We start from the raw sequence: 51,539 nt of genomic DNA on the forward strand, positions 1-51,539 counted from the left end.
ACACATGGGAGGTCAGCAGGTAGTTGAGGGAGGCGATGGGGGCCCGCCAGGGCAGCCTGCGGGAGGTGCGCAGCCACTTGATGTGCTGGTTGACCATGGAGTCGACGATGTGCACGAACGCCTCGTAGCAGGAGAACAGTCCGTGCCGGCCGGTGAGCAGGTAGCCCTCGAGCCAGCCCTGGCAGAGGTGTTCGGAGAGCACCTCCATCACCCGTCCGTGCCGGTCCAGGTGCTCGTCCACGGGCAGGGTCCCGGCCTGCCAGGACTTGCCGCTGGCGTCGTAGACGGCCTGGAGCCGGTTGGAGGCGGTCTCGTCCGGGCCGACCAGGCGGAAGTCGCGCCGGTCGGCGGTGTCGCGCATGACCCGGGCGAGGAGGTCGCCGAGGACCCGGGTCGGCTCGTGCGTCGTCGAGCCGGGCTTGTCGACGGGGACGGCGAAGTCGTCCAGGGACGGAATGGGCAGATCGCGGACGAGCAGGCCGCCGTTGGCGTACGGGGTGGCGCCGAGACGCCTCGTGCCCTCGGGGACGCAGGCGAGGACGTCCGCGACCGGGCGGCCCTCCGCGTCGAACAGTTCCTCGGGCCGGTACGAGCGCAGCCAGGTTTCCAGCTGCCGCAAGTGCTCGGGGTTGTCGCGGACGCCGGACAGCGGCACCTGGTGGGCGCGCCACGTGCCCTCGACCGGTTCGCCGTCGACCTCGGCCGGGCCGGTCCAGCCCTTGGGGGTGCGCAGCACGATCACCGGCCAGCGCGGGCGCTCGGTCGCGCCGTCCTCGCGGGCGGCGCGCTGTGCGGCGGCGATGCGGTCGAGCGCGGTGTCCATGGCCGCGGCCATCGCGCGGTGGACGGTGGCCGGTTCGTCGCCGGCGACGTGGATCGGCTCGTGTCCGTAGCCGCGCAGCAGCGCGTCGAGCTCCTCCTCCGGGAGGCGGGCGAGGACCGTCGGGTTGGCGATCTTGTAGCCGTTGAGGTGCAGGATCGGCAGGACGGCACCGTCGTGGACGGGGTCGAGGAACTTGTTGGCGTGCCAGGATCCGGCGAGCGGCCCGGTCTCCGCCTCACCGTCGCCGATCACGCAGGCCACGAGCAGGTCCGGGTTGTCGAGGGCGGCGCCGTAGGCGTGGGCGAGGGAGTAGCCGAGTTCGCCGCCCTCGTGGATCGAGCCGGGCACCTCCGGGGCGACGTGGCTGGGCACGCCGCCGGGGAAGGAGAACTGCCGCATCAGCAGCTCCATGCCCCGCGCGTCCCGGGAGGCGTCCGGGTACTTCTCGCTGTAGCTGCCCTCCAGCCAGGAGTTGGCCAGGACCGACGGTCCGCCGTGGCCCGGTCCCCAAATGCACAGGGCGTCGAGCCCGCGCGCCTTGATCACCCGGTTGAGGTGGGTGTGGACGAGGTTCAGCCCGGGTGAGGTGCCCCAGTGGCCCAGCAGCCGCGGCTTGATGTGCTCCGGCCGCAACGGCTCGGTGAGCAGGGGATTGGCCAGGAGGTAGATCTGACCGGCGGCCAAATAGTTGGCGGCCCGCCAGTGGGCGTCCAGCGTGCGCAGTTCCTCCTCGGTCGGGGCGGTCGTGCTACCGGTCCTGCTGTCCTGGCGCGGGGCCTCGGGCATGAGTGACTCCCTGGGTTCTGCGGGCGGCCTCAGGAGGAGTACCAGTTTGTTCCGGTTCGATGCCAGGCGCCTCTCGGCCATGCCGGGCGCACCGCAGGGGGCAGCAGCCCGCCCGCGCGTCGCAGGGTGGGCCGCCGGTGCCCTCGCACTGCTTGGCCGCCCGCCCGGGGGACGCCCGGGCGGACGGCCCCCGGCCCGTTCTACGGCAGGGCGGCGGTGTGGAGTGCCGTCACGGCGTCGGTCACCGCGTCGGTCGCGGGAGCGAGGACGTCGGCGCCGGGCCGCGGGCCGCTCTCACCGCCCTCGGGTTCGGCCTTGTCGCAGCAGTCCACGGGTGCGAACCGCGTCTCGTACCGCTCCTGGTTCAGGTCCCCGGGTTTGTCGCTCGGTGGTTCGGGCCGCTGCCCCGGCGGGGCCTCGCCGTTCGGCTGCCGCTCGCGCTCCTCACCGCTCTCGCGCGATGGGTCCTCGGCCCGCTTCCGCCGGGGCTCCCCCGGGCCGCCGCCGGCATCCGGCGCTTCCACCGTCCAGCGTTGCGCCGCGGAGCCGTCGCGACGGGTGACGATCACGCCCCGGCCCTCGCCGGGGGCGACGGCCAGTCCCCTGCCACCGCGCGGCAGCAGTTCGCCGCGCACGGTCAGGTCGTAGCGGACGACTCCGGCGTGCACCAGGCAGCCGGCCAGGACGACCGAGCCCTCGGCGGGGTCGGATCCGAGGCACAGGGTGGGGTCGGCGCCGCTGCGCAGGACGCCGTCCTCCTGGTACGACCACTGCTGGGACCCGCCCGTGGAGCAGGCGGTCAGCACGATGCGCGCGTCGGCCCGGGCCCGGCCGCCCCGGACGTCGAGGCACAGGCCGTCGTCGAGGTTGCGCAGGCGTCCCCGGGCCACTTCTGCGGAGCTGCCGGCAGAGGCGGCCGACGGGGCGCCGGCTGACGAGGACCGCTCGGACGAGGCCGCCGTGGAGTCCGGTTCCCCGGGGGCGGATCCCGCGCCGTCCGGGGCGACGGAGTGGCCGCTGACCGCGCCCCAGGTGGCCCGTGGGCCGGCGGTGCCGCTCTCTTCCGTCCAGCCCCGGGCGGTGAGCAGGGTCGCCAGCAGCACGAGGGAAGTCACCCCGATCGCGGCGGCCAGTGCCTTCGTATGCCTCCTCGGGGACAGGGACCGGCCGGTCGCCGGGTCGGCCCGGGGCCGGAAGCGGTGCCGTCCGCCGACGGGCAGGGCGCTTCGGCCCTCGTCGCGGCCGCGTGACGCGAGGTAGCGGCGGGCGCCCCAGCCGAGCACCGTCTCCACGAGCAGGTCTTCCAGACCGCCCTCGAAATGGCTGAGTTGTTCGGCGGCGTGACGACAGTAGCGGCACGCCATGAGATGCCGCTGCACATCCGGCAGCAGGGCCCCGCCGCGGCGCATGGGAACGTCCAGCAGGCGGTTGTAGTAGCGGCATTCCTGCGACGGTGCGAGTTCCCGGTGCGCCCGTACGCATCCCGACCGGAATTGCTCGCGCGCCTGCAACAGGGCGGCCGAAGCGGTGGCGGCGTCCACTCCCAGCAGACCGGCCGGTACGGATATGGGCTCGGCCTCGACCTCCGTGTGCCACAGCAGGCATTGGGACGCACCCGGAAGGCCCCGGAAAGCGCGCTCCGCGAGGCGTCGCCTTTCGGGTGTGCTGGAGCGGGCGGCGCGCAGGCCGCGGGCGCCGACGGTTTTGCGGAGTTCCGGGAGTACTCCGGAAATACCGTCGTCGGCGGCCCACTTCCCGACCGTCTCCCGGACCGTCCTGAGCAGCCGCGGACGCAAGGCACCGCCGCCCGGCCGGGCGAGTTCCTCCCGGAAGGCGGCGGCTGCCGCCATCGCCGCGGAGTCCTCCGAGGACGCCAGGCAGATCACGGCGTACTCATAGACCGAGCGCCAGTGCCGCGCCAGCAACAGCGCGACGGCGCGCGGCGCTTCGGCGGGATCGCCGACCCGGGCGAGAAGATTGCGGTCGGACTCCGCAGGCCCCGCTCCGGGTCGTGGCGGGTACGGCGGGCGTGGGGGGTTGGGGGATTGCACGGAACCATTTCCTTCCAGCCGCAGAACGGCAGGCGAATTGCGCGTCCGTCGGAAAGCAGGTGCGTGATTGGTGCATACCTGTGCCGTGTCAGCTGCGGACCCGGCTGTGAGGTGGCTCACTTTCGCACATGCGACTCACTGGTAACAAGGAGTTCGGATGACCCGAGTTCAAAACGCGGGAATGTCAAATATGTTACCGGCGGTATCCGCACCGGCTTTCGAAACAAGGCCGCCCGCGGGCACAAGGTGTGTGCATGCAAGGGCGGTTGGTACACGAAATCTCCAACTGCACAGCGCGCTCCCATCCGGCTCCCGGCGGGCTCTCCGCTCCGCCCGCCGGCATGGGCCGCATGAGCACCCCCCACGCCTCCGCCCGGGCCACCCCCGCTCCCGCCGTCCGCGCGGGCCGCGCCGTCCGCAAGGCGGTCGTCCCGGCCGCGGCCCCGGCACCCGCCTCCTGCCCGCCACGAAGGCGACGCCCAAGGAGATGCTGCCGGTCGTCGACAAGCCGGCCATCCAGTACGTCGTCGAGGAGGCGGCAGCGGCGGGACTGGACGATGTCCTGATGGTCACGGGCCGGCACAAGCGGGCCATCGAGGACCACTTCGACCATGCCTTCGAGCTGGAGCAGACCCTCGCGGCCAAGGGCGACACCGTGCGCCTGGACGCGGTGCGCGACCCGGCACGGCCGGCGAGCATCCACCACATCCGGCAGGGCGAACCGCTCGGCCTGGGCCACGCCGTGCTGTGCGCCCGCCGCCATGTCGGCGACCAGCCGTTCGCGGTTCTCCTCGGCGACGACCTGATCGACCCCCGCGAGATCCTGCTGAGCCGGATGCTCGACGTCCGCGACCGCCTGCTCGGCAGCATGGTTCCCGCCCGGGCAGATCCACCGCTACGGCTGCGCCGCCGTCGAGCCGACCGGCGAGGAGGGCGTCGTCCGCGTCACGGGCGTGGTCGAGAAGCCGGCTCCGCAGGACGCACCGAGCCGCTACGCCGTCATCGGCCGCTACGTCCTCGACCCGGACGTCTTCACCGTCCTGGAGCGCACCCCGCCCGGCCGGGGCGGCGAGATCCAGCCGACCGACGCCCCGGAGCAGCCGGCCTCGGGCGGCACGGTGCACGGAATCGTCTTCGAGGGCCTGCGCCACGACACCGGCGACAACGCCGACCAGCTGCGCGCGGTGGTCAGGCCGGCCTGCGAACGCCCCGACACGGGGCCGGAGTTCGTGACATGGCTCAAGAGTTCCTCGGGGAGCTGGACGGCGCGCACCCCGGGCACCGGGACCTGGCGGCCTGACATGCGAAAGCCCCGGCACCCGGCCGGGGTTCCCGCACACGCGGCAGCACGGTCAGCTGTTGGGCCGCAGGGTCCACACGACCGTCATCTCGCCGGTGACGGCACCGTCGGCCCGCTGAAGGGCGATGGCCACCGGGAACTCGGGGCGCTCACCGGCGTCCAGCTGGGCGACGACCTCGGCGGCCGGGCGGCCCAGAGTGGCCGTGGCGGTGACGGCGCCCATCGCCAGCTTCTTATAGGAGATCTCGGCGCTGACGGCGAGCGGCACGGCGCGCGAGAGCTGGTCCCCGAACGCGGCCAGCACGATCGCCCCGCTCGCGGACTCGCCGAGCGTGAACATCGCACCGGCGTGCGGGCCGCCCACGTGGTTGTGGAACTCGGCCTGGTCCGGCAGCGACAGCACCGCCCGCTCCGGCGAGGTCTCGAGGAACTCGAGGTTCAGGGTCCGGGCCATGGGCACCGTGGCGGCGAGCATCTCGCCGATGGACATCTGGTCTGCGCTCATGGCCGCATGTTACTCACGAGTAGAGACCGCTGACCAGGCCGTGTGACGACCGCCGCACCGGCCCGCACGACATCCTCACCGACCGCTCCCCGGGTTGCTACGTCTCCGTCCACGGGCAGTGACCGAATCGTGTCCGGGGCGCGGCTAGGGTGACTGCTCATGTGGCCAGGACAGCAGCCGCCCGGGGGCGAGCAGAACCCGCAAGCGAACAACCCGTACCAGCAACCGGGGTACCAGCAGCCGAATCCGTACCAGCAGCCGGGGTACCAGCAGCAGCCCAACCCCTATGGGCAGCAGCCGCAGTGGGGCACCCCCGCGCCGGCCGGCGCGCCGCAGCCCCCGCAGGGCGGTGGCGGCGGCAACCGGACGAAGCTGGTCGCGATCATCGCCGCCACGGCGGTGGTCGTCGCGGCCGGTGTCACCGGCTTCCTGGTGCTGGGCGGCGACAAGGACGACACCGCGGACGGCGGCAAGAGCGGCAAGAAGGACAAGGCCGCGTCGAGCACGCCGTCCGAGGAGCCGAGCGCCGGCGCCACCGGCGGCAATCCCCGCGGCGGCGAGGCGGCGCAGCCCACGGTCAAGGGCTGGAAGGTCGTCATCAATCCCAAGTGGGGCACGGCCTTCGACGTCCCGGCGGACTGGGAAGTGGCCTCCCCGACCTCGTCCGTCTTCTTCGAGGACGAGAAGTCCGACGACGGCAAGCCGCTGATCCTCATGTCGGCACCGGCGTTCTACAAGTCCAAGTGGTGCACGAGCGACGACAACAAGGACGGCCGGACCGAGACGGAGTCGCTGGCCGGGGCGGGCACCAAGGGTGCCGACGGTGCCAAGGACACCGACGAGGTCGCGGTCAACCAGGTGGCCTGGTGGGTGTACGGCGGCTACACGCAGCCGGACAAGAAGAGCGTCAAGGCCGACGACAAGGCCAAGCCGTACACCACCGCCTCGGGCGTGAAGGGCAGCGTCGCCTGGGCGCACTCGGAGAACACGCCCGACAAGGGCAAGTGCGCGAGCGACGGCAAGGCGGTCACGTTCGGCTTCAAGAACTCCGCCGGCGACTTCGTGGCGTGGAGCTTCTTCGGCGCGAAGGGCGTCAAGGGCGAGGTGCCCGAGAAGACGGTCCTGAAGATCCTCAGCACGGTCCGGCTGCACGGCGAGCCGACCGGCGGCTGACCCCCGGCAAACGGAACGGGCACGCTCCCTGCCGCAGGGGGCGTGCCCGGTTCACCGAAGCATCGCGTGGGGATCACCCCTTCAGACCGAGGGGGGCCTGCCTCAGCCGATGCCGAACGCCCCGTCCGGGGGCACGGGTGACGGCACGGCATCGGCGTCCTCCACCGGCCGCGCGTCGCCGATGAATTCCCGCAGCCCGGCGCCGTGTTCGACCCGGGCCGGGAAGGCGTCGGCGGCGGTGAGCCGGGCCAGGGCCGCGGCGTCCACCGGCTGATGACCGGCGACGAGCACGGCGTTCCCGAACCGCCGTCCCCGCAGCACCCCCGGCTCGGCGATCAGCACCAGTTCGTCGAAGGCGGTGGCCAGGGTGGCGAGTTGCGACCGGAGGAAGGCGAAGGGCGCGGAGTCGGGGAGGTTGGCGAGATAGACCCCGTGTCCCCGCAGCACCCGCGCGGCCTCACGGACGTAGGCGACGGAGGTGAGGTGCGCCGGCACCCGGGATCCGCTGAAGACGTCCGCGAGGAGAACGTCCGCCGAGGCCGCCGGGGCATGCTCCAGCCACTCCCGGGCGTCCGCCGCGTGCAGGGCGACGTCCGCGCCTTCCGGCAGCGGCAGATGCCCGGACACCAGCTCCAGCAGCCCCCGGTCGGCCTCGACGACGTCCTGCCGCGAGCCCGGCCGGGTCACGGCCACGTACCGGGGCAGGGTGAGCGCCCCTCCTCCGAGATGCGCCACGTCCAGCGCCCGCCCCGGCTCGGCCACGACATCCAGCACGTGCCCGAGCCGCCGCGTGTACTCGAACTCCAGGTGCGCGGGCTCGTCGAGATCGACGTAGGACTGCGGCGCCCCGTCCACGGTCAGCAGCCAGGCCCGTTCCCGGTCGACGTCCGGCATCAGCTTGGCGGTGCCGTGATCGGTGGTCCGCGTCACGGGGATGGGATCGTTCACTCCTCCATTGTGCGGTGGGGCAACGCGGCGCGGGGAACTGCGCGACCAGCCCATGGCGGCCCGCAGCTCCCCACAACCTCAACCCACCACGGTCACGGTCCCGGCCCCGACGGTCCGCCCGCCCTCACGAATGGCAAACCCGAGCCCCGGCTCCAACGGCACCTCCCGCCCCAGCTCCACGGTCATGGCAACCGTGTCGCCGGGCCGGGCCACGGCCACCTCGCCGAGGTCGACCACCCCCACCACATCCGCGGTCCGGATGTAGAACTGCGGCCGGTACCCGGAGGAGACGGGCGTCGTCCGCCCACCCTCACGGGCCGACAGGACGTAGACCTGCGCCGAGAAGCGCCTCCGGGGCTTCACACTCCCCGGCGCCGCGACGACGTGCCCCCGCCGGACGGCGTCCCGCGGAACGCCCCGCAGCAGCATGGCCACGTTGTCCCCGGCCTGCGCCTCGTCCATCGGCTTGCCGAAGGTCTCCAGACCCGTGACCACGGTCTCGACGCAGGCCCCGAGCACTTCGACCCGGTCACCGACCCGCACCACACCCCGCTCGACCGCCCCGGTCACCACGGTCCCCCGCCCGGTGATGGTCAGCACGTTCTCCACCGACAGCAGGAACGGAGCGTCCAGATACCGCTCCGGCATCGGCACGTACGTGTCCACCGCGTCGAGCAGCGCCTCGATCGACGCCGTCCAGCGCGGGTCCCCCTCCAGGGCCTTCAAGCCGGAAACGCGTACGACGGGTACGCAGTCGCCGCCGTAGCCGTGCGCGGTGAGCAGGTCGCGGACCTCCAGCTCGACCAGGTCGGTCAGCTCCTCGTCCCCCGCGTCGGCCTTGTTGAGGGCGACCACGATGTGGTCGACACCCACCTGCCGGGCGAGCAGGACGTGTTCGGCGGTCTGCGGCATGATCCCGTCGAGCGCGGAGACGACGAGGATCGCCCCGTCGAGCTGGGCGGCGCCGGTGACCATGTTCTTGACGTAGTCGGCGTGGCCCGGCATGTCGACGTGCGCGTAGTGCCGGGTGTCGGTCTCGTACTCGACGTGCGCGATGTTGATGGTGATGCCGCGCGCCGCCTCCTCGGGCGCCCGGTCGATCCGGTCGAACGGCACGAACGCGCCGCTGCCGCGGTCGGCGAGGACCTTGGTGATGGCGGCCGTCAACGTGGTCTTGCCGTGGTCGACATGACCCATCGTGCCGATGTTGAGATGCGGTTTCGTACGGACGTAGGCCTTTTTGGACATGGCTGTACCTCGAAGCGTGTGATCGGCGGAGAAGAAGTGGGACCCCGAGTGCCTGCCCGACCCTCCCCTTGCGGGGTCCGCCGGACGAACCGGAGAGGGTCAGCTTCGGGCGCCGTCCATGACGGCCGTGAGATCGGCGACAGCAGCCTTCGGGGCATCCGTGACCACGGATGCTGCGAGGGTGAAGGCGTGCCGGAACATGTCGTCGATCATTGCCGACGCTTTACCGCACGTCGAATGGTTTTAGGTTGCCTGCGCACAACGCTGCGCGCCCCCTTGCGCGCCCCACACCGCACCCCGGCCTGTGACGCTCGTGAGACGAACCATACGGCGATCACACACATTTGTCGGTTAGTGTCACCGGATGCTCGATGCCACCACCCGCTCTGGGGGCACCGCCACGGCCTCTCCCCGGGCCACCGCCGCGGAGCTCGCCGTCGCCGTTCCCCCGGCAACGAACGCCTCGCCCGCCGAACCGACCCGTTTCGCCGCCCGCTGCACGAGAGTTCTGCTGTCCCCGTGGTCGCGGCTGTCCCTGCTCGTCGTGCTGCTCGCCGCGGGTGCGTGCGGCGTGCTGCTGTTCGAGCCGCAGCGGCTGCTGACGGAGGGCTGGCCGCCGCAGCTCGGCGGTGCCGCGGCGGCGGCGGTGTTCGCGGTGGCGTACGGCGTGTGCACCGTGGCGTTCGTGCCGAGGCCACTGCTGAACCTGGCGGCGGGTGCTCTGTTCGGTTCGCAGCTCGGCCTCGGCGTGGCCCTGGCGGGCACGGTGCTCGGAGCCGGGATCGCCTTCTGCCTGGGCCGGGCGCTGGGGCAGGACGCCCTGCGCCCGCTGCTGCGGGGGCGCTGGCTGAAGGCCGCGGACGGCCAGCTCAGCCGGCACGGCTTCCGTTCGATGCTCGCGGTGCGGCTGTTCCCGGGTGTGCCGTTCTGGGCCGCGAACTACTGCGCCTCCGTCTCCCGCATGGGCCTGCTGCCCTTCCTGCTGGCCACGGGCCTCGGCTCGATCCCGAACACCGCCGCCTACGCCGTCGCGGGCGCCCGTGCCTCCGCCCCGACCTCGCCCGCCTTCCTGATCGCCCTGGCGTGCATCGCCCTGCCCGCACTGGCGGGCGTGGTGATGGCGTGGCGCAAGCGGCACCAGCTGCGCCGCCTCTGACGCCCTGTCACACCCGCCCGGCTACACCCGTTCCAGCACCATGGCGTTGGCGAGTCCGCCCGCCTCGCACATGGTCTGGAGCGCGTAGCGGGCGTTCCGTTCCCGCATCGCGTGCACGAGCGTCGTCGTCAGGCGGGTTCCGCTCGCGCCGAGCGGATGCCCGAGGGCGATGGCCCCGCCGTGCACGTTGACCCGGGCCAGGTCCGCGCCGGTCTCCTGCCGCCAGGCCAGGACGACGCTGGAGAACGCCTCGTTGACCTCGAACAGGTCGATGTCGTCGAGGGTCAGCGACGCCCTGCGCAGCACCTTCTCGGTCGCCGGGATCACGCCCGTGAGCATCAGCAGCGGGTCGGAACCGGTGACGGCGAAACTGTGCAGCCGGGCGAGGGGGCGCAGTCCGAGCCGGGCGGCCGTCTCGCTCGACGTGATGAGCACCGCCGAGGCGCCGTCGTTGATCGGGCTGGCGTTGCCCGCCGTGACGTTCCACTCGATCTGCGGGAAGCGCTCGGCGAAGACCGGGTCGTGGTACGCCGGCTTGAGCCCGGCGAGAATCTCGGTGGTGCTGCCGGGCCGGACGCACTCGTCGCGCGCGACCCCCTCCAGCGGCGCGACCTCGGCGTCGAACAGGCCGCTCTCCCAGGCCTCGGCTGCCTTCCGGTGCGAGGAGACCGCGAAGGCGTCCATCTGCTCGCGGCCGATCGACCACTTGGCGGCGATCAGCTCGGCGCTGATGCCCTGCGGAACGAGTCCCTCGGGGTAGCGCTCGGCGACCCCGGGCCCGAAGGGATCCGCGCCCGGGGGCACGTTCGACCACATCGGCACCCGGCTCATCGACTCGACCCCGCAGGCCACGACCAGGTCGTACGCGCCCGACAGGACGCCCTGCGCCGCGAAGTGCACGGCCTGCTGGGAGGAACCGCACTGGCGGTCCACGGTGGTGGCGGGCACCGACTCCGGGAAGCCCGCCGACAGCACGGCGTAGCGGGTGGTGTTCATGGCCTGTTCGCCGACCTGGTCGACGGTGCCGCCGATGACGTCGTCGATCAGCGCCGGGTCGATCCCGGACCGTTCGACGAGGGTGCGCAGGGTGTGGGCGAGGAGCTCCACAGGGTGGACGTGCGCCAGGGCGCCGTTCGGCTTGCCCTTGCCGATGGGGGTGCGTACGGCTTCGACGATGACTGCGTCACGCATGTGCGGGCCTCCACGACTACCGGTGAGTAGGAAATCCGAACTCACCGTAGCCCGCTGGGTTGGAAAATCCAACCCTCTCCTAGACTGGCTCTCATGGCCGCCCGCAAAGACCCGCGCCCCTGCTCCATCGCCGACACCCTCGCACTCGTCGGCGAGAAGTACTCCCTGCTCGTCCTGCGGGAGGTGTGCCTGGGCAACGGCCGGTTCGACCAGCTGGTCCGCAACACCGGCGCCCCGCGCGACATCCTGGCCACCCGGCTGCGCCGTCTGGTCGACGCCGGGATCCTGGCCAAGCACCTCTACAGCGAGCGCCCGCAGCGCTTCGAGTACCGGCCGACCCGCGCGGGACTGGAACTGGAACCGGTGCTGATGACCCTCATGGCCTGGGGCGACCGCCACCTCCGGCCCGACGGCGACCGTCCGATGCTCCTGGAGCACTCCTGCGGCCAGGCCCTCGCCCCGGCCGTCACCTGCCGGGCGTGCGGCGACGAGGTGCGCCACGAGGACCTCACGGCCCGCCCCCAGACACCCGGATGGACGGTGACCGGGCCCAGCGCGGCCTGATCTCCGCTGGTCGGGAGCGGCATCCAAACCCCTGTGTCCGGGCGGCCTTCCAGGGGCGCTACGCTTCCCCCTCGGCACACCTGATCCCCCGTTCCCGCAACGGCGGTCCGGTGTGCCCGTCGTCCGTCCCACGATCGGCACTTGGACTCCGTTACCTCATGTCTTGGTTCGAATCACTCATCCTCGGACTCGTCCAGGGGCTGACCGAGTTCCTCCCCGTCTCCTCCAGCGCCCACCTGCGGCTGACGGCGGCCTTCTCGGGCTGGAAGGACCCGGGTGCGGCCTTCACCGCGATCACGCAGATCGGCACCGAGGCAGCCGTGCTGATCTACTTCCGCAAGGACATCGGACGGATCATCTCGGCGTGGACGCGCTCACTGACCAACAAGGCGCTGCGCAGTGACCCCGATGCCCGGATGGGCTGGCTGGTGATCGTCGGCTCGATCCCGATCGGCGTGCTCGGCGTGACGCTGAAGGACCAGATCGAGGGACCGTTCCGCGATCTGCGCATCACCGCCACGATGCTGATCGGCATGGGCATCGTCCTGGGCGTGGCCGACCGGCTCGCGGCCCGCGACGAGAACGGCGGCAAGCACCGCGCGCCCAAGCAGCGCAAGGCCCTTGCGGACCTGGGCGTCCGGGACGGCCTGATCTACGGCGTCTGCCAGGCCATGGCGCTCGTCCCGGGCGTCTCGCGCTCCGGCGCCACCATCAGCGGTGGCCTGTTCATGGGCTACAAGCGCGAGGCCGCGGCCCGCTACTCCTTCCTCCTCGCCATCCCCGCGGTGCTCGCCTCGGGCGTGTTCGAGCTGAAGGACGCCACCGAGGGCGGTCATGTCTCGTGGGGCCCGACGATCTTCGCGACGGTGATCGCCTTCGCGGTCGGGTACGCCGTGATCGCGTGGTTCATGAAATTCATTTCGACCAAGAGCTTCATGCCCTTCGTCTACTACCGCATCGCCCTGGGCATCGTCATCATCGTGCTGGTCAGCATGGGCGCCCTTAGATGGGATCAGAGGCGATTCGATCGCTCTCGACGTGATCATCTCCCAGTCGTCTCCCACTCTCCCAGCACGCAGCGAAGGCCCCCGTGGACGAATCCGCGGGGGCCTTCTTCCTGATCCCTTTCGGGACCAGGACGGGGGTCCACCTGGGGGGTGAGCCCAGCCCCCGCCCTGGCCATCCTGTTCTAACGCTTGCAGCGTGCATGCGTCACTGTTAAATCGTTCACTCGTTCGAGTGAGTTTGCTTTTTCTTTACCGAGGAATCGAGAACCGCCCACCCGCCGCCGAGGGGGTGCTCGCGACGGGTGGACGGCTCATCCGGCACGGGCCACGCCGACTGGTCCGTGCCGGGTTTGCGAGGGGGGTGGCACTGCTTCGGTAAGCGCATTCTGTTACGCGCATGTTACAGATGGTTCAGTTGTCAACCAACGCGCTCCGTTGACCTGCACTTCGCCTACCCGCCCTAGATCGAGAAATGCCAGATCTTTCAGGCTGACATGTGATCATCTTCGGCAGAGCGTGTCCAGGGTGCACCAACCCGATGACGACGCCTGGCTCACCGAACACTGCCGCGCCATCGGCGACCGCATCCGCGCCGAGCGACTCCGCCAAAACCGCACCCAGGAAAACGTGTACCTAGCAGCCGGCATCAGCCGCTTCACCCTCCAAGAGATCGAAGCTGGACGCGCCAACCCGACGCTCAAGCTGCTGCTGCGGATCTCCCGAGTCCTCGACACCCCACTCTCCAATCTCGTGTAGCGGCCCGCCGCCGGTGACGGGGCTGTCCCGGCGACGGGCCCGCGGCCGCCCGTAACGGGGCGTCGGGGCGGCCGCCTTCCGCTACCAGCGTCGGCGCGAGCTGGCAGCGGGGACCGGGTAAGTCTGCTGCTGGGTCGGCTTACACGGCTGCCTGTGCCGGTAGATGGTGACCCCGGGCCCGGTCGCGCCGTCGACGGTGGTCTCGTCGTAGTCGTCGCCTTCACGGAGTGGCATGTCGCAGCGTGCGCAGATCACTGATCGGCTCCTTCGGGGCGTCGTGCGGCGGTGCACGGTGGGCAGGCGTACACGTTGATGTCGAGGTGGTGCGCGCCAGAGTTGCCGCGGGAAGTGCCCGCGGGCAGGCCGCCGCCTGCGAGGGAGGAGTTGCAGTAGCAGCAGTTCCAGCCCTGGTACTGGCCGTATGTCAGCTCAATGACGGGCGGCGGCGTGAGGCGGATCATCGCGCGCCCTCAGATGCGAGACTGCGCAGGGCCCGGCGGTCAGGGCACGGCTGGTTGCGGAGGCAGGCGCGGCAGTTCGCGATGTGGATGCGGTACACGCGGGCCGCCAGCCTCTGGACGCACGAGTCGCAGCCACGGGGGAACACCGTCACCCCGCTGGGCCCGGGCCGCTCGCCGAGGTCGACAGCGGTCTCGATCGTGAGTCGGGTCTGGCACCAGACGCAGGCCGCGCCCCGGGCCTGTAACCCGGACAGGCTCGCGACCCTGGGGAGCGGTAGCAGAGCAAGCGCGGATGCCTCGGCGCTGCTGCTGGTGCGCGTCTCCCCTGCCACGAAGGCCTCCACGGTCGCGGTGATCCGTCTCACACCAACGACCGTAGAGGCCCCCATCTCGAGCAGAGGACCGGAATCCGGTCCCCTCTCTACGCAGCGAGGATGCCCACCTCCACCGCCAACTCCGAAGCGCGGCGCCGGCGGGCCGCCTGCTTCGACTCGAGCTCCTCGAGGATGATGCGACGGGCGTAGCCGTTGTACGCGATCGTCTCCGGCGCGGCGCGGTGCGCCTTCTCGAGCGTCGCGACCGCGACATCAGGCTGCCCGTCCAGCTGGTAGCCGCGCGCCTCCTCGATCCGGTGGCGGGCGCGCCGGGGCCGGGACGGGATAGTGACTTCGTCCGCTCGAGCAGCCTGCCGCACGGACTCGCCGCCCTGGTGCAACTCGACAGCCACAGTGACGGCGTGGGCGCCCATGATGGCTTGCGAGAACGAGGTGACCGGGTGGTAGTAGTCGGCTGGCAGCCTCGTGGCCATGTCGTTGGCCTGGTCCCAGTGCCGCCACGCCGTCCCGGTCTCCCGCCGGCGGGCGGCCGTGTAGCCGAGCTCGAACTCGAGCGCCCCCGCAATGGCGAGGACGTCGTCGCTGGCGTCCGGGAGGAGCGGCTCGAGGAAACGGACGGCCTCGACGTTGATTGCGTCGGCGGCGTCGAAGTGCCGCGGGCCGGAGTCGCGATGGGCCTGGGCCAGCAGCCACGCGGCGACACCGATGGCGTGGGGATCCCCCGAGTCCTGGGCGGCGACCATGCCGCGCTCGGCGACACGCCACAACAAGCTCGAGTCCGGCTGGTAGGCGATGAAGAACTGGCTGAGGCTGTACGTCTGCGCGAGGAGCGCCTGAGCGCGGCGCCGCTCGTTGCTCGAGTCCGCCGCCCGCACCAGCGCCTGCGCGTCCTGAATGAGACCCGGCAGCAGCCGGCCGATGACCTCGCGGTGGTTGGGCGCCTGGTGCCGGGCCTTCCACGCTGAATGCAGACGGGCCTCGAGGTGCGCCACCGGGGGCGGCTCAACACTCGATGCGAGCGCGAAGTTGTCCACTGCGGCTTTGACCGCTGCGAGGCGGGGATGGCCGGGGCCGATGAACAGATTCACGTGCGTCTCCGGGAGACCGGTCAGGTCGGCAAGGTCGCGTACCCGGAGGGCTTCGGCGATCCGCATCACCATCGCGAGGCCGGGGGCCTGCTGCTGCCCGTTCTCGATCTTCTTGAGAGTGTGCGGTGACACATCGATGAAGTCGGCGAGTTGTGCGCGGGTCATGCCCCGGCGCTCGCGGAGGATCTGCACCCGCTGGCCGAACTTCAGCGGGTCGGCGTACGGGTCCGGGGTAGCATCGGATGGCATGGTCTCGCCCTTCTCCTGGTACGGGTCGCACTGTCCAGGGTAGGGGCGGGGCCGTTTTCGTGTGAGGGGCTTGTGACGTCTGGGCCGCGTAGGCTGGTCTCATGTCCCCCGATCTTGTGACCGCGCCTACTGGCGTGCGCTCGGCTGCCGAGTTGAACCAGGCGATCCGCGCGTTGTGGTCGCATCCGGCGGTGCCGCTGACGGCGGAGCAGCGGGAGGAGTACGGGCGGCTGCTGGCCGAGCTGCTGCGCGTCGAGCGCGGGGACGTCACCGCAGCGGCATGAACGAGGCCCCGTCCGCCGTAGCGGTACGGGGCCCCGTGCGTCCGGTCAGCCGAGGATGTGCTGGAGGTACCAGACCCCAAGCGCTGTCCAGCCCACGGCGAACACAACCGCGCCGGCCTTCGTGTGGACCCGGAACCAGCGGCGGGTCGACTCGCTGAGCGTGTCGCCCTCCCGCGCCGTCCGCAGCGCGTACACCTCGAACGCCGCGCCCGCCAGGATCAGACCACCCCACACCGCGTCGCCGGTGTTCACCGGCCTGCCGCCTGCCACAACGCGACCCCGAGCGATCCCATCGCTACCAGCACCGCCGCCGACGGCAGAGGCCAGCGCGCCTTCTCCAACGCCCGAAGCCGCGTCTCGTGGTCCGCGACGTCCTTACTGACCTCGGTCAGCCCCTGAGCGATCCCGTCCAGCTTGGTCTCGACACGGGTCAGGCCATCGCTCAACGACCGCAACTCCTGGTACATCTGCGCGGGCGGGATGTACACGCCCGAGTCTGGCACGGTCACTCTCTGGCCTCCGACGCCCCGTCCGTCCGCAGCCACGACGGCAGCAGGCCCTGCACGCTCGGCAGCGCCATCACCCGAGCGAAGCCGCCCGCCACCGCCAGCGCGCCCGCCACCCACGGCAGCGACTCCGGCACACCCGACGCCTGCACGATGAACGGCAGCGCCAGCGCGATACCCACCGCCGTCTGAAGCACCGTGCGCACGGTCCGCTTCGTCTCTTCCTTCGGCATGATCAGCCCTCCTGCGATCCGTCGGTGACCTCGACCGACACCTTCACCACCGCGTCCGCGATGGCCTTCTCGACCGCAGCCACCACCGTGGCCGTGTCGACGTCCTCACCGACCATGCCCGCGAGCTTGGTGATCGCAGCGGACTGCGCGGCGAGCGCCGTGTTCGCCTTGTCCAGCCGCTTCAGGATCTCCGTCTGCACCGACGAGAGCGTCCACGTCGGGTTCGTCGCCGGCGCACCCGGAACGACGATCACGCCGTCCAGCTTCAGCACCGCCTCCGCGACTTCCTTGGCAGTGGGCATGTCGTCCTCCTCGCCCGGGTTCCAGCCCGGCTCGTGCTCCAGCCGCTCGGCCACCGCCGCGCGGAAGTCCTTCATGTCGAATCCGCGCGGGTCGACCTTCCAGTCCGACCACTCCAGGTGGCCGATCCCAGACTTCGGGCCCCAGCCGTGCGCCCGGCAGATCGCCGCGGTGGCCCGGACCGTGGCGTCGTACTGCACGCGGGGCCACGGGTCCTTGCCGTCGCCCTTGTTCTCGCACTCCCAGCCATAGAAGCGGGCGTTGCCGTCGACCGCTCCGTCCGATCCGTCATGCTCGCGTGGGGCTGGCGGCCGGTCGCCGTACGACTCGTCGATCACGGCTTGCAGCACGGCCCCGTCGCCGCCGCCGGCGTGGTTGGCGCGGCCGTTGCCGGTGAGGTGGACGACGCCGTCCTTGGTGATGCAGCCAGTGGCGAGCGGCCCGGGCAGGGCACTATGACCGCGGAAGATCAGCCCCACGACGTCCGTTCCCGGGCCGGTGACGGTGTGGTGGATCTGCACCCCGTGCACCGGGCCCCAGGCGCCCCGGTGGTTCCGGTTGTTGGTGCGCCAGCCGGGAACCTCCCGGACGGTCACACCCTCCGCGCGGAGCGCCGCGACCAGCCGGTCAGCGGTCAGTGGAGTGGCCATGGCCTACTCTCCCGTCTCGGTGATCTGCCGCTGCACGGTCGTCGCCTGCTCGAACCGCAGATCCAGCGACCAGCCGTCCGCGCGCAGCGCGTTGTACAGGACGCCGTACCACTCCAGCAGCTCCTCGTCCGTCGGCGTCGGCCCCTCCGCGATCACCGACGCCTGCAACGACATCTGCGCCGAACCGCCCGGCGTCGCCTTCTGAGCCGTGATCAGCAGCGGCGTCCGGTGCGAGAACACGGCCGGTGTCGGGTCAGTCCACTGCAAGGCCATGAGCGCCTCCTCAGGCGAGTCGTCGGATGTGCATGGAGGAACCCGCCCCCACACGGGTCGCGGTGGCGCTGGACGTGAACTGCGCCCACATCAGGGCGATGGTCCCCGCGGTGCTGCTCGTGGTGATGACGCCTTCCTCGATCGCGAGGGCCTGGTTCGTGGCGGAGGCGCGGGTGCCGTAGCGCACGGTCGTGCCGAAGGCGTGGACACCGGAGCGGTGGTAGCCGCCGTTCGCGGCTTGCGCTGTCGCCGCTCCAGAGGAGGCGAGTTCGTAGGCTGCGCCGTTCGCGGACCGGTTCCCTGACGCCCCCGTGGGCAGGGCCCACTGCGTCTGGAACTGGGCGGCTTCGACGGCGGCGAAGTGGATGTACATGGTCACGTGGTAGACCGCGTTCGCCTCCAACGTCGCCGTCAGGTCGGTGTCGTTGGCCAGCGTCGTCGTCGATGCGCGGTCCTCGTTGGTGTTCTTGACGATGATGTCGGGCAGCATCGAGCGGAGCAGCGTGCCGGTGATGCGCTGGCCCGCGTAGATCGTCGGGTACGTAGACACTGCGAGCCTCCTACAGGGACGTGTATGCCGGGTGGGCCAGCGCCACCGCGGCGCCGGAAGAGTGAGCCTTGACCAGGCCGTTAATGGAGCGGGTCACGGTCATGGTCTGCGGGTTGATCAACTCGAAGTTCTGGAAGCGCATCGACAGCGAGGCGTTCGTGTTGCCCGTGTTGCGGAAGGACCTCGTGCCGATGTTCGCCGCGGCGGTCAGGTCGGTGTCGGTGACGGAGATCCGCCACACGTCCGGCTCCTGATCCGTGGTCCGCCAGATCTTCGTGCGGATCGTCGACCCGATCGCCTGCAACCTCACCCGGTAGTACGTGCCGGCGACGTGCGTGTACGGCGTCGTGTACGAGCCGAGCTGCGTCTCCACCCCGGCCAGCCTCTTGCGCAGGGTGATAGCGATGGTGTTCGACGTGGTGAAGTCCACCCTCGTCGAGTAGTGGTTGTTGTTGTCCACCGCGCGGACGATCGGCCCCGTGTACAGGGACGCGCCTGTGGCGAGGGCGGAGACGGCACAGTCGACGTACAGGTCCACGTCAGCCGACGGAGCGGTCTGCAACGTCAGGTGCGCGATGCCCGTGGCCGGCTGGGCGACCGAACCGACGTTGGGCGCGGTGCTGTAGTCCGCCGCGGTCCCGACGACCGTCCACGCGGCGCCGGACTCGGCTGTGCCCCAGCCGGAGGCCGTGGTGCGGTCGAAGGTGTCGTGCACCGCGCTGGTGCAGGCGGTGACGCGCATGACCTCGCCGCCCACCCGCACGTCGAAGGGGAACTCCTGCGGCATCTCCGCAGCGATCGCGGGCCGAAGCGTCACCATGTCCGACCAGAGAATGTCTGTGGCCGGCGGGAAGTCCGGCACCGTCGGGCTGCCGTTCCCGAAGGCGGCGCCGGCGGGGGCGGTGGCGGTGACCTCGAACCACGTCCACACGTCGGCGGTCACGGAGAGACCGTTTGCTGAGGTGGAGAGGTAGTTGCCGCCTGCGTCGAACCAGTTCAGGTTCAGGTCCACCGACCTGGTGACCTCGGACATTTGCCAGCCCGACAGGGTGTAGTCGCGGCCCTCGACGACGGGCACCATGTCGGCGCCCACGTTCGGGAACTCGGCGACGCCGTCCGGGACCAGCTTCAGCGACCAGTCGCCGTTGAAGGGCGCATTGCCCGGGGTGGGCTCGCGCGTTGCCGTGCAGCCGTTGGCTGTCCAGCCGGTCAGGTCGGTCTCGAAGTCGTAGTTCGTGATGACCGATGGCGCGGCCTGGATCCACACGGGGCCCGTCGTCGTCCGTACGTCGACGGCGGTCTCGCTGGTGGTGAGGTCTTCGACGAGGACGCAGCCGTCGGTGTCCGCCCGCTCGTAGGCGCCGTTCCCCGCCGACGCCTCCAGCGCGACGTGCCACGGCCCATACGGGGTGCAGTTAAAGTCCAGCGTCCAGGTGAACTGGTCGAGGACCTCCTGATAGCCCTGAACCATCAGTTCGATCAGGTCCGGCGGCAGCCACGACGGTGGGTTGGCGATGTCCATGCGGTCGCCGATGTCGACCGCCGCTGCGGCCTCGATCATGTGCGGGGCCGCGGCGAGGTTCAGGCGCACGACCGGGTAGCGGGTCTCGTCCCACGTGCCGAGGTGGAGGAGCCATCCGGCGTGGTCGCCGGTCTGGGCGTCGGTGAAAAGGCTCCGCGTCTGCGAGTCGTCGTAGCGGCCGACGCCATCCGGCGGGGCCTGCGTGGACAGCGTCCCGGTGTCGAGCGTCCGCCGCGTCGACGAGCCGCCGGCACGCTGCACGGTGCGGTCGTTGCGGACGGCCTGGTCGTCGTCCACCGGGTCCAGTGGCGTGACCAGCCCGTCGCTCCCGGTGTAGTCCAGCACCATGGCCGGATTCTGGTTGTACATGGACGGCCGGTCCCTGAACCGGAACGCGGGATAGTAGTCGCGGGACTCGTGGAGGATGCCCTCGTCGGCGTCCGCCGCCTCCCGCATCAGGTCGAGGATCGTCGACAGGCCCTGCACGCCCATCTGTTCCTCGCTGCTGCCAGCGGAGTAGCACGGCGTGAGCTCTTCAGCGCCGAGCCGGTACAGGCGGGCCGAGGTGACCTCGCCGTTCCAGCCGACCAGCGCCCCCGCGGTGTTGCCGAACGACTCGCTGTCGTTGCCGATCGCGAGATGCCCCAGCGCGGTCCCGTTCAGCAGCCCGCTGTACCCGAGCCGGATCTCGGTGGCCGCGCCGATCGTGTTCGCAGCGAGAGTGGCTGCCGCGCCGCCGGTCCCGGACAGTGCGACGGACGACTCGCCGAGCTCGAACACGATCAGGTCGACGTCGATGTCAGCGCCGGTCTGCGTGAGCTCCACACCGACCGAGATCTTCTTGCCGTTCACCGCGGTCGCGGCGAACCCGGTGGCGAGGATCTGCGTGCCGTCCGCGTCGTACGCCCGCAGATCCATGTTCCCGGAGCTGTTGATCCACACGACCCACGTGCGGGCCGTGCCCGTCGTCGTCAGTGTGAACAGCCGGTCCGTGGACGTCACCCCGGCCGCCGGGACCGCCGCGAAGAACCGGCAGAGGATGTAGTTCGTCGCCGTGTACGGGGCCACCGCCACCCGCGTCGTGCCGAAGGTGTACGTGGGGAGCGGCGCCGATGCCGCCCACGCCGAGTACGCCGCCGGCGTCACCCCTCCCGACGCCGGAATGACCATGGCGGGCTGGCCGTCCATGCCCGACGCGAAGCGGGTCGCTGACGCTTCGTCCTCCATGGGCCAGTAGGAGACGATGCTGGAGCGGGAGACGTTGGTGAACTCCCGGAACATCGGCGAGCGGGTCGGCGACGCGCCTTGGGAGAGGCGGCGCATGATCCCGGACGCTTCAACGTGGCAGACGACGTCGTGCTTCGTCTCCCAGCGGGTGGACCAGGACGACACCTCGCCCACGAACCTGGTCTTGCGGTTGGTGATCGTCGACGCGCCGTTCATCGTCCACGTGCGGCCCGCGCTGTCAGCGAAGCTCGTGGTCCCCACGGCCTGGGCGGCGAAGTTCGGGCTCGCGACGATCGTGCCGTCGATCCCGTTGCGGATCTCGGCAGCGTGGCACCGCCCCACCGGCAGGGTGAACGCGATGTTCGTGCCGTTCCCGATCCGCACCGGCGACGTCGACGAGAACACCGACGTGGTGCCGGACTGGGTGACCGGGTCACCAAGTTGTACCCAGGGACCCGCCATCGTGGGCGCCGTGTAGAACGTGGCCGTGTTCCCAGACGCCCCGTTGTTGACGTCGAGCGTCACCCGCACCGCCATGCGGCCGCCCGGCCCCGGAATGGCCGGCGCGACGGTGGAGGACGCGGACAGGGTGTTGGAGCCGTCCGAGGACCACTCGAAGTACAGGCGGCCGTCCTTGCTGCCGAGCAGCCACGACTTCTGCCCGGTGATCTGGTACTTCGCGAACAGCTCCAGCACGCCGATCGCGCCGGTGCCGACCGGGGACAGCCAGTTCGCGAGGGACGCGTCGATCCTCAGGTCCAAGTCGCCGGTGATGTCGAGGCTGGCGTGGTCGACGGTCTGCGCGTAGTCCAGCGTGCTCGTGCCCGGCAGGTCCAGGTAGGTGTCCCCGGTCATCACGCTGACCCGGCACGGGGTGTTGCGGCCGATGCTGCCGTAGTACGCGCCAGAGGGGTTGCGGGGGGTGAACGCCCCGTCGCTGTTGTCGAGGGTGAAGGTGCAGCTGGAGGTGTCGACTTGCTGGCCCCAGTCGGAGCGGCCGCGCCGGATGCGGATCTGCTGCTCAGCGCGCACACGCGGCGTTACGTCCGTCCACGTCGAGCCCATCCGGAACTCGACCTTGGTCGACAGCGGGTCCTCTGGGAATGCCATCAGCCTGCCCCCTGCCCGAGCGACTTCTGGACGCTGCCGCCCCGGTTCGCGATCTCCTTACGCAGCGGGTCGAAGATCTGCTGCGCCACCACCCTGCCGTCGAGCGTGATCGTCTGGTGCACGACGATCGGCTGCCCCGCGGCCGGCGTCGGCGTGTAGCGTGCGCCCCCGCCGCGCTGGGGGGTGTTGAGCATGGACGTCCAGGCGCCCTGCTGCATCATGCGGCGGGTGTCCGGCCCGGAGTACACGCGGCTGCCGAACGGCAGGCGGACGAGCTCGGGCTCGTGCTCGCCGACCATCGTCCACCCGGAGCGCAGACCACCCGTCGCGGCGCCGACGATGCCGCCGCTGGCCTTCTTCCCGAAGGCCTTCTCGATCTGCTTCTCCATGGCCTTCGCGAGCTTGTCCATCGACCGGGCCAGCTTCTCCTGCGAGTCGGTCAGCTTCTTCACCTGCAGCTGCTGCGCCTTGATCGCCGCCCCGAACACCGCATCCGCTGTGGTCTTCCCCGCCGAACCAGCCGACTTGTTGATCTGCCCCTGCAGCGAGTTCATCGACTTGATCTCCGACGACGACGCCTGCAGCAGCGCCCCCGCCGTCTCCAAGCCTCCGCCCTCGATGCCGGCCTCGGCGATCTGCTGCAGCAGCGACGACGACAGGCCCTTCTTCTTCAGGTCGGCGAGGGCCTTGTCGAAGCTGGTGGCCTTGTCGCGGGAGGCGGTGAGGCCGCCCATGACCGAGGCGACCGTGACGGGGCCGTCGCCCTGCCGGCGGGTGATGTTCGCCGACGACAGCACTCCAGACTTCACTGAGTCCGACAGGGACGCGGCGGCCTGCTTCAGGCTGTCGAGCTTGTCCTTAGCCTTCTCCAGCGAGGCGGACACCTTGCCGAGTTGCTTCTCCCAGCTGAGGAGCTTCTTCCCGGTGGAGTCGAGGGCGCGGAGCAGCGAGCGTTCCTGCCCGCCGTGGGTGGCCTTCATGATGATGCCGCGCCACTGGTTGAGGCTGTTGATCAGCGAGGACAGGGAGTCGGGCTTGGCCAGCGCCGACCGGAACTCGCTGCGCTGGTAGCCGCCCATGACGCCGAAGTGGGAGATTGTGAGGTCGCCGCGGGCGTCCTTCCGGGCCGCCGCTTCGGCCTTGGTGACGCCGCCCCGAGCGAGCCTCAGCGTCCCGCGGTTCAGCGCGTCCAGCAGCGGCAGCCCGTACTTCTTCACCGCCGACGACTGGACGACATACTCGGTGTCCGACACCGCGGCCGTCGCGCCGGACGCGAAGGTGGCGAGGATGCTGTCGCTGCGGGGGCCACCCGGGCCCTCGACAAGGCCGCCGTTGGGGAAGTGCTGGAGGGCGCCGCCGTCGGCGTAGCCCCGCACGGGCCCGCCAAACGCGCGGAAGCGGGGCTGGTTGCTCGACTCCACCCGGCGCTGAACGACGTTGATGTAGGCGGTGCCGACGACGCTGCCGCTGATCGCGCGCACAGCCGCGTCGAAGATGCTCCGGTTGGCCCCGACCGGCACCTTCTTGCCAGGGAAGCGAGTGCCGTTGACCCGTGAGGCGGTGCCGAAGAAGGCCCGGGCGTCGGCCGTGATGTTGGCCTCGGCCTTCTTCCTGTCGAACGCGTCCAACTTGCCGCGCGCATCCCGCAACGCGGCCTCCGCCTGCGACTTGTCGGCGGACAGCTTCGCCTTCCGCTCCGCGGTGAGGCTCTTGTCGTTCAGCTTCTCCTTGATGCTGTTGAGATTCGCTTCCGCCTGCTTCACATCGAGCGTGAGCTTCGCCCTGCTGAGCTTGTCGTTGGCGGTAGCGGCGAACTCGCCGATCTTGCCGTTGACCCCGTCCAGGGTTTCCTTCGCCCCGGTAGCCCACTCGTCGAACCGCTCGTTCGACGCCTTCAGCGCCTCGCCGATACCCGGGATGTTCCCGAACGCCATCGCGAGACCGGACACCACCAGGTCCGCGGAGTCGATCGCCGTCTTCGCCATCAGGGTGAAGCCCGCGCTCAACAACGGCAGCCACTGGATGCCGGTGTTCACCATGTCGATGATCGTCTGCGCGACCGTGACGAACGCGCCCCGGATCTGGGTCTCGTTCTCCTTCACCCAGTTCGACAGGCCCCGGAACCCCTCGCCCAGGGTGGACACGTCGACACCCGAGACTGCGAGCAGCGACTCGACCAGCGCCCCGCCCAGGACGCTCGCCAGGTCCGTCGCGACCGAGAAGCCGATCCTGCCGACCTCGTTGAACGACCTGAACATGTCAGCGAGGATGTGCATGGTGGGCTCGATGCCCTCCAGCGCGCCCTCGAAGATGGACGCGAAGCCCTCAAGGGCCAGGCCCGCCCCGCGGAAGGCCTCGCCGAGCAGCGGGCCGAAGGTCTCAGCGAAGGCGCCCGAGATCTTCCCCAGCGACGGCAGGAGCGAGTCGTTCAGGAACGACGCGAACCCGCCGAGCATCTCCGACGCGCCGCCGATCCCCTGCTCCAAGCCCTCGAACATCCCCGGCAAACCGGTATCCAGGAACCCGCCCAAGAGGCTGTCCCACGCGTCGAGCGCGGGCTGAGACTTAGCACCGAAGTCGAGGAACGCCTGGGTGAAGGTGCCGACCGAGCCGGCGAACTCCTCGACCCACTTCGAGCCCATCTCGGCGTTCTTCGCCAGCGCACCCTTGAACGCAGGGCTGTCGGCGAAGCGGGCGGCCTTCTCCGTGATCCGCCCGAAGGTGTCCGCCCCCGTTTCGATGACCGGCGTGAGGTCGGCCATCGCCCCCTTCAGGGACTTGACGGCCTTCTCCGTGTGCGGGGCGACCGCCTTCTCGGCGACCTTCTTCCAGTCCTCGAACGGTTTCTTGAGCTCCTTCGCCTTCTTCTTCAGATCGTCCATCGCCAACGCGGCGCCACCACCCACCACGGCGAGACCAGTCAGCATCGGAGCGAGCGCCCCGATCGTCGGCAGCAGCGTCGTACCCAGCACCGCCGCCGCGCCGATCGCCTGCCCTTTCAAGCCCGCACCGCCACCAAGCGAAGAGCCGGCGTTCGAGGCCGCGCTGGCGACGTCGTCGAGCTGGCCGCCGACGATGCGCAGCGAGCCGCCCATCTGGCTCGCCTGCCGCTGCAACTGGTTGAGGTTGCGGTTGACCGAGTTGAAGCCCGGTCCGGTGAGGTCCCGGACGTGCACGGTGATTGTGACGTCATCCGCCATCGGGGCCTCCTTCAGGGGTGTCAGGCGTGCCGAGCTGCTCGATAGTGATCAGGCGGAGCAGCTCGGCTGGCTCGTCGAGCAACTGGCTGGGCAGGCAGTGGAAGCGGTCGCAGAGCTGGAGGATCAGGCGGGCACGGCGGAGCTCTCCAGGCTCGGTGACCTTGGCTCCATCGGAATCGACACCGCCGGGGATGGCTCGCCAGAGGGCGAGCTCTGCGGCAAAGGGTCGGGGACCCCGCTGTTCACCTGCCGCAGCGCGTTGAGAATGGCCAGCACCATGCCGCCGTCCTGCGTGCACACGCCCTCGAACGAGGTCGGCACCGGGGCGCCGGTCTCGTCCTCGACGTTCCATGAGACGAGGCGCTGTACGAGCGCCTTGACGACCTGGTCGGGGGTGAACTCCATCTCGTTGAGTTCGAGTTCCTCGCCGACGGTCAGGCCGCGCACGCTGGCCTCAAGGCCCTCGTACTCGGTGCCGGTGAAGTCCAGCGCGTATACCCGGCGCTTCGGTCGGTATCCCACGTGTGACTCCCGTCAGGCCCAGGTCGGCACGACGCCGTTGGCGAGGACGCCAGGCACCGAGAAGGTGAGCTCGCCGCTGTCGGCGCGGGTGAGGGGGTAGTCGGTGTAGAGACACTCGTTGGCGAGGGTCTGCCCCGACACCGTGAGCGTGGTGGTGCGCGCCACCGAGGTGCTGGGGACGGTCTTGAACACGTCGTGGGACATGTTCGCGGCGTCGTTGAACACGCCGTTCAGCGTGACACTGAAGTCGGCGAGCAGCAGGATCCGCTCGTACGCCGACTTGTCGATGCCCGTCGCGTCCTGCACGCCGCGCGGGGTGGCGAACTGGAGGTTCGTGATGTCGTTGACGATCGCCCTGGGCGTGCCGCCTGCATCGTCGACCGAGCACACGCTCCACCCGAGGCCGGATTCCTTCGCCATGGGTCCTATCCCTTCTTCTGCTGGTCGACGAGCCGAAGCTGGTTCTCGCCGAAGTCCTCGACCCAGTCCTGCGGACGGGTGTGCTGCCGCTTACGGCCGGTCGGGTTGCCGCGCCAGTCCCCGTCACGGACGAGGTACAGCTCCGGGACGGTCTTGTGGTCGGCGAAGCACCGCTGACCGGACTCGAACCGGAACACCGTGAGCCCCGCGTCGGTCGTCATCTCGCGGAAGGTGCGCCGTGACTCGCCGCGGATGTATGCGGCCTGTGTGCGGCCGAGTTCCGTCCGCTCGTCGATGACGGAGTCCCAGCCGTGCCGCCACGCCTCACAGCCGACCTGCTCGCACACGGCGCGCACGGTCGTGTCCCGCTTCCGGGTGATCTGGAATGTCTGGTACGCCTGCACCGGCAGGTTCGGCATGATCCGGTTCACGGGACGCTGCATCAGTACGTCACCTCCACGTCGTTGCGGATCACCGACACGGCGAACACGGCTTCCGTGAAGGTTCCGGTGGTGACCACCCGCAGGTAGCGCTCCACCGTCTGGTCCCGGGCCGTCTCGATCCGCTGCGCTGTGACGCCCGTGGCCGCCGCAAAGCCGCCTCCGGTCACGTCCGCCCATGCGTCGCCAGCGCCGTTGTCGCTGGACTCCTGGAGCTTCACCGTCACGCTCGTCCCGGTGAACGCGAACACATGCAGGTACGCCTGCAAGCCGAAGTCCGTCGACCCGGTACCGAAGTCCACCGAGCTGCCGTTCGTGCCCGTGGTGTCCGTCCGCAGGCCCGCGGTCAGCGACCGGCCCCACTCCAGCGTGTAGGTGTTGGACTGCGCCTCCACCGAGAACGTGAACTGGCCGTCGTCACCGCGCTGGCCGTCGTACCCGATCTGCTTCGCCACGATGTTCGCCGACGCCCCGCCCAGCGTCGTGCCACGGAAGTACGAGGCGATCACGTCCGTGCGCGGCAGCACGCTCAGGACCGCGTGCGCCGCGTCAGCTTCCTCGCCGGGGTTGAAGTACGTGGTCGTCTGAAGCCGGCCGTCGAGCTTGCCGCCCTTGCGTTCGTGGGCGGACTTGTTGATGCCGGTGAACTCCAGGGCGGCGGGGCCGCCGCCGATGTTGCCGACGGCTTGGATGTCGCCGGAGAGGTCGTAGCCGGAGATGAACAGGGCATCTCCGAGCCCGGACTGCTTGGCCACTACGCCTCCTGGTTCCAGAGATCAGAGCAGATGAGTGGGAGGGTGATCGTGAACACCCGGTATTCGGCGCCGCCCTCGGCGAGGTAGCCGGCCCGGGCCGACAGGGGCTCGCCGTAGGCGCCGAGGAGGTCGACGTGGCGGACGAGGCCGCCGAGTTCGAAGTCGCCGCTGTAGGCGGCCATGAGCCAGTCCAGGGCGGTCATGAGGTCGGGGTCGATCGCGTCGGCGGGCTGCTGCTGGAGCGACGAGTACAGGCGCACGAACAGGGCCAGTCGGGACGAGGTGGAGTTCAGGCCCGAGCCGCCGCGCGCCGGGCCGATCTGCTCTACCCACACGGCGGCCGTGATGCCGCTGGTGGGTGGGGACTTGGGCTCGTGGCCGTTGACGTCGGCGAAGTAGCCGGACGCCAGGGCGTGGGACTCTACCGCCCCGAGGATGGTGCGGATGTCGAGGGCCATCTACCGCTCCCCTCTGCGAATGCGGCCGATGGTCGAAGAGCCGACTCCGAGCAGTTCGGCGAGTTGGCGCAGTGTCATCTGCGGGTTCGCGTGCACCTGGGCGATCAACTCGGGGGTCACCTTGGAGTCGCGCCGGTTGTTTCGCTGCTGCACGGCGGTACTCCAGCGGCAGTTGCTCGGCTCGTACGGCCCCTCGTTGTCGATCCGGTCTATCGACTTGCCGCGCGGCTTCTCACCCATGTCGGCAAGGAAGTTCTCGAACTTCCGCCACCGCTCGCAGACGGTGATCCCCCGGCCGCCGTAGAGGTGCCAGTCAGCGTTCAGCGGGTTCGTGCAGCGCTGGATCATCGCAGCCCAGATGTAGTACGTGGCCGTTCCTGCGCGCCCCTCCGGCCGCCGCCGAGCGTGACCATGCTTGGTCCGGTCGCGTGACATGCGGTCGCGCGCTTCATCGGAGATGGCTCGCGGGATCGCCCGCATGGCGGCGGAGCGGTTCCTCTCGGCCACGTCCGGGCGCTTCTTCCCGCGCTTCGCTTCAGAGATCTTCCGGCGGCGCTCCAGTTCCTTCGCACTCACAGGAGCCCCCTCGACCGGTACCGGGCGAGCAGTTCCCTCGCGATCTGCGGAGCCTTGCGGTCCAGCAGCGGCTTCGTCCGGCGGAACGTCGCGTACCCCGGGAACCTCGTTACCGGACTGTTCCTGCTTCCAACTCCTTCTAGCCATGGGCCATACACTATCCGCTGGTCGTGGACCATGTACCGGCCGCCCGACGTGCGGTCCACAGAGATTTTCGACTGGTAGTAGCCCGTCGGGTGCCGCAGCACCTGCCGCAGCCGCTGGTGCACCAGCCGCTCGCCCTCACGCGCCACCTGGTACTCGACGTCGTCGGCGTAGTCGTGCAGCGCGCGGCCGGCCCTGCCGGATGCCCAGGGGCCGGAGGCGTGGGAGTTGACGCGCACGTCGAAGCCAGGCATCGCTCACACCCCCCGATGGCGGGCCTTGCGGCCGTGAGCGTTGTAGACCTGCTCCCGGAGGGCGGGGAGGTCGCGGGCGGTGAGGGCCTGGTCGTTGCTGCGGTTCTCGCCGGTGCGGCGGGTACGGGCGTATCCGGCCTGCTCGTTCGTGAGTCGGTTCTCGGCCTCAGCGATGGTGAGGTCCCGAACCAGGCCGGGCGGGTCCCACCGCACCACCGCTGCGGCGTCGGCGTGCGTCGCGGCCGTCGTGCCCAAGGCGCCCCGGGCCACGGTCAGGGCCCGCGGCGCGTAGATGTCGACGCCGGCCGTGTGCGCGGCCAGGACGGTGCCGTCCCAGGCGCGTTCGACGGTCAGGGTGTTCCCGGCGATGTCGACGATGAGCATGCGCTCGGAGTCGATGAGGATGGTCTCGTCGACGGCGAAGGTGGTGCCGTCGGCGACGGTGACGGTGACGCTGTTCTTCTGTGCGGCGAGGTCGGCGCCGAGGTTCTGGCCGGTGGCGGTCATGGTGCGGTTGGTGACGAGCATTCGCTCGGTGCCGATGCGCAGCACGGAGCCGACGCCGAGTTCGGCCGAGGCCGCGCCGTTCACGGTGACGGTGGTGGCGGTCGTCGAGGCGACGGCGGCGGCGAGGGCGCCGACGGTGGTCTCGTCGAGGCGGTAGCCGAACAGGCCAGTGATGGTGATGTCGGCCTGGTGGGTGTCCCCGCCGCCCCACGCCGCGCTGCTGCCGAGGTTCGTCTCGACGCGGTTGTACGGCGCGCCGGAAAGGGGGTACAGCACCACGTCCGCGGTGCTGATGGCCGTGCCGCCGGACGTGATGGAGGTGAGGGAGATGAGCTCCTGGTCGTCCAGCCACAGCCGCCACGACGGCCGGTACTGCGAGCCCGGCCAGTCGAAGCTGCGGGTCGTGAGCTCCGGGTAGAAGCGGCGGTGACACAGCGCGTCGATGTCGCGGCTGGCGGACTGCAACGCCCGGTCGATCTGCCGTGCGCTGCGCGCGGTCGGTTTCACGTCGAGGGCGCGCATCACGTCCTCACGCGTCGCGTACGTCGGTTCCATCTCTCGTCACCTCCTCTCAGGTCTCGTCGCGCGGTGGTCAGTCGGTGCGCTCGGGCCAGTGCCACGTGCCGCCCGTTCGGGCACCCTCCGAGTGACGGCACACCTGGTTGAAGAACAGGCCCTCGGGGTTCAGGACCGCCAGAGAGACCGTCTCCGGCCCCGAGAAGTTGGCGAGGCTCCCCTCGCCCTCGCTCGGGTAGACGCGGGTGATGATCGCGGCCCGGCACTCGGAGGCGTACTCGCCGCCCGGGGTGCCGTAGCTGACGTAGTGGACGACCCGGCCCACGCTGGGCTTCATCACGGCCTCCCATGGATGGAGAAGCTGACCCCGGTGAAGGACGGCGTGGTGCCCGTCAACTCCCACCGGATCCGGCCCAGGTTGGTCAGGGTGTAGCCGTTGCTGATCTGGCCGTAGGTGTAGCCCGACGACGTCAGCAGCGCCCCACCGATGCTCGTGGCCGACGACGTCTGCACCCACGTGCCGCCAGTCGCATCGAGCACGTCGAAGAACACCGCGAGCGTCGGATCCGTACCGGTCGGCGCGTCCGCGACCGTGACGATCAGCAGACCGTTGCTGATGCGGGACACGTCGATCGCGCCCGTCCGGCCGGTGGTCGCGTTCACCGTCCCGGCGGTGACGGAGTTGGTGGAGCTGTTCAAGGTCAGACCGGTGGCCTTGAACAGCTCCGTGTTCCGGAAGGCGCTCACTCGGAGCCCTCCGCCTCAGCAGCCGACGTACCGCCCGCCTGGCCGCCACCCGTCGAACGGGCAGAACGGCTGCCCGTCGGGGCCTTCTTTGAGCGGCTCGCCGTCGTTCGGGCACGCGACGGGCTGCTGTTCTCGCTCGGCTCGGGCATGCTCGACGGCTTCTCGCCGGATGTCGATGAGCTGTTCCCAGGGGATGACTCCTCGCCCCCCTCCGTGTTCAGGTCAGGCCACACATCGGGCTCGCCCTCGCTGCTCCAGCCGCCGGCCACGACCGCTGCACCGGCGATGGTGGGACCGCCGTGGCGGGTGATCTTCGGCATGTGTTCTTCTCCCTGCTCGCGGTAGTCGGTGCTGCCGCAGTGCGGGCAGCACGGGGCGCCCACCGAGTACGCGGCGGTGCACCCCGTGCAGACCCACGCCGCCATGTCAGCCCGCCACCAGCTGCGCGCCCGCCGTCAGCGGCACCCACGTGCAGTACCAGGTGACGGCCCCGTCCGGGTTGGTGCCGGTCGTGACCTGCTCGACATCCCCGGTGGACACGACAATCCCCGCGAGGGCCTTGCCGCCCTTGTTCAGGTCCGGCGGAGTGTCCGTCTGATCCAGCACCCCGAGGACCGTTCCGGCCGTGGTGTCGGTCGTACCGACATCCGTGGCCGTGGTCAGGTCCGCGGTGTCGCCGGCGGTCGGGTTGGTCTGGAGCTTCACGGTGTTGGCGACGGTGATGCTGGTGGTGACGACACCCCACAGGGCGGTGATCATCACTTCGCCGCCGGTGACGGTGAAGATGGTGCGCGTGTCCGCGGCGAACGCCCCCGACGGGGAGGCGACCGGGCCGCGGCCGAGGAGCAGCGAGCGCAGCTCGCCGCCCTGGATGAGAGTGCTCATAGGGTCGGCTCCTCTCAGACCACGTTGCGCGGCAGGTTGGACGGCTTCCGGGCCTGCGCGAGGTCGTGGACGATCGCGATGAGGATGCCGCCGTCGACGGTGACCTCGACGCAGTTGAAGCCGTCGGAGAGCTGGGTGGCGTCGACGGTGAAGCACATCGCGTCGTTGGTGGTGTCGCCGCCCAGGGCGAGGGTGTCGTCCTGCTCCGCCATCGCCGTCCACGTGCCGCCCACGCCCGGGGCCTTGAACGGGTAGACGTTGCAGTCGAGGGCCTGCTCGGAGGCTCCGTCGACGGACTCCTTGATGGTGGCGATGGTGGTTCCGTCGTCCTCGAAGGTGACGAAGCTGACGGCGTTCGCGTTGGTCAGCGGGATGTGCACCCCGGACGCTGCCGGGATGACGTTGAAGACCCTTCCGAGTCCCTTCACGGTGCCCTCCTTGAGGGGGTTGAGTGCCTCTGGGGATGTGGCTGGGGCGGGGGTGTGAATGCCCGCCCCGGCTGGCGGATCAGGCTCGGGTGGCGACCTTCACGAACGGGGACAGGGTGTTGGAGCCCTTGCGCGGGGTGATCGCGGACTTGATCCACGGCTGGCCGTCGACACGCTCGATCACGCGGACGGCGGTCTTGTCGTTGCCGAACTTGTACTCAGTCGACGTGGACGACTGCATGGCCTGCCGGTCACCGATCAGGTAGTAGCCGAAGTCGACGAAGTTGATGTCACCCGCCGTGCCGACGGTGTTGGCCTTCTCCGTGAAGATGACCGGCCGGCCGAGGATGGTCATGGGCGGGGCGCCCACGCCGTCGTGCGCGCCGGTGCCGATCCACACCGCGCTGCCGCCGGTGCCGACGGACAGGGCCATGGTGGCGAGCTCGGGGAAGGTGTCGATGTGGGCGACCCACACCGCGCGGGCGATCGAGGACGGGAGCATCCGGGAGTACGCCTTGACGATGTTCTCCCACACGATCGACCCGGCCGTCTGCCCGGACTCCTTCGCCACGGACACGGCGGCCGGGGCGTTCATGTAGCCGAGCGGCTGGCCGACGCCGTTGCCCTCGGTGAACGCGACGTCCTCGAACCAGGCGAGGGCCTCGGGGTAGGACTGCGACATGAACTGTTCGAGGCTGATGATGCTGTCGGCGAAGAGCTCGTTCGGGATCTCGCTGTACAGCGTCAGCTTCTTCGCGGTCAGGTTGACCCGGCCGAACGTGGGCGAGGTGTCCTGGAGGTCGCCGCCCTCTTCGGTCCAGTAGCCGACGACGCCGCCGTACACGCTGGAGGCGTTCGAGGTGACGTCCAGCATCGGATAGGGGACGGTCAGGGACTCCATCGGGACGACGCGGGCGCGGGAGCGGACGACGCTCATTTCCAGGGCGACGCGCAGCAGCTCGGCGCGCAGGGTCTCGGGGATGAGGAACCCGCCGTCGGCCGGGACGGAAGAGCCGTAGCTGTTCTGGATCTTCGCGATCTCGGAGCGGCCGGTGAACGCTTCCTGCGTCTTCGCGCCCTCCCAGGTGGCGCCGAAGTAGTCGGTCCACGTGCCGAACTTCTCGTCGAGCTTCGCGCCTGGCGCCTTGGGGTTGTAGTGCTTGCAGCGGGCGACGGGCTGCCCGTTCGGGTCGAGGTTCAGACGGTTGATCTTGTCGATCTGGTCGCCACGGAGGGCGTTCGCGAACTCCTGCTGCGCCAGCTCACGAACCTGCGCCTCGATCGACTCGTCCGAGCGGGCCTGGCCCTTGGCGTAGTCGGTGATGAACGTCGCCAGAGACTCCTTGTCCTTGACGATGTCCTTCAGCGTCGAGGTGTCGCCAAGCGCTTCCGCCAGCTCGTCGGCGTTGCGCGGGATGGTGGGAGTAGCCACTGGTGCCTCCTTCAGGCTTCCGTCGCCGCGCTGGACGACGCCGTGGTGGTGAGGTTGGAGACCAGCACCGACCACGCGTCGGGCTCGTCCTGGGTGAGGTGAGCAGTCAGCGCCGCCCACTCGTCTACGGGTTCGGCGGCAGCCGCCTCCGGCTCCGGCTCGACGGCCGGCTCGGGGGCGGGTTCGACGGGCGTGGTCTCGGCGACCGGCTCGACCGGCGTGGTGCCCTCGGCGGGCGGGGCGACGGCGGCGGCGAGCTGCGCGGCGATCTCCTCGCCGATCAGGCTGCGGATGTCCTCGGTGAGGGTGGCCGCGGACTGGTCGGCCTCGGCCTTCGGCTCGTCGCGGCGCGGGCCCTGGTAGCCATACGCGGCGAAGTCGAACGCCTTGCGCATCTCAGGCTCGCTGTCGCCCTGCTGCGGCTTCTTCGGCTGAACGACCTCGTCTGCGAGGCCCTGCTCGACGGCTTCCTCGGCGCGTAGCCAAGTCTCTTCGAGCATCTTGGCCCGCCATTCGTCGGCGGGGGCGCCGGACTTGGCGGCGTACATCTCGGCGATGTTCTCCGAGATCACATCCAGGACTTGGCCCATCTTGATCATGTCCCGGGAATCCCCCAGGCAGAGCCCCGAGGCTTCATGCACCATGATCATCGAGCCGGGCATCATCGCCACCCGGTCACCAGCCATCGCGATCACCGAGGCAATCGACGCTGCGATCCCGTCCACACGAACGGTGATCTCAGCCGGGTGGGCGCGCAGCGCGGAAGCGATGGCAATTCCCTCCGTGACGCTGCCACCAGGGCTGTTAACACGGACCGTGAGCTTCGGAGCGGTGATCGCCTTCAGCTCGGCGTCGAAGTCCTCCGCGTAGGTGCCGAAGTACCCGCCGATCTCGTCGTAGAGCAGCAGTTCCGCCTCGTCACTGGCTGCGTTGCTGATGCGGTACCAGCGGCGATCTTCGGCGCCGACTTGCGCTCGCAGTGCTGCCGTCTTGGCGCGTGCGCTCGCGATGACCGACGTGACGTCGGCGGGCAGCGCGAAGCCCTGCATGCGGCTCATGAGCCCTCTCCCTTGCGTCCCCGCTTCACCACGCGGCAGCGGCACTCGTTGCCGTACTCCGCTCCGACGCACTTCACGTAGCCAGAGCCGCCCGGGTAGTCCTTGTAGGCCTGCGCGCGGTTCTTGTACGTCCGGCCCGCGTTGTCCCGGCACGGCTCACACGTGTTGTCGTCGTCGTGAGCCACGACCACCCACCGCTGCGCGTTCTCGAAGTCCTCGCCGAGAAGCCCAGCGACCGTCTCCGACCACGCGTCCGCAGCCGGAGCCACCGCCGCCGGCGCGCCCGTGTACGGAATCTCCGGCAGGCCCACCGCAGACAGGACCCCTGCCGGCTCCCACCCAGCGGTGCGCAGCGCTGCGGCGGCCTCAGCGCGGGCGGTGAGCGTCGCGGCTTCGGTCTCCGGGTCCGGGGGGACGGGGTCGCAGTAGTCGAACTCCAGGCCGGCAGCGGTCGCGCCGAACATGGGCAGCAGCTCGAAGTTCAGCGCGGCCTTGATGCGCTCCAGGCGCGGGATGGTCTGCTGCTCCGCGAACCACGCCTTCGCCGCCAACGCGCTGGCGCGGTTGATGTCCTCGAAGTCACCGATGGCGCTCTTCGAGATGCCGTAGGCCTCACGCACGCGGTCAGCGGTCGCGCCGCGCAGCTCCACGAACTGCATGTCCCGCTGGGAGATGGTGCGGTCGACCCACTTGCCGTGCTCCAGGATCGCGACCTTGTGCGCGTTACCGACGCCCTTGTGCTGCTCCGCCCAGCGCTCACGCAGCTCGTCGAACTGGTCGTCCGACAGGGGCTGCGGAACCTCGATAATCCCGCCCGGCTGCGCGCTGTTGAGGAAGAACGCACGCGACCACTCAGCCGCATACCGGGAGGTGTCCAGATCGGGGAGGATCGACAGCACCGGCGACAGCCCGCGGTACGGGTCGAGCGGGTTCGGTCGGCGCAGCTGGATGACCTCGTCCAGTTCCAGCGGTATCTGCTCGCCGTCGGGCGACGTGTAGACGTAGCCCTTCAGGAAGTGCTCGGGGTCGGGCACCGGGGCCATGCGGTCGGGCCGGACGGGCCACATTTCCAGCGGGATGTTCACGCCGGGATGGCGGGCGATGACCCACCAGGTTTCGCCGGTGAGGTCGTAGTGCTGGGTGGAGGACTCGACGAACTCCTGCCGCGGCATGAAGGGGTTGGGCGTGTTCCACAGGTCGAGCGCGGCGTGGCTGGTGACCTCGACGCGGTCCTCGTCGCGGCCGCTCTTGGCCTTGCGGTAGAGCTTCCAGTCGACGAGGGCTGTGGCGTTGCTGGTGCGGTCGACGATCGCGAACAGCGTGGAGACGGCGGACATGGCGCGCATCTGGCCCTCGGCGCTGCGGTTGCTGCCGAAGAGACCGCGGCTGTAGCTCGCAGCGCGGGAGGCGAAGGGGACGGGCGTGGTGGTGGCCGTGCGCGCGGCGTTGGAGAGCGCGCCGAGGAGGGTTCTGGCCACCTACCCCTCCTCACACGTCAGGTGCCGCCGTAGACCCGCCAGTTCAGGACGAAGCAGCCGACACCGGCGGCGACGAGACCAGCGATCAGGTGCCACACCATGGCGGCACTCGACAACAGAATGATCCCAGTCATGTCAAGCAGGATCGGCATACTCCTATTCAGAGCCTGCCTCCACCTGTGTACACGTGCCCTGATCTGGGCGTTCGTCTTCTTCACGACAACCTCGTCCCATCGGCGGCGGCTTGTAGGTTCACGACAGTCTCACAACCAGCGCACCCGGGTTCGTGCCCCGCTGTAGAACGCCAGCAGCAGAGCGTCCGCGTTGTCCGGGCTACGGCCGAGCCGCTTCCGGATCTCGTCCTTCGGCTCGACGAAGATCCGCCCCTGCGCGTCGACCTCCCACAGCGGCTCCAGCAGCTGCGCCACCGTGCTGTCGGCGTTGTCCATGACGGACAGGTCCCAGCCCTGCCGCTCGGACAGGCCGCGGCCGATCTCCCACCAGATCTCCGCGCGCAGGTTCTTGAACTTGTCCGGCTGGGACGACTTCTCGCCGACGTTCACACCGACGATCTGCGCCGAGTGCTTCCCCTGGCCGGCGAGGTTCCGCAGTTCGCCGATCACGCCGAAGCCAATCCCGATGGAGTCGACCTTCACCGCGGTCGCCCCCGACTCCTTGATGGCCGTGAGCACGAGCGGCGCGATCTTCTCCGGCCGGTCCGTGTGCGCCCGCCACTCCCTGCCGGCGCGCCGGCCGCGGCGTTCGCGGATGACGGTTTCGTCTCCGCCGCCGCCGACGTCCACGCCGAGCTCGACGGGTTCGAGGTCGGCGTCGGTCGGCTTGGTCTCGGGGTCGATGCGGCACTTGGCGATGTCGGAGGCGCGTACGACCTTGTTGGGGGCGTCCTCGCTGAACTCGCCGAGCACCTTGGACTTGTAGAGCGGGTTGTCCTCGCCCCATTCGGTGGCCTTCTCCTCGACCCAGCCGCGGGAGACGAGGGCCTGCGCCACGTCTTCGGGGACTTGCTCGCCGGTGAGGTTGGGGGACTCGAAGGCACTGATGCCGATGACGTGCCAGTTACTCCCGGGCTGGCACACCTTCCGGAAGTGGGACGCCGGGTTGTCGGGGTTGCCGATCGCAAGGATCCGGCAGTCCGTGTTCGTCGTCAGCGCGTCCGCCGCCACCCACAACTGCCCGGGGATGCCGCACGCCTCGTCGAGGATGACGAGGACGTACCGGGCGTGGATGCCCTGGAACGCGGACTCGTCATGATCGGCGGGCTTCCGGCCGAACGCGACAAGCTCATCCTCCATGTGCCACTCGGTCTGGTTGACGCGGCCGGCGAGTTCGCCCCGCCGGTGGACACGGCGGATGTACCGCCAGAGGATCGCGCGGACCTGAGCGAAGGTGGGCGCGGAGGTGACGACGAACGCCTCGCCGGGCGGGTGGGTGTCGAGCCACCACGACGCGACGAGGGAAGCGGTGTGAGACTTGCCGACGCCGTGGCAGGAGCGCACGGCGGTACGGCGGTTGTCGCGCACGCTGAGCATGATTTCGCGCTGCTTCGACCACACCACCTGCCCGAGGCGCTCCTGCACCCAGCCGACCGGGTTGTCCTGATAGAGACGCGTGCGCTGCTTCAGGTTGCGGCGGTCCACCTTCCGTTGCAGCTGGTCGCGGATCTGCTTGAGTGCCTTGGTGTCACCGGCCCGCACGAGTTCTGCGATCTGCTGCTCGACCTGGTCACGCGTCGGGGTCGTCACCGGTGTCCTCGGGCTGCGTGGCCGCGTCGAGGAGCTTGGTGATCTCCTGGCCGAGCTTCTCGGCGTCGACGCTGACTCGGGAGGGGGCGTCGAGGCCGAACAGCTTGCGGTAGGACTCGCGGATCTGCCGCATCTCGCGCACCGCGGCGAGCCTGGGGCCGTCGTCGAAGATCGGCGCGCCAGTGTCGTCCTTCACGACGCGGCCATGGGACACCATGACGTGGTCCCGCTCCAGGATCTCCATCGCGGACACGAACAGGTCGTCGAGCTGCGCGGCCTCGGTCGCGATGAGCTCGGCGCCGGCCTGCTGGAGTGCGGCCTTGCGGGCTTTCTGGACGGCGCGCCAGGCGTCGCCGCGGTTGGTGTAGCCGGTGGCTTCGGCCAACTGCTGGTAGGTGATGCCGGGGTGTTCGGCGTAGTAGCGGGCGGCGTTGGCGGCTTTCTCGTCGGCGTAGATGTCGCCTTGATAGTGGCCTTTGCCGTTGCGGGCTTGGCGGTCGCGGTTGCGGTCGCCGGGGGCGCGCTTGTGTCTGTCGGGGTTCTGCTCGTTGGCGGTCACGGCGGTCCCCCTCCTGCTCGTCTCGTTACTGGATGGCGTGCTTTGATGGTAACGATGCGTGCAACCGGGGTGGCGGCTCCTGTGGTGGGCACGCATGACGGAGGCCCGCCTCCCCCGAGGGCGTCGGGGTTGAGGCGGGCCTCCGTATGCGTGCGGGGTGTGGGTCAGAAGCCGCCGCCGGGGAACGTCGGCTTGGGGCGAGGCGCGGCGGTGGGGAACTCGATCAACTTCACCGGGCACGGTCCGTTCCGGTCCGGGTCCACGCGCTCGATCGCGTCGTCCCAGCCCTCGCGCCAGTCGTTGTTGTAGAGCCCGTCGTTGTCTGCCGACGCCCGGACGGTACCTGCGTCCTCGACGGCCTCGGCCAACGCGTGCTCGCCGATGGCCTGCTGGAAACGAAGGTAGGTGTCCTCGGCGAGGATCGTTCGGAGGTAGGCGTCGATCTCGGCAGGTGTGGCGTTGAAGCGAGAGGGCATGCCGGTCACGGCGGGTTCCTTTCGGTGGCGGTGGGTTACGGGTCAGAACTGCTCGGTGCGGAAGCTGTATCCCGCGTGCGTCAGGGTCTCGCCGAGGGGGACCTCCCGAAGCTGACGACCGAAGGCCAGCCCCGCACGGCCGAAGGCGACGTTCTGAGCGGCGAGCACCTTCAGTGCCGACAGCGCGACGGCGTGGCGGGTCGGCAGGGGCTCGGCGCTGGAGTGGGCCTGCGAGCCGTTCGGGCGAGTGACGATCAGACGGTACGGCATGAGGTGTGCCTTTCGGTGGCGGTGAGTTGAGGGTACGGCGGGGGTCAGTAGTCGGTGCCGGGGATCGCCTCGTCGGGCCGCTCGTCCACGGTGGTGCACACGCGGCACTGGTGGTCGAACTCCGTCGCCTCGTGGCACAGGCGGATCTCCTCGGCGGTGAACTCAGCGGTCATCGGTCTCTCCTTCAACCTCGGGGCAGTCGTCCAGGTGGTACTCGGCGTCGTCGGGGCAGGTGCACTGCGGCTGGTCGAGCTGGGAGCAGCCCGGCTCGTGGGGCGCGGCGGCGCAGCAGCGGGAGCAGTCGCAGTCCCGGGCGCGCGCGAGGAACGGCGGTCGGCACGGACCGGGGTGGTCGATGGGCGCCCAGACCGGGGACGGGTTGGCGGCCTCTTGGGCGGCGAGAGCGTCGAGGCGGGCGCGGATCTGGTCGGCTGCGGTCACGGTGGTTCTCCGATCTGGTCAGGCGGCGAGGGCGAGGCGGGCGGCGGCGACGCGGTAGGCGGGCTTGCGGGGGCGGTAGATGACGGCGATCGCGGCGACCTCGGCCGGGGTGTAGCGGGTGCACTGGCGGGCGCGGCCCTTGGTGTAGGAGACGCTGGCCGTGCCGACGGCGCCGGCCTTGACGGCGTTCTTGCGGAGGGAGGAGGCGACGGTGCGGGCCTCCTTCACGCCGAGGCCGGCGGCCACGCAGTGGGTCGCCAGGGTGGCGGCGCCTTGGCGGCGGATCTTGGCGGCGGCGCGCTGGGTGCGGGTGCGGGCCTTGAGGGTGGCGCGGCGGGTGCGGTTCGTGGCGATCATCTTGGGTCCCCCTCGATTGCGGCTCCCTCCCGCCCTACTCACGGGTGGTTAACCACCTCTAATATGGCATACCCTGGACAGGTGGTCAACCACCCTGAGAGGATTGGGCCATGGCCAACCAGCACAAGGAGAAGCTCCGAGGCATCCGAGGCGTCGACGACGCCCTCTGGATCGACCTCGACCGCGCCGCGAAGACCGCAGGTAGCGACCGCAGCAAGGTCACACGAGAGCTATGGGAGTGGTTCGTTGGCCGACCCGGGGCCGACCTGCCGGAGCGCCCGGCGAGCAGCGAGGAGAAGACCGCATGAGCGAGGCAGCCGCCTGGGTCACCCAGCAACTCGCGGCAGCTGGATACACCGCCCTGCCGAGCCTGCGCCCCGGCGAGTACTTCGAGACCACCGGGTTCGCCGTCGAAGCCAGCAGCGCCCCGGGCGCGGCTCGCGTGACAGTGACGGCGCGCTTCACGGGCCAGGACAAGTACGAGCAGTGGGGCGAAGCGCAGGCCCTCGCGAGCAAGCTCATGGACGTGCTGGAGCCGCTGGGCGTGGGGTTCGAGGAGATCGACGGCCGCGAACCGAACTGCGCCTTCGATGCGTATCCGCCCGTCAGCGCGGGCCCGGTGCGCCCGGACGAGGAGCCCACGTGAGCCAGCCGCCCGAGGGTGAGATCGACTGCCCGCACTGCCACGCCACCGCGCAGACTCAGGACGTCCGCATCACCGTCGGCCGCGCGGATGGCACGACCGTCGCGGTCCGGCACACGAAGGACTGCGTCGACTACCCACCCGAGCCTGGCCACCCGGACGAGGAACCCACCGCATGACGAAGGCCCCGCCCGGAATCCGGTGCGGGGCCGATCTACGTCTGGCTACTTGACGCTGCCTGCGAAGATCGCCGTCTCGGAGTCCATCGTCGGCGTCAACTCGATCTGCAAGTACACCTCGTCCTTCGGCATCTCGCAGCCCACCTTCGCCGTCGCGGTCCGGCCCGGGCGCAGCCGCATCGACGGCACGCCCTCCAGCCCGCGGTCCGAGTCGAAGACCTGCTCGCCTTCCTTCGAGTCGTCGCCGTAGTAGCACGAGATGTAGCCGGTGGCGATGTCCGCAACCTTGTCGGACTTGTTGTCGATCTTCACGGTGAACGACACATACGGCGTGGACTCCGGTGACGCGTACTCCGAGGAGACGCCCCGCTTGTAGCCGGACAGGGTGACCTCGACGCCGTCCTCGTAGGCCACGCCGTCCGTCAGCCCCATGATCTCCGGCTCGGTGTCCGACGGTTCAGGCTCCGGCTCGTCAGCGGCGGCGGTGACGGTGGGGTCGGCTGGCGCGGACGCTTCGGCGGCCGGGCTGCCGTCGTCGCGGGAGTTGGCGACGACGATGCCGGTGGCGACGATCGCGGCGATGACGGCGGCAGCGGCCCCAATGATGATCGCGTTGGTGCGGGACTTCGCGGGCTTCGGCGGCTCGGGCGGGAGCGGCGGCGGGAAGTCGGGCTGCGGCGGCGTGGGCGTGCTCATGGTCCCCCCAGGTGGCGTTGTGTGCTGGGGTGCATGATGCGCCGACGTGAACGACCCGTGAAGGCGCTGTCGCCGTTCTGTGACCCGAATCCACCCGAACCGGTAGCCCCACCCTGCCGGTAACAGCGACACTGCGGGCATGGCGATCAGGTACGGCGTCCAGGCCGACAGCGAAGAGGAATGCTCCGAGGGCCTCGCGCTCCTCGTCGACGCGGGCATGCTGCCCGTCATGATGCCGCGGCACCTCGCGGACAACCGGTGGATGGCCCGCGCCGTACCGAGCCCTGCGGCCCGGGCGAAGGAGCCGGCCGACCGGTAGCCCGGGCGTGCGAAGGCCCCACCGCCCTGGGGGGAATGCGGTGGGGCCTGGTGCGCGGTGCCTGACGCGATTCTCAGTGTCGCAGCGCAGTCAACTCGGTCAGGACGTCAAGCGCCAGATGCCCTGGGGGGTGCGCTCCACGTCTGGCTTCAAGGCGGCCAGCCCGCTCAGGACTTGCTTCTCAGTGAGTCCGGTGAGGGCCTGGAGATCCCGGCGCCGCATCTCCCCATAGTGGGAGAGGGCGTTGCGTATGCGCTCCTGCCTGGTCGACCGACGCGCCACGTAGTCCGCCAGCTCACCGCGTAGCTCGAACCACTCCGTGTTGCTGACTCTGTGAGCCGTGAACCGCGCGTGGAGTGCCTGCTCATGCTGCTGACCACCGTGCTCAACGCGGACCAGGTCGTCTGGCCGCAGCGCCAGCACGTCGATACGCCGGCGCAAGTTCTGTGTCGTACCGATCTTGACGCGAGTGCCGTTGCGGAGGAAGTAGACGACGGGCGCGTGCGTCTTCCCGTTCAAGAGGCTGCTGACGTTTACCACCTCGTCGCCCACAGGACCGTCAGGCACATCGAATGGAGAAGCGCTCGTCTGTCCATCCGCGGCAGTCCCCCAGGACGCCCTGACAGCACAGTCCCTCGCTTCCAGGAGCTTACGCAGTCCCGCCGCAAGCTCCGGATCGTCGGGCAGGCGGCGGGCCATGTCCTGGGCCAGCTCCCGGAAGGAGACGCTGATCCAGCGGAGGCTGGCCGGTAGACGGTCGTGCTCGAAGTAGCGGAGCACGTGGCTTGAACTCTCGGTGGTCATTTCCTTCTCTCGCAACGAACGTAGTCGATGGATGTGGGTCCCTTACTGGGTCCCTCGCCTCCGTGTGAGGGGAGGGCTTCCACGCCGCTAGGGGACCCGGCAGGGGACTCGCGTGTAGGGGCTTCGACCAGCGCTTTTGACGCTAGGAGACGGATACCGCCTGCGCTTCCCAGGCCTCCACGGGCACCAGACGCCACGTGCCGGCGTCCGTGCGCTCCACCTCCGGCTTGAGCCCTTCGATGGCCTTCAGTACCTGCCGCTCCTCCAGGCCCGTCGCCTGCTCCAGCTCGCGGCGGGTGGCGTTGCCGTACTTCGTGAGCGCGTTCCGCACCCGCTCCTGGTACGAAGCGCCCTGCACCGGCAGGATCAGCCGCTTCCCCACCGGCGCCCGCACCGTCGTCGCCCCGATCCGCGCCACCTCAGCCTTGAACTCATCCCCCGTCAGCCACATGCCCTTGTACGGTGTCGGCACCTGGTGGACCGGCGACTGGAGCAGGAACTTGCCGGGCTGGTCCAGCCGTCCAGGCTCCCAACCTGGGGTGTTGCCGAAGATGAACCGGCGGTGGTCCGCGTCGTTCATGCGGGTGGACAGCCGGTTCGCGTAGTTACCGCGGGCGTCGGTGGTGCCGCCGAACACCTTCCGAGAGGGCTGCTGGGTGGCGGACAGGAAGTGCATGCCGGCGAACCGCATCAGCGCGAGGAGGGACTCCTGCTTCTTCGACGCGGGGGTCTTCTTCCACGGCCCGTCGTCGCCCTGCCGCACCAGCTCGGCGAGCTCGTCCTCGATGACCCAGATCGCCGGCCGTCCGTGCTTGGCGGGGTCCCACTCCTGATCACCCGCGGCCGCGAGGATCTCGCCGCGCTCGTCGAGTTCCTCCCGCAGCCAGTCGAGGAGGGCATGGGCCTGCTCGGGCGTGGCGGCGAGGTCCTGAAGGAGCGGCAGCATGGGGGTGAGCTCGGGGGCGCCGGGCTTGAGGTCGATGCCGTACAGGACGGTGTCCGGGCGGTCCGCGAGCTGGACTGCGATGGACCGGACCAGGGTGGACTTGCCGAACTTGGACGAACCGGCGACCAACGTGTGGTTGTAGGCCAGGTCCAGCCAGACCGGGCTCAGGAACCGGTCCACGCCGAGGAGAACCGGGTCGGTGAACCGGGCGCCTGTGGTCCGCTCGTAAGGGATCACCGCGCTGAGGGGGTCGCCGTCGATGAACCGGGCGATGAGCTGGTTCGTGAGCGCGCCGTCTTCCAGCATGAACTCCCCGGCCACGCCCATGCCGGAGGCGACGCGGTCCCAGGCGGACTTGAGCTTGGCCCGGTCCAGGTTCACGGGGAGGTCGAGGACCGCGGTCCATCCGGTCTTGGTCCGTTCCACGGTGCAGCCCGGCAGTTCGGCCTGGAACAGTTCGTGGACCACGGTCCGCAGGCGGGTCTCTTCCACGGTCCGCCCGGCCAGGTTCGGCCCCTGCTGGACCGGTTCGGGCATGGTCCGCTGGACGAGGGCGTGGTGGGCCATCTGCTGCCGGATGAGCACCGTCTGGAGCTTCGCAGCCTCCATGTCCAGCTTGATCGCGTCGTGCCGGGTGTGGTGCCGGTACACGACCCGGGCCGCGGCGGTCGCGCCGACGGCGACGAGCCACGCATAGACCGAAGCGCCACCGCCCACCGCAGTGGTGACCCAGGCCTGTGTGAAAGCGCCCGACGCCGCCCCGGCAGACCAGGACAAGGCGCTGCTCCACTTCTTGGAGAACGAGGTGAGCGACAGGCTGCCCGCGGCAACGGCGGCGGTGAGCTCTACCGCTGCGGCGGCCATGCCGTACTGGTAGTCGGCGGCGAGGGCTGCGGCGGAGACGAGGCTGGGCGCGGCGAAGGTGGCGACGAGGTCGGCGCGACTGATCTTCACTGGTGCTCCGTGGCGAGACGGGGCGGCCCCCGCAGTGACGGGGGCCGGCGGCGGTCAGCGGTACTGGTGGAGCTTGGACTCGGCGTCCTTGAGTCGCCGGTAGGCCGTGGACTCGGGGACGCCGAGGATGGTGGCGGCGCCCTTCTTGGTGATGTGGTCGCCGTTGCGGAGGCGGCGGAACAGTTCATCGACTTGGTCCTCGGGGCGGACCGGGCGGTCCACGGCGCGTCCGGTGGCCTGGATGAGAACGGGGTCCGGCGTGGTCTCGATCTGGTTCACGGGCTGGTCAGCGGCTTGAACCGGCTCCGGTTCGGGTCGGTCCGCCGGGCGCTCAGCGGGGCGGTTCACCGGTTCGACGACGGGCGGGGCGGCGGGGCGGCGGGCCTCCAGCGCGAGCCGGACACCGACCGTGCGTTCCTCGGACAGGAGCCGGTCCCGCTCCCCCAGGGCGAGGGCCATCTCGGTGCCGGCCTGCTGCTGCAAGGCGCGGAGGTACGCCTCGTACTTGGGGTCGAGCTTGATGCGGATGGTGTGCATGCCGATCGCCCACACGCCCTTGGCGGCGACGGAGACGAGGGCGCCGACGATGCCGACGAGGAGGGCGTCGTCGCGGTGTCCGTGGAGGATGATCGCGGCGACGGACACGGCGAGCATGGCGAGTCCCGCCTTGCGCGGGAGTTCGGCGCGCTTGCTGTCGTAGCGGAGGAGCCATTCGGCGATGAGGCAGGCGGCCCATCCGGCGTCGAACACTCCGGCGACGAGGTAGGCGGCCCAGGCGGGGGCGAGGAGGGAGAGCATGCTGCCGATGGCGACGGTGCCCCATACGATGGCGCCGATCGTCATGAGGATTGCGGCGGCGAACAGGGCCTTCCGGAGCGCGGAGTCGAGGTTGAACGGCAGCCGCGGCGCGGGCGGGGTGGTGTCGGGGACGTCGTAGTCGACGGGGACGCCGTTGACGGTTTCGGTGACGGTGCGGGTCGGGTGGCGGCGGAACAGGCTGGGCATCGAGGGTCTCCGGGTTAGGCGTGCGCTCGGGCGGCGCGGGGGCGGTGGGTGCGGATCTGATACGCGATGTACACGGCGCCGGCGGTGAGGAGCGCGGCTTCGGGCTGCTGCTGGGCGGCCTGGGCGACGCCGGTGACGATGCCGAGGAGCAGCGCGGTACCGAGCTGGGCGAGTTGCGCGGTGGCCTCGGGGTGCATGCCAGCGAGGACGATCAGGGCGGCGATGAACAGGCGGGTGAGGAGTCGTTCGGGGCGGCGTCGCATGGCTGCTCCTGGGTGGCGGTCGGGAGGGCTGGCCGGATGTCCAGGGCGCACGCGCGGTGTCGTGCGCCGAGGGCTACCGGTCAGTCCTCGTAGAGGAAGCGGGCGCGACGCCAGGCCGGCTGCTGCCGCAGCTTGCGGTCGAGCTCGGAGTTGACCGCGTGCGCTTCCTGCGAGTCGCAGCCGTTCTTGCCGTCGGGGTCAGGGCGCGCGGCCATCAGGCGCTTGATCTCGGCTCGGTCTTTCTTCCAGCCCATGTCGGGCTCCTCTCGGGTTGGGGTGGCAGACCGCTGAGTGGTGGCCGGTCAGCGGCGGCCGCGGGCCCAGGACCAGGCGGACAGGATCGTGTCTGTTTGGTCCGTGACCCGGCCCGACTCCAGCTCGCTGGCCCGGTCCTCCAGGCGCTTCGCCGCGGCTTCCTTGCCGCGGTTCCGGAGTTCCTTTGCGGCCTCGCGGTTCTTCTTCGCCTGGTTCTTCATCCGGTCGGACATGGGTTCCTCTCGGGACGGTGGATGATCGCTGGGGCCGGGCGCGGGACGGGGGGGTAGACGACCGCGCCCGGCGGTCTGGGGTGTCAGCGGTGCTGGTGTTCGCCTTGCTCGTGCCAGCCGAGGCGGCTGCGGATGTCGGCGGCCTGCTTGTAGTCGGCGGCGCAGTTCTCCGGCGTGGCCGGCTCGGCGAGGATCCGGTTCGGGCGCGGGGTGAGGTCCGGCTGTTCGCTGCTCATTGCTGCGCCTCCGGCCTGGGGAGGGCGCGGCACTTCTCCGCGTGGGTCTGGGCCCATTCGCGCGCATCGCTGTCGGCCAGCTCGGGAAGGTGCTTCTCGTACTGGCTGGTCAGGCCCCAGACCATCCGGTGGTGGTTGTGCTCGGAGGTCGACGGGCAGCCGGTGCAGGCGGCGAGCGTCGCGTATGGCTCGGGCGGGGTCAGGACGTTCATCTGGTGCGTCAGGTCGACGAACCCGCCGCCGACGGTCAGGTAGCGGGCAATGACGCCCTCGGGCCACGACTGCGCGGCTGTGGTCTGCTGCTCGCTCATTGGCCGGCTCCCTGCTGCGGGAACGGGTTCTCGGCGAGGTGCTCGGTGAGGGCGCGGCCTTGGGCGGCTTGCGCGGGGTGGCGGAGGGTGCCGCACAGGTTGCAGCCGCGTGCCGTGTGGGGGGTGGGCTGGCCTTGGGGTTGATCGGTACGCTCGGGCATGCCTGCCTCTTCGTCGTGGTTGTAGGTGGGCGCCCCCGGCCCATATGGCGTTCGCAGCGCCGGGCCGGGGGCTTATTCGTTGGGCAGCACGGGCTGCTTGCTCCCGACTGTAGGGGTCCCCTACAGTCCATGGCAAGCGGCCCACCGAATGAAAGGGCCGGAATGAGCGACGAGGAGGTGCGCCGCGTGGCCGACGCCCTTGACGCGATCGAGCAGATCGCGGACTTGGAGCAGCGAGTCAGGGCCAAGAGTCAGGTGATGGCTGCCCAGGCCGAGCGCAACAAGGAGTGGTCGCAAGAGCGGGACGAGCTGATTCGTCGGCTGAACGACGAGGAGGGCTTGTCGTACCGGAAGATCGCGGCGCGCCTCGATATCAAGCTGAGCACGGTGCAGGCCGTGTTCCGTGGCTACAAGGGGTCGGGCACGACGCGGCCGAAGACGAAGGCGGAGGAGCCGAGCGATGGATGAGCTGGTGCGGTGGCTGGGCGACCAGCTGGACGAGGACGAGCGGATCGCGCGGGCGGCTATCAGGGTGGTTGGCGATGTACCCGGGGCGGCGAACTGGCGCTTCGGTAACGCCTTCACCGACGAGGGCGGCACCTACTGGCAGATCACAACGCTGACCCCGGACGTCGGCGGGTTCGGCCCCGTGGAGCTGGTGGGCAGCGGGATGAGCGGGGGTGGCGCTCATGAGCCGGAGATCGCGCGCCATGCGGTCGAGCATGATCCGGCCCGGGTGCTGCGCGAGATCGACGCCAAGCGGCAAGTCGTTGACATGTACGTGAAGGCGGCGACGGTGGTCGACAACTTCACTGACCCCGCCAACAGGCTCATCGCGGCGGCCAATCGAAACGGCTTCGGCGCGGCACTCAAGGCGCTCGCCCTGCCCTACGCCGACCGGCCCGGCTACCGCGAGGAGTGGCGGCCATAGCCCCGGACGCAGCTGCGCCCCGACCGTCGTGACCCGGTCGGGGCGTTGTGCTGTGCAAGCACCGCCCGAGACGCCAGAGCAGGGACGGAAGCGGGCGGCATCAGCAGGATCGCACGCCCGTCAAACGGCGCCCCAGGATGCCGCTGTCAGTGGGCTGCGGCAGGCTGACCGTATGCGTACGGTGATCGTGTTCCCGCCCGATGAGCAGGGCGGCCGGCGTGTCCGCTCCGGCAGCGAGATCCTCGGGCTCGCGACAGGGCTGCGGGATGTCGTCGAGTTCCTGCGCCGCGCCGGCCTGGACGAGGTGGACGAGGCGTACGTGCGCCGCACCCGGCTGATCGAGTGGCGGGGTGGCGGGCCGGACGTGTGGGAGCACTGATCGTTACCGAGCAGGCGTCTCGAATCGGCTGGCTTCCCAAGCTGCGCTCATGATCCGCTGATATCGCTGCGGGCCGAGCAGCTCGCTCAGGCCCCGACAGACGGCGAAGGCAAGGTCAACCTCGGGGTCACGCTCGATACCGAAGCGGCGTTCGAAGGTGCGCTGTCGCTGCCAGCCGAGGAAGTCCCAGCGTGTCGGTTGGGCGGCCTCGTTGTAGATCGCTTCGACGGCGCAGCAGAGTGCGGGTTCGTACACGTCGGGCGCCAGTTCCTTCAGCATGGCGAGTTGGGCGTGCGCGGCCGCGACGAACAGCGGCCAGGAGTCTCGCGGGCCGTAGATCTGCTGCAGGGCGAGGGTGAGGTTTGTCGACGTCTCGTTCACAGCAGGTTGATAGCCGAGCCGGGCTGGCGCGAGTGCTGGGCGCGCGGTTGCGGAGCGGGTGAACCTCGCGGCGCCAGGTGGACGCCATCGTGCCCTCGATGGCCGCTGCCCGTTGCCAGTGCATGGAACCTGGTGACGAGGAACTGTCGGCGCTGATGGACGAGCCGGGCGAGCTGCTGCCACTGCTGACGCAGGGTGAGGCGCGGGCCCTGCACTACGTCGCGCACCTGCTCGGGTCGGGGGACGCGGCCGGCGCTGATGCTGCCCGTGAGATGGAGATGCGGTTGGAGCGTCGGCTGCGCGTGATGTTTCCGGGGCAGGACGTCCGGCCGAAGACGGCGCTGTACAACCCCTGAACGCGCGAGCGCCCCGCCCACACGGCGGGGCGCTCGGGTGTTGGCGATCGTGCCGTGGTGGGCCAGCCATCGCCTCTGGGCGCTCTACGCGCGCCAGCGTCTCCCCACCGGACGAAGCCAGAATGCCACGGCCGTCAAGCCGGGCCGAGCTGCCAGGTAGTCAGCGGCGGCCCGTCGTCCTCGAACGGGCACGGTTCCCCGTCATGGTCGTGTTCGTCGCGGGCCTGCTGGCACAGCAGGAGCGAGCGGCGGCCGGACGCGAATGCGGGGTCGCGCCACTTCTCGTCTGGGTTGCGGGCGACGATCCAGTCGGGGCCGACGGCTTCGATGCGGACGCAGTCGTGGTGGTCGCGGCCGAAGGCGCCGTGTGCGGATCCATGGATGATGTCGCCGACGGCGAGGGGGCGCCGGCCGGGGCAGCGATGCTCGGCGTACACGGTGATACCGGGCTGGCGGCAAGTGGCGCAGACGCTCATGCGGTGGGCTCCTTGATCCAGTTGGCGGGTGTGAGGGTGAGGCGGCCGTCAGCCAGCCGGTCCCACCAGTACGGGCGGCCGAACAGCCAGACGACGCGTAGGGCGTCAGGGTCACGGATCACGGCTGCTCCTCGGGCTGATTGGCGGGCGGCGCGATCACGTTGTGCAACTCGACGAGCCGGGCGTCCCACCAGCGGGAGACCGACGTGCCGAGCGGCGGGGGCCCGGCCTTCACCCACCGCTCGTAGAGGGCGGTGACGCGGGTGGCCGTTGTGCCGTCGGCCGCTTGGGTCGTTGCCGTGCCCGGCGCGGGCTCGTCGAGGACGCGGACCGTTGGGCAGGGCCATGCCTGGCCGCAGTGGGCGCAGGTGAGGGCCTCCATCCGGAGGACACGGGCATGAAGGGCGCGGGCGCGGGCGATGGCGGCCTCGGCTTGGTCGAGTTGGTCGCGGCGGCGTCGGGCGATGCGCTTTCGGGTGGCGGACACCTCGGCGAGTTCGTCGAGCCGGTCGTACAGCTGGGCGAGTTGGTCGCTGGTGAGGTCGTCCAAGCGGATGCGTTCGGTCACTGCTGCTCCTGGTCGGGGATGTCGAGGTCGAGGCCGGCCACCATCTCGTCGAAGCGGCGGCGGGTGTCGGCGATGAACTCCTGGTGTGCGGCGTCGACGGCGGCAGCGTCTTGCTGCTCGGTGCCGCCGACGAAGACGATGCGGACGCGGGCGGTGCGGTGGCCGGCGCACCAGCAGATGCTGCCGGAGACCACGGCGGTGAGGATCAGGTACGGGATCACGGTGCGCCTCCGGGGCAGAGGAACGGGTACGGCGGGTTGGTGCCCCAGCAGGCGGGGCAGTCCTCGGCGTTGGCGCTGTTGCCGAGGTGCTGCGGGTTGGGGCCGGCTGCTGCTTGGCGGGCGGTGTCGCGGAGGCCGGCGACGAGTTCCTCGATGTGGTCGAGGGGGATGCGGACGGGGCCGGCCTGGTTCGGGTTGGTGGCGGTGAGCGGGATGAAGAACGTGACGGCGGGCTGCCCGTCGTGGAGGTGGATGGCCGGTGTGACTTCAAGCTGCTGGCCGTTGGTGTCGCGGTAGTGGAAGGTCATGGTCTGCTCCTGCGGGTGAGGTTTCGGAGGGTGCGCCATATCCAGCCGATGGCGAGGAGGGCGGCGCTGATGAAGGGGGCGCAGACGATGCCGATGCCGAGACCGCCCATCAGGCCGTCCACCGTCGGACAGGGATGCCGGCCTCCTCAGCGAGCCGGGCGGTGTGGCTGGCGCCCCGGCTGCCGTCCTTGATGAACGCGAGGCACAGTTCGGCGCCGAGGTTGACCATGCGGGCGTTGCGGATGAACCCAGCCCGCTTGCCCTCCAGGGACCAGTTCGCAGGGTAGGCCTCCACCTTGAGGGGCAGGTCGCGGCGGATCATGTAGTTGGCCCAGTCGGCTGCTTGTGCGTCGGCGCCACGGGGGCAGGCGCCGTGGACGAGGGTCATGAGGCGTCCTGCGTTGGTGGCTTCGCAGAAGGCGGCGTCAAGGGCGAGGCAGACCAACTCGTGGCGGGTCCAGTCTCGGCTGCCGGTGACGAGCACGCGGTACGGCTTGGCGTTCATGCGGTCTCCTCGTAGGTGAGTGGTTGGCTGTGGGTCCACAGGGGCCGAGGGCGCAGGAGCCCGTCTGCGGGGCTGTGAGGGGGCGTTGCGACGCGAGGGGCGCGGCGGGCTTGTGAGGCGCTCCAGCGGCCACACAGCCACCGTGCTGCCCCCGCGACGGTGAGCGCCGCGAGTCCGCCCCCGGCCGCCGCCCAGAGGACGGCGGCGAGGATGACGGTGAACCACGCGTCGACGAACTCGCCGATCACTGCTGCGCCCCGTCCTGCTGCGGCTCGGCGGCGGTGAGGAGCGGCCGGGTGAGGATCGCGCGCGCCTCCTCCTGCGCCGCTCGATAGCCCCGCCCGAAGTCACCCTTGCCGATGTCGGCGTGGGACCAGATGAGGACGCGGCCGATGCGCGCTCCGTCCGTCGTCCATGGCGCGTCCGG

71 protein-coding genes and 2 pseudogenes (2 of these 73 only partly in view) are annotated in these 51,539 nt (G+C 70.2%); 15 read left to right on the plus strand and 58 right to left on the minus strand.

Annotated elements, in window-relative coordinates; genetic code table 11:
* On the minus strand, positions 1–1,609 hold the 5' portion of the coding sequence (locus tag OO68_RS07380) for a phosphoketolase family protein (protein WP_033307311.1). Its footprint begins 788 nt before the window's first position; the window shows 1,609 of its 2,397 coding nt (coding positions 1–1,609); it begins with the start codon at positions 1,607–1,609; the stop codon falls past the left edge of the window.
* Between the two features lie 200 nt (positions 1,610–1,809).
* The gene (locus OO68_RS07385; RefSeq protein ID WP_167345877.1) at positions 1,810–3,660 is read right to left on the minus strand and encodes an RICIN domain-containing protein; all 1,851 of its coding nucleotides are present in this window, start codon (positions 3,658–3,660) and stop codon (positions 1,810–1,812) included.
* Between the two features lie 350 nt (positions 3,661–4,010).
* Between OO68_RS07385 and OO68_RS43795 the strand changes: the two are divergent.
* Positions 4,011–4,960 (plus strand): annotated as a pseudogene (locus OO68_RS43795) (UTP--glucose-1-phosphate uridylyltransferase).
* A gap of 52 nt (positions 4,961–5,012) precedes the next feature.
* Here the strand turns inward: OO68_RS43795 and OO68_RS07400 are convergent.
* Positions 5,013–5,465, minus strand: a complete 453-nt coding sequence (locus tag OO68_RS07400) for a DUF4442 domain-containing protein (RefSeq protein ID WP_209442554.1) — start codon at positions 5,463–5,465, stop codon at positions 5,013–5,015.
* Between the two features lie 159 nt (positions 5,466–5,624).
* On the opposite strand from OO68_RS07400, the gene OO68_RS07405 reads away from it, so the two are divergent.
* On the plus strand, positions 5,625–6,638 hold the full coding sequence (locus tag OO68_RS07405) for a DUF8017 domain-containing protein (protein ID WP_033307316.1): 1,014 nt from the start codon (positions 5,625–5,627) through the stop codon (positions 6,636–6,638).
* Between the two features lie 102 nt (positions 6,639–6,740).
* On the opposite strand, the gene OO68_RS07410 is transcribed toward OO68_RS07405, so the two are convergent.
* The gene (locus OO68_RS07410) at positions 6,741–7,586 is read right to left on the minus strand and encodes a spermidine synthase (protein WP_033307317.1); all 846 of its coding nucleotides are present in this window, start codon (positions 7,584–7,586) and stop codon (positions 6,741–6,743) included.
* 78 nt (positions 7,587–7,664) lie between these two features.
* Positions 7,665–8,834 (minus strand): elongation factor Tu, encoded by a 1,170-nt coding sequence (gene tuf, locus OO68_RS07415; RefSeq protein ID WP_033307318.1) that lies wholly within the window; start codon positions 8,832–8,834, stop codon positions 7,665–7,667.
* Between the two features lie 364 nt (positions 8,835–9,198).
* Between tuf and OO68_RS07420 the strand changes: the two genes are divergently transcribed.
* Positions 9,199–9,990: a TVP38/TMEM64 family protein gene (locus OO68_RS07420; protein ID WP_033307319.1), complete on the plus strand. Its 792-nt coding sequence runs from the start codon at positions 9,199–9,201 to the stop codon at positions 9,988–9,990.
* 21 nt (positions 9,991–10,011) lie between these two features.
* Here OO68_RS07420 and OO68_RS07425 read toward each other — a convergent pair whose 3' ends face one another.
* Positions 10,012–11,181, minus strand: coding sequence for a thiolase family protein (locus OO68_RS07425; RefSeq protein WP_033307320.1), 1,170 nt, complete (start codon positions 11,179–11,181; stop codon positions 10,012–10,014).
* Between the two features lie 93 nt (positions 11,182–11,274).
* Here OO68_RS07425 and OO68_RS07430 point away from each other — a divergent pair, with 93 nt between their 5' ends.
* The 3 genes and pseudogenes from OO68_RS07430 to OO68_RS07440 all read left to right on the plus strand — a co-directional run bounded on the left by OO68_RS07430 (position 11,275) and on the right by OO68_RS07440 (position 13,508).
* A complete protein-coding gene (locus OO68_RS07430) occupies positions 11,275–11,745 on the plus strand; it encodes a winged helix-turn-helix transcriptional regulator (protein ID WP_033307321.1) in 471 nt (156 codons plus the stop codon).
* 158 nt (positions 11,746–11,903) lie between these two features.
* A pseudogene (locus OO68_RS07435) lies at positions 11,904–12,749 on the plus strand (undecaprenyl-diphosphate phosphatase); the annotation flags it as partial.
* 528 nt (positions 12,750–13,277) lie between these two features.
* Positions 13,278–13,508 carry a helix-turn-helix transcriptional regulator gene (locus tag OO68_RS07440; RefSeq protein WP_033307322.1) on the plus strand — a complete coding sequence of 77 codons (231 nt, stop codon included), beginning with the start codon at positions 13,278–13,280 and terminating at the stop codon, positions 13,506–13,508.
* Positions 13,509–13,759: 251 nt separating this feature from the next.
* On the opposite strand, the gene OO68_RS46190 is transcribed toward OO68_RS07440, so the two are convergent.
* From OO68_RS46190 to OO68_RS07450, 3 genes are read right to left on the minus strand one after another with little or no spacing between them, the layout of a single operon-like run.
* Positions 13,760–13,969, minus strand: a complete 210-nt coding sequence (locus OO68_RS46190) for a hypothetical protein (protein ID WP_157852688.1) — start codon at positions 13,967–13,969, stop codon at positions 13,760–13,762.
* The gene (locus tag OO68_RS07445; RefSeq protein WP_157852689.1) at positions 13,966–14,334 is read right to left on the minus strand and encodes a hypothetical protein; all 369 of its coding nucleotides are present in this window, start codon (positions 14,332–14,334) and stop codon (positions 13,966–13,968) included. The genes OO68_RS46190 and OO68_RS07445 overlap by 4 nt, the downstream gene beginning before the upstream one ends.
* A 56-nt stretch (positions 14,335–14,390) precedes the next feature.
* Positions 14,391–15,641, minus strand: a complete 1,251-nt coding sequence (locus OO68_RS07450) for a helix-turn-helix transcriptional regulator (RefSeq protein WP_033307324.1) — start codon at positions 15,639–15,641, stop codon at positions 14,391–14,393.
* 101 nt (positions 15,642–15,742) lie between these two features.
* On the opposite strand from OO68_RS07450, the gene OO68_RS07455 reads away from it, so the two are divergent.
* Positions 15,743–15,925, plus strand: coding sequence for a hypothetical protein (locus OO68_RS07455; protein ID WP_033307325.1), 183 nt, complete (start codon positions 15,743–15,745; stop codon positions 15,923–15,925).
* A gap of 45 nt (positions 15,926–15,970) precedes the next feature.
* Here the strand turns inward: OO68_RS07455 and OO68_RS07460 are convergent, their stop codons facing one another.
* From OO68_RS07460 to OO68_RS07605, 31 genes are all read right to left on the minus strand, one after another.
* Positions 15,971–16,177, minus strand: a complete 207-nt coding sequence (locus OO68_RS07460) for a hypothetical protein (RefSeq protein ID WP_033307326.1) — start codon at positions 16,175–16,177, stop codon at positions 15,971–15,973.
* Positions 16,174–16,434 (minus strand): hypothetical protein, encoded by a 261-nt coding sequence (locus OO68_RS07465; RefSeq protein WP_033307327.1) that lies wholly within the window; start codon positions 16,432–16,434, stop codon positions 16,174–16,176. The genes OO68_RS07460 and OO68_RS07465 overlap by 4 nt, the downstream gene beginning before the upstream one ends.
* Positions 16,431–16,664 (minus strand): hypothetical protein, encoded by a 234-nt coding sequence (locus OO68_RS07470; protein ID WP_033307328.1) that lies wholly within the window; start codon positions 16,662–16,664, stop codon positions 16,431–16,433. The genes OO68_RS07465 and OO68_RS07470 overlap by 4 nt, the downstream gene beginning before the upstream one ends.
* A 2-nt stretch (positions 16,665–16,666) precedes the next feature.
* Positions 16,667–17,614, minus strand: a complete 948-nt coding sequence (locus tag OO68_RS47490; RefSeq protein WP_078625213.1) for a peptidoglycan recognition protein family protein — start codon at positions 17,612–17,614, stop codon at positions 16,667–16,669.
* Positions 17,615–17,617: 3 nt separating this feature from the next.
* Positions 17,618–17,887, minus strand: a complete 270-nt coding sequence (locus OO68_RS07480; RefSeq protein WP_033307329.1) for a PH domain-containing protein — start codon at positions 17,885–17,887, stop codon at positions 17,618–17,620.
* 10 nt (positions 17,888–17,897) lie between these two features.
* A complete protein-coding gene (locus OO68_RS07485; protein WP_033307330.1) occupies positions 17,898–18,437 on the minus strand; it encodes a hypothetical protein in 540 nt (179 codons plus the stop codon).
* 10 nt (positions 18,438–18,447) lie between these two features.
* Positions 18,448–22,296, minus strand: a complete 3,849-nt coding sequence (locus OO68_RS07490) for a carbohydrate binding domain-containing protein (RefSeq protein ID WP_033307331.1) — start codon at positions 22,294–22,296, stop codon at positions 18,448–18,450.
* On the minus strand, positions 22,296–25,496 hold the full coding sequence (locus OO68_RS07495; protein WP_033307332.1) for a hypothetical protein: 3,201 nt from the start codon (positions 25,494–25,496) through the stop codon (positions 22,296–22,298). The genes OO68_RS07490 and OO68_RS07495 overlap by 1 nt, the downstream gene beginning before the upstream one ends.
* A gap of 123 nt (positions 25,497–25,619) precedes the next feature.
* Complete coding sequence (locus OO68_RS07500) at positions 25,620–26,018, minus strand: hypothetical protein (protein ID WP_033307333.1); 399 nt, start codon at positions 26,016–26,018, stop codon at positions 25,620–25,622.
* Positions 26,019–26,030: 12 nt separating this feature from the next.
* Positions 26,031–26,438, minus strand: coding sequence for a hypothetical protein (locus OO68_RS07505; protein ID WP_245236921.1), 408 nt, complete (start codon positions 26,436–26,438; stop codon positions 26,031–26,033).
* A gap of 5 nt (positions 26,439–26,443) precedes the next feature.
* On the minus strand, positions 26,444–26,881 hold the full coding sequence (locus OO68_RS07510; protein WP_033307334.1) for a hypothetical protein: 438 nt from the start codon (positions 26,879–26,881) through the stop codon (positions 26,444–26,446).
* A complete protein-coding gene (locus OO68_RS07515) occupies positions 26,881–27,633 on the minus strand; it encodes a hypothetical protein (protein WP_033307335.1) in 753 nt (250 codons plus the stop codon). Before OO68_RS07515 ends, OO68_RS07510 begins: the two co-directional genes overlap by 1 nt.
* Complete coding sequence (locus tag OO68_RS07520; protein ID WP_033307336.1) at positions 27,633–28,091, minus strand: hypothetical protein; 459 nt, start codon at positions 28,089–28,091, stop codon at positions 27,633–27,635. The genes OO68_RS07515 and OO68_RS07520 overlap by 1 nt, the downstream gene beginning before the upstream one ends.
* Positions 28,092–28,667, minus strand: coding sequence for a helix-turn-helix domain-containing protein (locus tag OO68_RS42985; protein WP_051814524.1), 576 nt, complete (start codon positions 28,665–28,667; stop codon positions 28,092–28,094). It lies immediately after the preceding gene.
* Entirely contained in the window at positions 28,664–29,065 is a 402-nt protein-coding gene (locus tag OO68_RS07530; RefSeq protein WP_033307337.1) for a hypothetical protein, read from the minus strand. The genes OO68_RS42985 and OO68_RS07530 overlap by 4 nt, the downstream gene beginning before the upstream one ends.
* Positions 29,066–29,068: 3 nt before the next feature.
* The gene (locus OO68_RS07535; protein WP_033307338.1) at positions 29,069–30,127 is read right to left on the minus strand and encodes a hypothetical protein; all 1,059 of its coding nucleotides are present in this window, start codon (positions 30,125–30,127) and stop codon (positions 29,069–29,071) included.
* Between the two features lie 37 nt (positions 30,128–30,164).
* Positions 30,165–30,425, minus strand: coding sequence for a hypothetical protein (locus tag OO68_RS07540; protein WP_033307339.1), 261 nt, complete (start codon positions 30,423–30,425; stop codon positions 30,165–30,167).
* Positions 30,425–30,835: a hypothetical protein gene (locus OO68_RS07545; RefSeq protein WP_033307340.1), complete on the minus strand. Its 411-nt coding sequence runs from the start codon at positions 30,833–30,835 to the stop codon at positions 30,425–30,427. The genes OO68_RS07540 and OO68_RS07545 overlap by 1 nt, the downstream gene beginning before the upstream one ends.
* On the minus strand, positions 30,832–31,155 hold the full coding sequence (locus tag OO68_RS45295; protein ID WP_157852690.1) for a hypothetical protein: 324 nt from the start codon (positions 31,153–31,155) through the stop codon (positions 30,832–30,834). The genes OO68_RS07545 and OO68_RS45295 overlap by 4 nt, the downstream gene beginning before the upstream one ends.
* A gap of 106 nt (positions 31,156–31,261) precedes the next feature.
* Positions 31,262–31,720 carry a hypothetical protein gene (locus OO68_RS07555; protein ID WP_033307342.1) on the minus strand — a complete coding sequence of 153 codons (459 nt, stop codon included), beginning with the start codon at positions 31,718–31,720 and terminating at the stop codon, positions 31,262–31,264.
* A gap of 14 nt (positions 31,721–31,734) precedes the next feature.
* Positions 31,735–32,148 (minus strand): hypothetical protein, encoded by a 414-nt coding sequence (locus tag OO68_RS07560; protein WP_033307343.1) that lies wholly within the window; start codon positions 32,146–32,148, stop codon positions 31,735–31,737.
* A 79-nt stretch (positions 32,149–32,227) separates the two neighbouring features.
* The gene (locus OO68_RS07565) at positions 32,228–33,580 is read right to left on the minus strand and encodes a phage major capsid protein (RefSeq protein ID WP_033307344.1); all 1,353 of its coding nucleotides are present in this window, start codon (positions 33,578–33,580) and stop codon (positions 32,228–32,230) included.
* An 11-nt stretch (positions 33,581–33,591) separates the two neighbouring features.
* The gene (locus OO68_RS42990; protein ID WP_051814525.1) at positions 33,592–34,638 is read right to left on the minus strand and encodes a head maturation protease, ClpP-related; all 1,047 of its coding nucleotides are present in this window, start codon (positions 34,636–34,638) and stop codon (positions 33,592–33,594) included.
* Positions 34,635–36,116: a phage portal protein gene (locus OO68_RS07575; protein WP_033307345.1), complete on the minus strand. Its 1,482-nt coding sequence runs from the start codon at positions 36,114–36,116 to the stop codon at positions 34,635–34,637. Before OO68_RS07575 ends, OO68_RS42990 begins: the two co-directional genes overlap by 4 nt.
* A gap of 263 nt (positions 36,117–36,379) precedes the next feature.
* Positions 36,380–37,879, minus strand: a complete 1,500-nt coding sequence (locus OO68_RS07580) for a hypothetical protein (protein WP_051814526.1) — start codon at positions 37,877–37,879, stop codon at positions 36,380–36,382.
* Positions 37,860–38,438 (minus strand): hypothetical protein, encoded by a 579-nt coding sequence (locus OO68_RS07585; RefSeq protein ID WP_033307346.1) that lies wholly within the window; start codon positions 38,436–38,438, stop codon positions 37,860–37,862. The genes OO68_RS07580 and OO68_RS07585 overlap by 20 nt, the downstream gene beginning before the upstream one ends.
* Positions 38,439–38,602: 164 nt before the next feature.
* On the minus strand, positions 38,603–38,923 hold the full coding sequence (locus OO68_RS07590; RefSeq protein ID WP_033307347.1) for a hypothetical protein: 321 nt from the start codon (positions 38,921–38,923) through the stop codon (positions 38,603–38,605).
* Between the two features lie 33 nt (positions 38,924–38,956).
* Complete coding sequence (locus OO68_RS07595; protein ID WP_033307348.1) at positions 38,957–39,184, minus strand: hypothetical protein; 228 nt, start codon at positions 39,182–39,184, stop codon at positions 38,957–38,959.
* A gap of 44 nt (positions 39,185–39,228) precedes the next feature.
* Entirely contained in the window at positions 39,229–39,357 is a 129-nt protein-coding gene (locus OO68_RS48255) for a hypothetical protein (RefSeq protein ID WP_280922469.1), read from the minus strand.
* On the minus strand, positions 39,347–39,625 hold the full coding sequence (locus OO68_RS07600; protein ID WP_033307349.1) for a hypothetical protein: 279 nt from the start codon (positions 39,623–39,625) through the stop codon (positions 39,347–39,349). Before OO68_RS07600 ends, OO68_RS48255 begins: the two co-directional genes overlap by 11 nt.
* 18 nt (positions 39,626–39,643) lie before the next feature.
* Positions 39,644–39,982 carry a hypothetical protein gene (locus tag OO68_RS07605; protein WP_033307350.1) on the minus strand — a complete coding sequence of 113 codons (339 nt, stop codon included), beginning with the start codon at positions 39,980–39,982 and terminating at the stop codon, positions 39,644–39,646.
* A gap of 110 nt (positions 39,983–40,092) precedes the next feature.
* On the opposite strand from OO68_RS07605, the gene OO68_RS07610 reads away from it, so the two are divergent.
* From OO68_RS07610 to OO68_RS07620, 3 genes are read left to right on the plus strand one after another with little or no spacing between them, the layout of a single operon-like run.
* The gene (locus OO68_RS07610; RefSeq protein WP_033307351.1) at positions 40,093–40,290 is read left to right on the plus strand and encodes a hypothetical protein; all 198 of its coding nucleotides are present in this window, start codon (positions 40,093–40,095) and stop codon (positions 40,288–40,290) included.
* Entirely contained in the window at positions 40,287–40,628 is a 342-nt protein-coding gene (locus tag OO68_RS07615; RefSeq protein WP_033307352.1) for a hypothetical protein, read from the plus strand. The genes OO68_RS07610 and OO68_RS07615 overlap by 4 nt, the downstream gene beginning before the upstream one ends.
* The gene (locus OO68_RS07620) at positions 40,625–40,804 is read left to right on the plus strand and encodes a hypothetical protein (RefSeq protein WP_033307353.1); all 180 of its coding nucleotides are present in this window, start codon (positions 40,625–40,627) and stop codon (positions 40,802–40,804) included. Before OO68_RS07615 ends, OO68_RS07620 begins: the two co-directional genes overlap by 4 nt.
* Before the next feature lie 45 nt (positions 40,805–40,849).
* On the opposite strand, the gene OO68_RS47495 is transcribed toward OO68_RS07620, so the two are convergent.
* On the minus strand, positions 40,850–41,500 hold the full coding sequence (locus tag OO68_RS47495) for a hypothetical protein (RefSeq protein WP_033307354.1): 651 nt from the start codon (positions 41,498–41,500) through the stop codon (positions 40,850–40,852).
* Between the two features lie 139 nt (positions 41,501–41,639).
* On the opposite strand from OO68_RS47495, the gene OO68_RS07630 reads away from it, so the two are divergent.
* On the plus strand, positions 41,640–41,819 hold the full coding sequence (locus OO68_RS07630) for a hypothetical protein (protein WP_033307355.1): 180 nt from the start codon (positions 41,640–41,642) through the stop codon (positions 41,817–41,819).
* Between the two features lie 99 nt (positions 41,820–41,918).
* Here OO68_RS07630 and OO68_RS43440 read toward each other — a convergent pair whose 3' ends face one another.
* The 9 genes from OO68_RS43440 to OO68_RS46205 form a co-directional block, all read right to left on the minus strand.
* Positions 41,919–42,623 carry a GIY-YIG nuclease family protein gene (locus OO68_RS43440; RefSeq protein WP_063739300.1) on the minus strand — a complete coding sequence of 235 codons (705 nt, stop codon included), beginning with the start codon at positions 42,621–42,623 and terminating at the stop codon, positions 41,919–41,921.
* Between the two features lie 142 nt (positions 42,624–42,765).
* Entirely contained in the window at positions 42,766–44,523 is a 1,758-nt protein-coding gene (locus tag OO68_RS07645; RefSeq protein ID WP_033307356.1) for an FtsK/SpoIIIE domain-containing protein, read from the minus strand.
* 54 nt (positions 44,524–44,577) lie between these two features.
* On the minus strand, positions 44,578–45,528 hold the full coding sequence (locus OO68_RS07650) for an MFS transporter (RefSeq protein WP_033307357.1): 951 nt from the start codon (positions 45,526–45,528) through the stop codon (positions 44,578–44,580).
* Positions 45,529–45,542: 14 nt separating this feature from the next.
* On the minus strand, positions 45,543–45,791 hold the full coding sequence (locus OO68_RS07655) for a hypothetical protein (protein WP_033307358.1): 249 nt from the start codon (positions 45,789–45,791) through the stop codon (positions 45,543–45,545).
* 80 nt (positions 45,792–45,871) lie between these two features.
* A complete protein-coding gene (locus OO68_RS46195) occupies positions 45,872–46,045 on the minus strand; it encodes a hypothetical protein (RefSeq protein ID WP_157852691.1) in 174 nt (57 codons plus the stop codon).
* A 48-nt stretch (positions 46,046–46,093) separates the two neighbouring features.
* Positions 46,094–46,279 carry a hypothetical protein gene (locus OO68_RS07660; RefSeq protein WP_033307359.1) on the minus strand — a complete coding sequence of 62 codons (186 nt, stop codon included), beginning with the start codon at positions 46,277–46,279 and terminating at the stop codon, positions 46,094–46,096.
* An 83-nt stretch (positions 46,280–46,362) separates the two neighbouring features.
* Positions 46,363–46,515 carry a hypothetical protein gene (locus OO68_RS46200; RefSeq protein ID WP_157852692.1) on the minus strand — a complete coding sequence of 51 codons (153 nt, stop codon included), beginning with the start codon at positions 46,513–46,515 and terminating at the stop codon, positions 46,363–46,365.
* On the minus strand, positions 46,512–46,826 hold the full coding sequence (locus tag OO68_RS07665; RefSeq protein ID WP_033307360.1) for a hypothetical protein: 315 nt from the start codon (positions 46,824–46,826) through the stop codon (positions 46,512–46,514). Before OO68_RS07665 ends, OO68_RS46200 begins: the two co-directional genes overlap by 4 nt.
* Entirely contained in the window at positions 46,823–46,987 is a 165-nt protein-coding gene (locus OO68_RS46205) for a hypothetical protein (RefSeq protein WP_157852693.1), read from the minus strand. Before OO68_RS46205 ends, OO68_RS07665 begins: the two co-directional genes overlap by 4 nt.
* Positions 46,988–47,149: 162 nt before the next feature.
* On the opposite strand from OO68_RS46205, the gene OO68_RS07670 reads away from it, so the two are divergent.
* From OO68_RS07670 to OO68_RS07680, 3 genes are all read left to right on the plus strand, one after another.
* Positions 47,150–47,455 carry a helix-turn-helix domain-containing protein gene (locus tag OO68_RS07670; RefSeq protein ID WP_033307361.1) on the plus strand — a complete coding sequence of 102 codons (306 nt, stop codon included), beginning with the start codon at positions 47,150–47,152 and terminating at the stop codon, positions 47,453–47,455.
* Entirely contained in the window at positions 47,448–47,918 is a 471-nt protein-coding gene (locus OO68_RS07675) for a DUF6221 family protein (protein ID WP_033307362.1), read from the plus strand. The genes OO68_RS07670 and OO68_RS07675 overlap by 8 nt, the downstream gene beginning before the upstream one ends.
* Positions 47,919–48,090: 172 nt before the next feature.
* Positions 48,091–48,297 carry a hypothetical protein gene (locus OO68_RS07680; protein WP_033307363.1) on the plus strand — a complete coding sequence of 69 codons (207 nt, stop codon included), beginning with the start codon at positions 48,091–48,093 and terminating at the stop codon, positions 48,295–48,297.
* Positions 48,298–48,300: 3 nt separating this feature from the next.
* Here the strand turns inward: OO68_RS07680 and OO68_RS07685 are convergent, their stop codons facing one another.
* Positions 48,301–48,678 carry a hypothetical protein gene (locus OO68_RS07685; protein WP_033307364.1) on the minus strand — a complete coding sequence of 126 codons (378 nt, stop codon included), beginning with the start codon at positions 48,676–48,678 and terminating at the stop codon, positions 48,301–48,303.
* Positions 48,679–48,776: 98 nt separating this feature from the next.
* Between OO68_RS07685 and OO68_RS07690 the strand changes: the two genes are divergently transcribed.
* Positions 48,777–49,034, plus strand: a complete 258-nt coding sequence (locus OO68_RS07690) for a hypothetical protein (RefSeq protein WP_157852694.1) — start codon at positions 48,777–48,779, stop codon at positions 49,032–49,034.
* 134 nt (positions 49,035–49,168) lie between these two features.
* Here the strand turns inward: OO68_RS07690 and OO68_RS07695 are convergent, their stop codons facing one another.
* The 7 genes from OO68_RS07695 to OO68_RS07725 all read right to left on the minus strand — a co-directional run.
* On the minus strand, positions 49,169–49,510 hold the full coding sequence (locus OO68_RS07695) for a hypothetical protein (RefSeq protein ID WP_033307366.1): 342 nt from the start codon (positions 49,508–49,510) through the stop codon (positions 49,169–49,171).
* Positions 49,507–49,632, minus strand: a complete 126-nt coding sequence (locus OO68_RS48260) for a hypothetical protein (RefSeq protein WP_280922471.1) — start codon at positions 49,630–49,632, stop codon at positions 49,507–49,509. The genes OO68_RS07695 and OO68_RS48260 overlap by 4 nt, the downstream gene beginning before the upstream one ends.
* A complete protein-coding gene (locus tag OO68_RS07700; protein WP_033307367.1) occupies positions 49,629–50,078 on the minus strand; it encodes a hypothetical protein in 450 nt (149 codons plus the stop codon). Before OO68_RS07700 ends, OO68_RS48260 begins: the two co-directional genes overlap by 4 nt.
* On the minus strand, positions 50,075–50,299 hold the full coding sequence (locus OO68_RS07705; protein WP_033307368.1) for a hypothetical protein: 225 nt from the start codon (positions 50,297–50,299) through the stop codon (positions 50,075–50,077). The genes OO68_RS07700 and OO68_RS07705 overlap by 4 nt, the downstream gene beginning before the upstream one ends.
* Positions 50,296–50,607 carry a hypothetical protein gene (locus OO68_RS07710; RefSeq protein WP_033307369.1) on the minus strand — a complete coding sequence of 104 codons (312 nt, stop codon included), beginning with the start codon at positions 50,605–50,607 and terminating at the stop codon, positions 50,296–50,298. Before OO68_RS07710 ends, OO68_RS07705 begins: the two co-directional genes overlap by 4 nt.
* Positions 50,608–50,716: 109 nt before the next feature.
* Complete coding sequence (locus tag OO68_RS07715; RefSeq protein WP_033307370.1) at positions 50,717–51,112, minus strand: SLOG family protein; 396 nt, start codon at positions 51,110–51,112, stop codon at positions 50,717–50,719.
* A gap of 244 nt (positions 51,113–51,356) precedes the next feature.
* Positions 51,357–51,539, minus strand: partial view of a hypothetical protein gene (locus OO68_RS07725; protein ID WP_033307372.1) — the end only. 699 nt of this gene lie beyond the right edge of the window; only the last 183 of its 882 coding nucleotides appear in the window; its start codon lies beyond the right edge, outside the window; its stop codon occupies positions 51,357–51,359.

Source organism: Streptomyces iakyrus (assembly GCF_000717055.1).
Lineage (GTDB): Bacteria > Actinomycetota > Actinomycetes > Streptomycetales > Streptomycetaceae > Streptomyces > Streptomyces iakyrus.

What these genes read in the sequence shown, in the direction of transcription:
- OO68_RS07400 (WP_209442554.1), bottom strand. Translation starts at nt 5,465, where the DNA reads ATGAGCGCAGACCAGATGTCCATCGGCGAGATGCTCGCCGCCACGGTG.
- OO68_RS07405 (WP_033307316.1), top strand. Translation starts at nt 5,625, where the DNA reads ATGTGGCCAGGACAGCAGCCGCCCGGGGGCGAGCAGAACCCGCAAGCG.
- tuf (WP_033307318.1), bottom strand. Translation starts at nt 8,834, where the DNA reads ATGTCCAAAAAGGCCTACGTCCGTACGAAACCGCATCTCAACATCGGC.
- OO68_RS07420 (WP_033307319.1), top strand. Translation starts at nt 9,199, where the DNA reads ATGCTCGATGCCACCACCCGCTCTGGGGGCACCGCCACGGCCTCTCCC.
- OO68_RS07425 (WP_033307320.1), bottom strand. Translation starts at nt 11,181, where the DNA reads ATGCGTGACGCAGTCATCGTCGAAGCCGTACGCACCCCCATCGGCAAG.
- OO68_RS07430 (WP_033307321.1), top strand. Translation starts at nt 11,275, where the DNA reads ATGGCCGCCCGCAAAGACCCGCGCCCCTGCTCCATCGCCGACACCCTC.
- OO68_RS46190 (WP_157852688.1), bottom strand. Translation starts at nt 13,969, where the DNA reads ATGATCCGCCTCACGCCGCCGCCCGTCATTGAGCTGACATACGGCCAG.
- OO68_RS07450 (WP_033307324.1), bottom strand. Translation starts at nt 15,641, where the DNA reads ATGCCATCCGATGCTACCCCGGACCCGTACGCCGACCCGCTGAAGTTC.
- OO68_RS07455 (WP_033307325.1), top strand. Translation starts at nt 15,743, where the DNA reads ATGTCCCCCGATCTTGTGACCGCGCCTACTGGCGTGCGCTCGGCTGCC.
- OO68_RS07470 (WP_033307328.1), bottom strand. Translation starts at nt 16,664, where the DNA reads ATGCCGAAGGAAGAGACGAAGCGGACCGTGCGCACGGTGCTTCAGACG.
- OO68_RS47490 (WP_078625213.1), bottom strand. Translation starts at nt 17,614, where the DNA reads ATGGCCACTCCACTGACCGCTGACCGGCTGGTCGCGGCGCTCCGCGCG.
- OO68_RS07480 (WP_033307329.1), bottom strand. Translation starts at nt 17,887, where the DNA reads ATGGCCTTGCAGTGGACTGACCCGACACCGGCCGTGTTCTCGCACCGG.
- OO68_RS07490 (WP_033307331.1), bottom strand. Translation starts at nt 22,296, where the DNA reads ATGGCATTCCCAGAGGACCCGCTGTCGACCAAGGTCGAGTTCCGGATG.
- OO68_RS07495 (WP_033307332.1), bottom strand. Translation starts at nt 25,496, where the DNA reads ATGGCGGATGACGTCACAATCACCGTGCACGTCCGGGACCTCACCGGA.
- OO68_RS07505 (WP_245236921.1), bottom strand. Translation starts at nt 26,438, where the DNA reads ATGGCGAAGGAATCCGGCCTCGGGTGGAGCGTGTGCTCGGTCGACGAT.
- OO68_RS07510 (WP_033307334.1), bottom strand. Translation starts at nt 26,881, where the DNA reads ATGCAGCGTCCCGTGAACCGGATCATGCCGAACCTGCCGGTGCAGGCG.
- OO68_RS07520 (WP_033307336.1), bottom strand. Translation starts at nt 28,091, where the DNA reads ATGGCCCTCGACATCCGCACCATCCTCGGGGCGGTAGAGTCCCACGCC.
- OO68_RS07530 (WP_033307337.1), bottom strand. Translation starts at nt 29,065, where the DNA reads ATGCCTGGCTTCGACGTGCGCGTCAACTCCCACGCCTCCGGCCCCTGG.
- OO68_RS07535 (WP_033307338.1), bottom strand. Translation starts at nt 30,127, where the DNA reads ATGGAACCGACGTACGCGACGCGTGAGGACGTGATGCGCGCCCTCGAC.
- OO68_RS07540 (WP_033307339.1), bottom strand. Translation starts at nt 30,425, where the DNA reads ATGAAGCCCAGCGTGGGCCGGGTCGTCCACTACGTCAGCTACGGCACC.
- OO68_RS45295 (WP_157852690.1), bottom strand. Translation starts at nt 31,155, where the DNA reads ATGCCGAAGATCACCCGCCACGGCGGTCCCACCATCGCCGGTGCAGCG.
- OO68_RS07555 (WP_033307342.1), bottom strand. Translation starts at nt 31,720, where the DNA reads ATGAGCACTCTCATCCAGGGCGGCGAGCTGCGCTCGCTGCTCCTCGGC.
- OO68_RS42990 (WP_051814525.1), bottom strand. Translation starts at nt 34,638, where the DNA reads ATGAGCCGCATGCAGGGCTTCGCGCTGCCCGCCGACGTCACGTCGGTC.
- OO68_RS07595 (WP_033307348.1), bottom strand. Translation starts at nt 39,184, where the DNA reads ATGCCGTACCGTCTGATCGTCACTCGCCCGAACGGCTCGCAGGCCCAC.
- OO68_RS48255 (WP_280922469.1), bottom strand. Translation starts at nt 39,357, where the DNA reads ATGACCGCTGAGTTCACCGCCGAGGAGATCCGCCTGTGCCACGAGGCG.
- OO68_RS07605 (WP_033307350.1), bottom strand. Translation starts at nt 39,982, where the DNA reads ATGATCGCCACGAACCGCACCCGCCGCGCCACCCTCAAGGCCCGCACC.
- OO68_RS07610 (WP_033307351.1), top strand. Translation starts at nt 40,093, where the DNA reads ATGGCCAACCAGCACAAGGAGAAGCTCCGAGGCATCCGAGGCGTCGAC.
- OO68_RS07615 (WP_033307352.1), top strand. Translation starts at nt 40,287, where the DNA reads ATGAGCGAGGCAGCCGCCTGGGTCACCCAGCAACTCGCGGCAGCTGGA.
- OO68_RS47495 (WP_033307354.1), bottom strand. Translation starts at nt 41,500, where the DNA reads ATGAGCACGCCCACGCCGCCGCAGCCCGACTTCCCGCCGCCGCTCCCG.
- OO68_RS07630 (WP_033307355.1), top strand. Translation starts at nt 41,640, where the DNA reads ATGGCGATCAGGTACGGCGTCCAGGCCGACAGCGAAGAGGAATGCTCC.
- OO68_RS43440 (WP_063739300.1), bottom strand. Translation starts at nt 42,623, where the DNA reads ATGACCACCGAGAGTTCAAGCCACGTGCTCCGCTACTTCGAGCACGAC.
- OO68_RS07650 (WP_033307357.1), bottom strand. Translation starts at nt 45,528, where the DNA reads ATGCCCAGCCTGTTCCGCCGCCACCCGACCCGCACCGTCACCGAAACC.
- OO68_RS07655 (WP_033307358.1), bottom strand. Translation starts at nt 45,791, where the DNA reads ATGCGACGCCGCCCCGAACGACTCCTCACCCGCCTGTTCATCGCCGCC.
- OO68_RS46195 (WP_157852691.1), bottom strand. Translation starts at nt 46,045, where the DNA reads ATGGGCTGGAAGAAAGACCGAGCCGAGATCAAGCGCCTGATGGCCGCG.
- OO68_RS07660 (WP_033307359.1), bottom strand. Translation starts at nt 46,279, where the DNA reads ATGTCCGACCGGATGAAGAACCAGGCGAAGAAGAACCGCGAGGCCGCA.
- OO68_RS46200 (WP_157852692.1), bottom strand. Translation starts at nt 46,515, where the DNA reads ATGAGCAGCGAACAGCCGGACCTCACCCCGCGCCCGAACCGGATCCTC.
- OO68_RS07665 (WP_033307360.1), bottom strand. Translation starts at nt 46,826, where the DNA reads ATGAGCGAGCAGCAGACCACAGCCGCGCAGTCGTGGCCCGAGGGCGTC.
- OO68_RS46205 (WP_157852693.1), bottom strand. Translation starts at nt 46,987, where the DNA reads ATGCCCGAGCGTACCGATCAACCCCAAGGCCAGCCCACCCCCCACACG.
- OO68_RS07670 (WP_033307361.1), top strand. Translation starts at nt 47,150, where the DNA reads ATGAGCGACGAGGAGGTGCGCCGCGTGGCCGACGCCCTTGACGCGATC.
- OO68_RS07675 (WP_033307362.1), top strand. Translation starts at nt 47,448, where the DNA reads ATGGATGAGCTGGTGCGGTGGCTGGGCGACCAGCTGGACGAGGACGAG.
- OO68_RS07680 (WP_033307363.1), top strand. Translation starts at nt 48,091, where the DNA reads ATGCGTACGGTGATCGTGTTCCCGCCCGATGAGCAGGGCGGCCGGCGT.
- OO68_RS07690 (WP_157852694.1), top strand. Translation starts at nt 48,777, where the DNA reads ATGGCCGCTGCCCGTTGCCAGTGCATGGAACCTGGTGACGAGGAACTG.
- OO68_RS07695 (WP_033307366.1), bottom strand. Translation starts at nt 49,510, where the DNA reads ATGAGCGTCTGCGCCACTTGCCGCCAGCCCGGTATCACCGTGTACGCC.
- OO68_RS07710 (WP_033307369.1), bottom strand. Translation starts at nt 50,607, where the DNA reads ATGACCTTCCACTACCGCGACACCAACGGCCAGCAGCTTGAAGTCACA.
- OO68_RS07715 (WP_033307370.1), bottom strand. Translation starts at nt 51,112, where the DNA reads ATGAACGCCAAGCCGTACCGCGTGCTCGTCACCGGCAGCCGAGACTGG.